Source organism: Gordonibacter sp. RACS_AR49 (assembly GCF_030418435.1).
In the GTDB taxonomy this organism is placed as follows: domain Bacteria; phylum Actinomycetota; class Coriobacteriia; order Coriobacteriales; family Eggerthellaceae; genus Gordonibacter; species Gordonibacter urolithinfaciens.
Window position 1 is genome coordinate 1 of the sequence record NZ_JAIUDM010000011.1, and the last position, 55,620, is coordinate 55,620.

Below are 55,620 nucleotides of genomic sequence, written 5' to 3' on the forward strand. Positions count from 1 at the left end.
GTTGCGGCGGTCCTCGGCGTCGCCGCGCTCGCGCTGGGCGTACCGCCGGCCGCCTTCGCCCCTGGCGCCCCCGGCACGGCCGTCGCCTGCGCGGCGGGCATCGCCGCCTGCGCGGCCGAGGGCGGCCTGCTGGCACTGCTGGCCCCGCGCATCGACCGGACGGCCGTCATCGTGGAGAACGCGCTCTACGCCGACTTGCAGCCGTTCGGCCCCTTCTCGCCGCTCGACCCGCAGGCTGTCGCCGACTACCGGCGCCGCCGCAAGCTGGCCGCCCGGCTCGCGCGCGGGGTGCGCTTCCGCCTGCCTCTCGCCTCCGGCGCCGGCGCCCTCGTGTCGCGCGCGGCGCTCTCGCACCTGCGCCAGTACGGCGGCCTGCCCAGCCTGCTGGCGTTCGGCGCGAGCGCGGCGCCGCTCGGCGTGCTCGCGCTTGCGGGCGCCGGCGGCCCGGTGACGTTCCTGTTCTGGCTGGCGGCGCTCATCATGTTCCCGCAGGGCGCGCGCGAGGCCACGCGCGCGTTCCGCGACGACCTGCGCGTGCGCCTCGTGCGCGACCGGCTGCCCTTCGGGACGCTCTCGCTGCTCGCGCTGGACTCGCTCCCGGGCCTCGCCGTGTCGAGCGCGGTATCGTGCGCGGTCGTGGCGCTCGTGCTGCCGGCGGGCTTCCCGCTGGCAGCGGGGCTGGTGCTGGCCGTGCTCGTGAACGCCGCCGCCGTGCTCTGCTGCGGCCTGGACGCCGTGCGCCTGTTCCCGGGCGGCCCGCAGCCGTTCTACGAGGCGGGCGCCCTCGTGCTCGTGGCGGCGACGGGCGCGCTGTCGCTTGCGGGCTCGCCGTCGCTCACCGTGGCCGGCGCCGCCGCCGTGTGCGCAGCCGTGGCGGTCGTGGTGCGCGGCGGCGCGGAGCGCGCCCGCTGACGCGCGGGCGGGGGAGCGCCGCCTGCGTGCGCCGCCTTGGCGCGCCGCCCAACATGCCGTCCACGCGGGCCGATAGATGATCGAAGCAGTTATTTGACCTGCGAAATCATGGTGCGAGCCGTTACGTGAAATCCACGGTCTGTTCGCTTGTGCGCCGTCCGATAGTATGCGAACATGCGTTCTTCTAGAGAAATTCGGAGCGGGAGGCCGACGGCAGGCGCGGCCTCTGCAGGCGTGCGGAAAGCGGGCGAGGTCATGGCGGATGCGGTGCGGCGGGAGGCCGGGGGCGACTTGCAAAAGCGGGCGCAGGTGCAGGAGCAGGCGCGGCTACGACCGCAGGAGCGGGCGCGCCCGCAGCCGCAGCAGCGGTCGTGCAACCGGGGGCCCGTGCAGGAGCGCAACCGGCGGCGCGTGATCTTCCACTCGGACATGAACGCGTTCTACGCGAGCGCCGAGCAGGCCGAGCGGCCGGAGCTGCGCGGGGTGCCGCTCGTGGTGGGCGGGCACGAGGAGCGCCGCCACGGTATCGTGCTGGCGAAGAGCGCGCAGGCGAAGGCGGCGGGCATCGTGACGGGCGAGGCGCTGTGGTCGGCGCGCGAGAAGTGCCCGGGGCTCGTGGTGGTGCCGCCGCGCTACGACGTGTACCAGAAGTACTCGCGCCTGGCGCGCCGGATATACTACCAGTACACCGACCTCGTGGAGCCGTTTGGCCTCGACGAGGCGTGGCTCGACCTCACGGGCGCGCTCGCGCTGTCCAGCCGCAGCGCGCTCGACGTGGCGCGCGAGATCAGCCAGCGGGTGAAGGACGAGCTGGGCTGCACGGTGTCCATCGGCGTGTCGTGGAACAAGATATTCGCGAAGTTCGGCAGCGACTACGAGAAGCCGGACGCCATCACGGCCGTCACGCCGGAGAACTACCGCGGCCTCGTGTGGCCGGCCCCCGCCGACGAGCTTCTGTACGTGGGCGGCGCCACGTGCGCCAAGCTGCACTCGTCGGGCATCGACACCGTCGGCGACTTGGCCTGCGCCTCGCCCGAGCTGCTGCGTCGGCGGCTGGGGAAGGTGGGCGGCATCCTGCGCACGTTCGCGCGCGGCGAGGACGCGACCCCGGTGAAGCCCTACGACGCGGCAAGGAACGAGGTGGACCGCACCGTGAAGAGCTTCGGCAACGGGCTCACCGCGCCGCACGACATCGCGTGCGAGGCCGACGCGCGGGCGCTTGTGTGGCTGCTGGCGGAATCGGTGGCGCAGCGGCTGCGCGAGGCGCGGTTCCGCGCGCGCACGGTGTCCATCGGCGTGCGCGACGCGGCCGACCTGTCCAGCTACGGGCGGCAGGTCACGCTGCCGCGCGCGACGAACGTGACGGGGCACATCGCGCGGGCGGCCTGGAACCTGCTGGTGGCAAACGAGCCGCTGGACGAGACGCGGCCCCTGCGCGGCCTGCACGTGCGCGCCTCGGGCCTGGTGCCCGTGGACGCGCCCGAGCAGCTGGAGCTGCCCTTCGACGCACGCCGGCGCGTGCTGGAGGACCTGGACGAGGCCGTGGACGAGCTGCGCCGCCGCTTCGGCAGCACGTGCATCCAGCGCGGGACCGAGCTGCTGGACGAGAGCCTGCTGGAGCTGGACGTCAAGCGCGACAACGTGGTGCACCCGGTGGGGTACTTCTAGGTTCCGCCGTTCTCCGAACGGCGGAACAAGCCGACGCTGCGGCCGGCCGTGGCACCCGGCCTTCGCGCGATCCCGGAGGCTCGCGTACCGAAGTACGCTTCGCCCCCGCGATCCCGCGAATTCCGGGCACCACGGCCGCCCTCGCTGGCTTACTACGCCAACCTGTGGGGTTCGGCAACCGGATCTGCGCGGTAAAGTTCGCGCTTCGCGCGAATCGGCGGAGGCCGAATAAGGGGGCGAGCAAGGAAGAAGGAGGCGCGAGGGCGCATGGTGCGGGGCATTGCCGGCAGGCGGAAGCGGTACGTGGAGGTGGAGGCCGAGTTCCTGGCGGACGGCACCGTCGTGCCGCGCGCCGTGGCGTGGCACGACGGGCGGCGCTTCCCCGTGCGCGCCGTGCTGGGGCGGCGTCGGTGTGCCTCGCTCAAGGTGGGCGGCGAGGGCGTGCGCTACGACGTGGTGGTGGGGAACGCCCATACGTTCCTGTTCCACGAGGACCCGCGCTGGTTCGTGGAGGAGATCGTGCCCGAGCCGTCGCCCGAGGATGCCGGGGCGTCCGCACGGTGCGGTGACGGAGCCTTCGGGGCATGATGCGCGCCCGTGTCGGCCGCCCCTTCGTCCAAGGACGGCCGGCGGATGTCGGCGCCGGCGTGGGTGCCGATGGGACGCGCCGATGGGACGGGGGCTCCGATGGGCGACGGCATCGGTTTCCGCTAGAATGGTGCGAATCGACCGGGCGGAAGCATGCGAAAGGAACAGCCATGGACATCGAGGAGATCGAGCCGCAGGGGCGCGCGCCCGAGCTGGTGGGCCGGCTGGCGCAGGTGTGGGAGCGCTCCGTGCGCGCCACGCACGGGTTCCTCTCCGAGGACGATATCGCGGGCCTCGCTGCCGTCGGGCGCCTTGCGGTGGCCTGGCAGGATGGCGTCGCCGTGGGCTTCGCCGGCGCCCAGGACAGCCATCTGGAGATGCTGTTCGTGGACGATGCCGCACGCGGCGACGGCGTGGGCGGCGCGCTGCTCGCCCATGCCGTCATGCGTTGGGGCGTGCGCACGCTCGACGTGAACGAGCAGAACCCGCTGGCCGCGGGCTTCTACGAGCGTGCGGGCTTCGTCGTGGTCGGCCGCTCGCCCGTCGACGGCGCGGGCCGCCCTTTCCCGCTGCTGCATATGCGCCTCGGGCTGGCGGGGGAGGCGGGCGTTCCCGGGACGGCCGGGGGCTCGACCCGGTCGCCCGCGAGCCCGCCTGCCCAGGGTGCCGGTTTGCCGGGATCGCCTGTGCCGTCCCGCAAGGCCGCGGCCCGCGCCGCATCCGCATCCGCCGGCGGTGCCTGGTTCGACAGCGCCGACCCGGCGCTCATGCGCGACCATATCCGCGCCTGCGAGGTCATGGCGCGCTTCAACGCGCAGCAGGGCATGCTGGACGCCGACCGCATGAAGATGCTGCACGGCTTCCTGGGCGCTGTGGGCGAGGGCTCCTCGCTTTCGACGGGCGCGCAGGTGGACTACGGCTACAACCTGTTTTTGGGAAGGAACTGCTTCTTCAACTTCAACTGCACGTTCCTGGACGGAGCGCCCATCACGTTCGGCGACGACGTGGGGGTGGGGCCGGGCTGCTCGTTCGTCACGCCGCTGCACCCGCTGCTCGCCCGCGAGCGCGCCCGTTGCGAGGACGCCGGCGGCACCGGGCACGTGTGGGAGCGGAGCCTGCCCATCACGGTGGAGAGCGGCGTGTGGATCGCGGCGAACGTGACCGTGAACGCGGGCGTGACCATCGGCGAGGGCGCCGTCATCGGTTCCGGCAGCGTGGTGACGAGGGACATCCCGCCCCGCACGCTGGCCTACGGCAATCCCTGCCGCCCCGTGCGCGCGATCACCGAAGCCGACAGCGTCGCCGATGCCCTCGCCGAAGCCGGCCTGGTCTGAAGCATTGCCGGCAGGGCGGTGCGGTGCGGTGGCGGGGACGAATGCAGAACCGCCCCTTTCTGCACGTTTTTCACCAGATTATTGCGTTTGAGGCGGCTGCGCCCTCTCGGCGAGCCGTCGGCCCGCCGTCCTCGTGCTCTTGGCCGGCGTTTCCCCTGTTCGCGAGTTTCGGACTTGCGCAGAAGCCGTCCGCGGGAGGATGTGCGTGCAACATTCCGGTAAATAGTGTGCAAAAAACCGCTGCCGGCGATGCTCCTTAATCGCTGAACATTGTTTATTGACGATTGCTCAATAATGGAAGCCGAGTTCCGGACCATTCCGGGCCGTTTATTCGACGAGGCGTCGTGGCGCAAGGCGGGCTCTCGCGGCTGCATCGTCCGAGCCGTGAAGGCGGCTTGACCGCATGGGCGAGCGAGGGCCGAGTCCCGGGTTCGCCCGCGCCGGGAGCGCGCGGGCTGCCGTGGCCTGCACGGCAGAGGGTGCGCGAATTGTGGAGAAAATGTACGACGCAGGTAACTTCTCTTGCCCGCGAATTCATGTTAGCTTAATCTAACTTACATCGAAAGCGCAACGGAACGGCGCAGGCGAACTCGGAGCGGCTCGGCCGCTGGCAGCCTGCGGGAACGGCTTTCGACCATCGTCCGCCGACCCGGCGGCGGAGGCTCCTCTCGTCTGGCCATCCGCCGCACCTCCTAGCGGAGGGAAGATCCCCCCTCTTCCCTCCGCTTCTCCTGTTTTGCAGCGAAATAGCCGGCGGCGGCTCGGCAGCAGGTCTGCCGTCTGGGCGGCGCATCCCTGTTGCGAAAGCGCGGGCGGCCGGCAGAAGGCGGGAGGAGCCTGCGCCCTCGCATGCGTTCGTCTCGCCTCGACGGCCCGGCGGTTTTCGTTGATAATGGAGACGGATCCAGCACAGGGCATGTGCGCAAAGCGCGTGCGGAAGGGTGCGCCGAGGGCGCGCGGGAAGGGGGATGGGCCGGCGTGGACGCGAGCAGCATTCTCATCGTGGAGGACGACCCCGACATCAACGCCCTGCTCGCCAAGATCATGGCGCGCGCCGGGCACGAGCCGACGCGGGCGTACTCGGGCACCGAGGCGCTGCTGCACCTCGAGCGCGGATCGTTCGACCTCATGCTGCTGGACCTCATGCTGCCCGGCGCCAGCGGGGGAGAGCTCATCGCGCACCTGCGCGGCGAACGGGGGCTCGACCTGCCGGTCATCGTGGTGTCGGCGAAGGCGGGCCTGGCGGACAAGGTGGACGCGCTCGCCCTGGGGGCCGACGACTACATCGTGAAGCCGTTCGAGCCCGACGAGGTGGCGGCGCGCGTGCAGGCCGTGCTGCGCCGGTACCGCGGCGGCGCGCCCTCGCCGCCCGGCGGCGCCGGCCCCGTGTTAGAGCATCGGGGCCTACGGCTGGACGCGTCCGCCCGGCGCGTGACGCTCGCCGGCGCCGAGATAACGCTCACGGCGCACGAGTTCGACCTCCTGCAGACGCTCATGCAGGCTCCCGACAAGGTGTTCTCGCGCGAGCGCCTGTACGAGCTGGTGTGGAAGTGCGGCTACTATGGCGAGGAGAACGCCATCAACGTGCACGTGAGCAACATCCGCAAGAAGCTGGCTGCCGTCGACCCGGACGGGGAGTACATCAAGACCGTCTGGGGCATCGGCTTCAAGCTGGCGTGAGCGGCCGGACGCGTGGGGATGCGCCCGGGGCGTGCGGGAGCGTCCGATTCGGGCTCGGTGCCGGTTTGCCGCACCGGCCGCCCGCCAGGCCCGCCGCACTGGCCGCCTCGCCGGCCGAGCGCCGCGCCCCTGCCCGCCATGCCGCCGCGCGGCCCCTGCGCCTTTACGCTTTCCTTAACCTTTCTTGAGGACTTATTAAGCGCCCGTAGCGTAAGGTTCTCCCCACGGTCGGCGAATGCGAGAAAGAGGAGAAGCGACCCGATGGAAAATGTGATAGATACAAGGGGCCTCACCAAGCGCTACGGCAGCTTTGCCGCGCTCGACGACGTGGGCGTGACCGTGCGGCGCGGAGAGGTGTTCGGTTTGGTGGGCGACAATGGGGCGGGGAAGTCCACCCTTTTCAAGTTGCTGTGCGGCCTGGCTTTTCCCACGATTGGCGAGATCCGGCTCTTCGGCGAGCACTCTCCACGCGAGCTTGAGCGCCAGAGGGCGCGCATCGGTTGCATTATCGAGCAGCCCGGTTTCTACCCGCACTTAAGCGTGGAGAGGAATCTGGAGTGCTGCCGCATCCAGAAGGGCGTGCCCGGCAAGAACGCGACTGACAGGATGCTCGAGGAGGTAGGGCTGGCCTATGCGAGGGACCGCACCTGCAAGGACCTGTCGATGGGAATGAAGCAGCGCTTGGGCCTGGCGATGGCGCTCATCGGCGAGCCCGAGGTGCTCATCTTGGATGAGCCGGCGAGCGGTCTCGACCCCAGCGGCATCGTGGAGATGCGCACCCTGCTGCAACGCCTCAACCGCGAGAAGGGCATCACCGTGGTGCTGTCGAGCCACCACTTGGCGGAGCTGGAGCAGATGGCCACCGTCTACGCCTTCCTGTCGCATGGAAGGCTCTTGGAGCAGGTGGGCGCCGAGGAGTTGCGGGAGCGGTGTGCGGACCGCATCGAGATAGCAGTGTCCGACGCCGCGTGTTACACGGTGCTGTTGGAGCGTGAGCTGGGATGCACGACGTACCAGGTGCTCGGCGACGGCACGGTGAGCATCGCGAACCCGCGCTTGGACATGGAGGCGTACAGCGGCCTCGCCAGCGCGCACGGCCTGTCCATTCTGAAACTGGAGCGGCGGCGCCTGTCGCTGGAACAATATTACCTCGATATGAAGGACAAGGTGGATCCCTGGAGCTGGGATGCGCCGGAGATGGGGGTGGCATGATGCTGAACTACCTGAAGGGCGAGGCGTACCGTATCGCGCACGGCCGCGCGGCGTACCTGTTCGCCGGCACGCTCTGCGCCATCGTGCTGGCGGCCAACGTGCTGTTGTGGGCCATGTCCTCCACGCCCGGCTTTCCCTACGCCACGGTGCGTTTCTCCATGAGCAACCTCGTCTCGATGCTGCCTCTTCTATTCTATATGGCTGGCTTGCTGGTGTGGGTGCTGTTCGCCGACGACCGGAAGGACGGCACGCTCAAGAACGCCATCGCGCATGGCTGCTCGCGGCGCGACCTGTTCCTGGGGAAGTGCCTCGTGGCGACGGTGCTCGGGCTCGCCATCCTGGCCGTGGTCCTGGCCGTGTACGTGGGCAGCGCGGTGCTTCTGCTGGAGGGGTCGACCGAGGCCGTGGCCATTCTGCTCGAAGGCGTGGCGTCGGCGCTGCCATTCACCGCGGCCTGCGTTGTGCTGGGCGTTGCGGTATGCTCTGCGTTGCCGAAGACCGTCACCGCGTTCTTGGTGTGGGTGGCCGTCGTGAGCGTCATCCCGGCGGTGCTGAACGTGATCGGCCTGGGCGTCGAGCCGGTGGCCCGGCTGGCAAGCTGGCTGCCCGCGAACTTCTTTGCGAACGAGGTGGCCATCAACCAGAGCGGCCTGGCGCAGTTTCTGTGGGATACGCCTGAAGGATTGGCGAAGTGCCTGATCGCCGGGATTGCGGGCATCGCAGTGTTCGGTGCCGTGGGCTTGTGGCGTGCGGGCAAGGCGGAGCTGTAGGATCGGGGCATGGGAAGGGGCGCGGGCATGGCAGAGATCGTCCTCGGGGTGCTGCTGGCGGTCGCACTGGCGGCAGCGGCCTTCCTCGCCGCGCGGTACGCGCTGCTCAAGCGGTCGCTTCGGCAGGCGGATCGGGAGCTGGGCGAGATCGTGGGGCATCTGGAGGACAACCGCATCGTGAGGCTGCCGGCTCCCGACGCCGATTTGGAGGCGCTGCTCGGCACGGTGAACCGCGCGCTTGCGGGCATACGCGCGCAGGCGGCGGCCTGCGCGCGGCACGAGGCGGAGCTCAAGGCGCAGGTCGAGCACGTGAGCCACGACCTGCGCACGCCGCTCACGTCCATCCGGGGGTACCTGGCGCTCGTGGACGACGCGGCCCTCGATGCCGAGGCGCGCGAGGCGCTCGGCACGGTCAGGCGCAAGGCGGCGTCGCTCGAGCGGCTGGTGGCGCAGTTCTACGAGCTGTCCCGCCTGCAGGGCGATGATGTCCCGCTGGAGCTGGGGCCGGTGGACGTGGGCCGCATGTTGCGGGAGTCCGTGGCCGAGCAGTACCGCCTGCTGGCCGACCGGGGCCTGGACGTGCGCCTGGACGTGCCGGAGCATGCCGTTTTGGCGCGCGCGAACGGCGAGGCGGTGGAGCGCGTGCTGGCGAACCTGCTGCACAACGCCGGCAAGTACGCGAAGACGGCGCTGGAGGTGTCGATGGCCGGGGAGGGCGCGGGTGCTGCGGGGGCCGGCGGCCGCGTGGCGGTCGAGTTCGCCAACGATGCGGAAGGCCTGTCCGAAAGCGCCCTCTCGCGCCTGTTCCAACCGTTCTTCATGGCGGACGCGTCGCGTGCGCAGGAGGGCTCGGGCCTCGGCCTGGCCATCGCCCGCCATCTGCTGGAGCGCATGGGCGGCAGCATCGAGGCGAGCTCGGAACAGTGCGAGGGAGCGTGCTGGCTGGTGCTCCGCATCGAGCTCCCCGCAGCTTGAACGGTTCTCACAAATCGTTCACCTTGGAAAACTTTTTCGTGCCAATGGCGCCGATTCGCGGTACTATGATCCCTGAAAAGTAAACGCAGGCTAACGAAGCCGGGCGAGGGGGATCGCCGCGGCCGCAAGGAGACGAGACGTTGGGCACCCTGAACGACCTTCCCATCGGCAAGACCGCCACCGTGGTGGCGGTGGGCGGCGAGGGATCGCTGCGGCAGCACTTCCTGGACATGGGCATCATCCCGCAGGCCGACGTGGCCATGGTTAAGCACGCTCCCATGGGCGACCCGGTGGAGGTGCGCATCCACGGCTACGAGCTCACGCTGCGCCGCGACGACGCGCGCAAGATCGAGGTGGCCGACGAGCGCGAGGCCGACGCCGAACGCTTCGGCGGCGCGCGGCCGAGGCGCAGCTTCGCCGAGCGCGTGGAGCACCCGGGCCTCGGCGAGGGCGGCAAGTTCCACGACAGGGACGCCGAGCGCCCGCTGCCCGAGGGCGAGCCCCTCACGTTCGCGCTCGTGGGCAACCAGAACTGCGGCAAGACCACGCTGTTCAACCAGCTCACCGGTGCGAACCAGCACGTGGGGAACTTCCCGGGCGTCACGGTGGACCGCAAGGACGGCCGCGTGCGCGGGCATGCGGAGGCCACCGTCACCGACCTGCCGGGCATCTACTCGCTGTCGCCGTACTCCAGCGAGGAGGTGGTCACGCGGCAGTTCTTGCTGGACGAGCGACCGCGCGGCATCATCAACATCGTTGACGCCACGAACGTGGAGCGCAACCTGTACTTGACCATGCAGCTGCTCGAGCTGGGTGTTCCCATGGTGGTGGCCCTGAACATGATGGACGAGGTGGAGGGCAACGGCGGCACCATCCGCGTGAACGAGATGGAGAAGCTGCTGGGCGTGCCCGTGGTGCCCATCTCCGCCTCCAAGAACGAGGGTATCGGCGAGCTCGTGGACCATGCGCTGCATGTGGCGCGCTACCAGGAGCCGCCCGTCTGCCAGGACTTCTGCGCAGCCGACGCGCACGGCGGCGCCGTGCACCGCTGCCTGCACGGCATCATGGCGCTCGTGGGCGACCATGCCGAGCGTGCGGGCATCCCCGTGCGGTTCGCCGCCAGCAAGCTGGCCGAGGGCGACGCGCTCGTGTTGGAGAAGCTTGCCCTCGACGAGAACGAGAAGCACCTGCTGGGGCACATCGTGCGCCAGCTGGAGGACGAGCGCGGCCTGGACCGCGCGGCGGCCATCGCCGACATGCGGTTCGCCTTCATCGAGCGCGTGTGCGACGAGTGCGTGGTGCGCCCGCGGGTAAGCCGCGAGCATGCGCGCAGCATGGCGCTCGACAAGCTGCTCACCGGCACGTTCACGGCCATCCCCGCGTTCGTGGCCATCATGGCGCTCGTGTTCTGGCTCACGTTCAACGTGGTGGGCGCGTGGATGTCGGAGATGCTGGAGGCCGGCATCGGCTGGCTCACCGACGTCGTGGCGAATGCGCTCGCGGCGGCGCAGGTGAACGAGGTGCTGCAGTCGCTCGTCATCGACGGCGTGTTCAACGGCGTGGGCAGCGTGGTGGGATTTTTGCCCACTATCGTCACGCTGTTCTTCTTCCTGTCGCTTCTGGAGGACTCGGGCTACATGGCGCGCGTTGCGTTCGTCATGGACAAGCTGCTGCGCAAGATCGGTCTGTCCGGGCGCTCCATCGTGCCCATGCTCGTGGGCTTCGGCTGCACGGTGCCCGCGGTCATGGCGGCGCGCACGCTGCCGTCGGAGCGCGACCGCAAGATGACCATCATGCTCACGCCGTTCATGAGCTGCTCGGCGAAGCTGCCCATCTACGCGTTCTTCACGGCGGCGTTCTTCCCGGCCTCCGGGGCCGCGGTCATGGTGGGGCTGTACTTCGGCGGCATGGCGGTGGGCGTGCTGGCGGCGCTGCTCATGCGCAAGAGCCTGTTCTCCGGCGAGGCGGTGCCGTTCGTCATGGAGCTGCCGAACTACCGCATGCCCAGCGCCCGCAACGTGGGCCAGCTTCTGTGGGAGAAGGCGAAGGACTTCCTGGAGCGCGCGTTCACCATCATCTTCATAGCCACCATCGTCATCTGGTTCCTGCAGACGTTCGACTTCGGGCTGAACGTGGTGGCGGACTCGGCCGACAGCATGCTGGCCGTGGTGGCCGGGTGGATCGCGCCGGTGTTCGCGCCGCTCGGGTTCGACGACTGGCGCATCTCCACGGCGCTCGTCACGGGCGTCATGGCGAAGGAGAGCGTGGTGTCCACGCTGTCCGTGCTATTCGGGTCGACGGCCAGCCTCGTGGCGGCCCTCACGCCGCTCGCGGCGCTGGGCCTTCTGGTGTTCTGCCTGCTGTACACGCCGTGCGTGGCGGCCATCGCCTCGGTGAGGCGCGAGCTGGGCGGGCGCTGGGCGCTGGCCATGGTGTTCGGCCAGTTCGCCGTGGCCTGGCTGGCCGCGCTCGCGGTGCGCGGGGCGGGTCTCGCGATGGAGCTGCCGGCGGGGGAGGCGTGGAGCGTCGCCGTGGGAGCCGCGGTCGCCGTGGCCGTGGCGCTGGTGCTGCGCCGCATGGCGCGCCGCCGCCGCGCGGGGGCCGGCGGCTGCGGCGGCGGGTGTGCTGGCGGGTGCGCCGGCTGCAGCGCGACAACCTGCGCGGGATGCGCGCAGGAGGGCGAGAGCCGGCCTAAGCCGCCGGACGCGGAGACCCTCGCGGAGTCCCGCCGATAGCCCTCCCGAAGGGCGGCGGGGACGGAGGGCGGCGTGCGGCTCGTCGGGCGTTGTTTCCGCAAGGCGGCGGAATCCCTCGGAGGATATGCCTGCGCGCCGGCGGCTTGCCGTGGAGATTCTTGGAAGATGCCCATAAATGTTGCAAATTGAGTAGCAAATATGGGAAAGTAAACCAAGGAAAACAAGTAAGGCGAGCCGCCACGTGTGCGAACGGCCGCGTGCCGCCCGCCGAACGACGCGAAGGAGCGATACCATGTCCATGATCAACCGCGAGATCGACGACTTCTCCGTCCAAGCGTTCCAGGACGACGGCTTCACCACCGTCACGAAGGACGATGTGCTGGGCCACTGGAGCGTGTTCTTCTTCTACCCGGCCGACTTCACGTTCGTGTGCCCCACGGAGCTTGAGGACCTGGCCGCCCTGTACGACCAGTTCAAAGCCGCCGATTGCGAGATCTACTCCGTGTCGTGCGACACGCATTTCGCGCACAAGGCCTGGCATGACGCGTCCGAGAACATCAAGAGCCTGCCGTACCCGATGCTGGCCGACCCCACGCACAAGCTGGCCGACATCTTCGACGTGTACATCGAGGAGGAGGGCTTGGCCGAGCGCGGCAGCTTCATCGTGAACCCCGAGGGCCGCATCGTGTGCTACGAGGTGAACGCCGGGAACATCGGCCGCAACGCCGCCGAGCTTTTGCGCCGCGTGCAGGCGAGCCAGTTCGTGGCCGAGCACGGCGATTCGGTGTGCCCCGCGCGCTGGGTGCCGGGCTCCGAGGTGCTGCACCCGGGCATCGACCTGGTGGGCAAGCTGTAGCGGACGCAGCAGGCCGGGCGGTGCGCACGACGGGCCTCCGGGACGGTTCCGGGGGCCCGTGGTATGATGGGCAGAGCCGATACCCCCTCGAAAAGGAGCACCCCCATGGATGTGACCTTGAGGCCCTTCGAAGACGACGACCTTCCCCGCCTGCGACGATGGCTCGCTGCCGACCACGTGCGCCCCTGGTTCGAGCAGCCCGAGGACTGGATGGCCGAGGTGGAGGGCCGTCACGGCGAGTACGCCTGGATCAGCCACTTCGTCATCGAGGCCGACGGCGATCCCGCCGGCTTTTGTCAGCTCTACCCGTTCTCCGCAAGCGGCGAGGATTGGAACGGCGCGCTTCCCGTGGAGGGCACGTACAGCCTGGACTACCTGCTGGGCGAGCCGACGCTGCTGCGCCGCGGCATCGCCCGCGCGGCGCTCTCGCAGCTGATCGGGCTCATCGCCGCCGAACCCGATGCCGAGCGCATCATCGTGCAGCCCGATCGGGAGAACGTTGCCTCCCGTGGCCTTCTGCGCGCGCTCGGCTTCGCTTACGACGAGGCCGACGACCTGTTCGCGATGGACGTCTGACGCATGGGCGCGGCGTCGGGCCCCGCGTTTTCGGGGAGGGGGCTTCCATGGAGTTGAACAAGCTGGGCGAGCGGACGTTCTGGCTGCCGCACCAGCCGGAGAACGACCGGCCGATGCTCGTGCTCCTCAAGGGCGACCGCCTTGCGCTCGCGGTGGACGCGGGCGCGTCGGCTGCGCATGTCGAGGAGTTCTACGCGCAGCTCGACGACGCGGGCCTGCCCCGGCCCGACCTCACGGCGATCACGCACTGGCATTGGGACCACACGTTCGGCATGCACCGCGCGCACGGCCTCACCGTTGCGTGCCGGCGCACCGGTGAGCTGCTCGCTCAGGCGCGCGCTTCGCTGGCCGATCCCGCCGCCGTCCTGGCGCTCAAGCGGAGCGAGGAGCATATCGCCCGCGAGTACGCCGAGGCCGGAATCGTGGTCGCCCTGCCCGACGTGGTGTTCGACGGCGAGCTCCTTTTCGATCTCGGGGGCCTGACCGCACGCGTGCTCACAGCAGCCTCGCCGCATTCCGACGACACGGTGCTCGTGCACGTTCCCGAGGAGGGCCTGCTGTTCCTGGGTGACGCGACGTGCGGCGATCCTTTCGACGGGTGGCGCGTCGACGAGGAGAGGCTGCGGGCCCTGATGCGGACGATCGAGGGAATCGACTGCGAGACGTGCCTTCTGGGCCATGCCGACCCGCTGGGCAAGGGCGAGCTGCTGGGCTACCTGGCAACGCTCGCGGGTTGAGGACGCGCTGCCATCGGGCAGGTAACGGCGACCGGCTTTCCCCTGCTCGCTCGGCCGCAGGAGTAACCTTTATGCGGAAGCGGCCGGCCGGCGCCTTGCGCCCCCACGGGCGCGGTGCTGGGCATGCGACGAGAAAGGACGATGCCATGGCCCCGATGGATGCGGCGGTGCCCGGAACCCTCGTGTGGGGGCATGCGGCGCTCGCAGTGTGCGCGGCGTTGTACCTGGCGTGGTGGTGGACGTTCTTCAACCCCGCGCTGCCGAAGGCGACGGGGGCTCTGTACGCGATGGGCGTGGGGTTCATCTTGGGCGCGGTGGCGTTCGGCATCGCGGCCGTCGTGTTGCTGGCGATGGGCTTGGGAGCGCTCGCGGGCGCACCCCAGGTTGGCGGCGCGGCGCCAGGGTGGGTGTTCGCCGTGGGCGGCGTGGCGGCGTATGCGGCGCTCGCCTTCGTCACCGTGCGCTTCTTCGGGCGGTCCGTGACCACGGAGCTGCTGCTGTTCGTGCTGTGGGCGGCGCTGGAGCTTGCCGTGCTGAACGCGCTCATGGGCGCAGGGATGCTCTTCGGCGGCGCGTTCTGGCTGCTCGCGGGCGTGGTCGCGCTTGTGACGGCGGCGAATCTCGTGTGCTACGTGCTGTACTTCCGGCTGCCGCCCGTGCCCTCGTTTATCGACGGAGCCGCGCCGTTGGCGGTTGTCGGCGTGCTCTCGGCGGTGCTGGCGGTAGTCATCGCACGGCTGTAAGCGCGTCGACCGGCTTGTGGCCGCGTGGGGTACAATGAGGGCGGCCGTGCTGCGCCGACTTGCGGAGTAACATGAGGAACTACCTGCTCAAACGCATGCTGTTCATACCTTTAGGGATCGTCGCCCTTGCGGCGACGGCGTTCGCGCAGGCGAATCCCGAGGCAGCCGAATGGTACGCGCACACGGTGTACCCCGCCGCGTCCTCGGCCGTGGGATTCCTGCCGTCGCTCGTCGGCTTCTCGGTGGCCGAGTGGGTGGCGGCGCTGTTCCTGCTGTTCTGCCTGGGGTACGTCGGGTACTGGGTTCGCAAGGTCGCCGTGAGCAAGGGCGAGCGCGGTATGATGGCATACCGCGGGATCATGGGCGCGGCAGCCGTCGCTTGCGTCGCGCTTTTCGCCTTCACGTTCCTCTGCGGGCTGAACTACCACCGCTACACCTTCACGCAGCACGCCGGCTACGATCTGGCGGAGGAGGGGGCCGATCCGGCCGAGCGCCAGGAGGAGCTCGTGAGCCTGGCCTCGTCGCTCGCCGAGGGCCTCGGGCGCGAGCGCGCAGAGCTCGGCAACGATGTCGACCTGTTCGCCGCCGAGCCGGGGGAGTTCGAGCGCTACGCGCAAGAATCGGTGGTCGCCATGCGCAAGCTCGCGGAGCGCTACCCTGCGCTCGAGCGGCCGCTGTACTCGCCGCCCAAGCCGGTGCTCGCGTCCAAGCTGATGTCGTATGCGAACATCGGCGGCATGTTCTTCCCGTTCACCATGGAGTCGAACATCAACGTGGACAACCCGTTCTTCACGGTGCCGTGGACGATGGCCCACGAGCTGGCGCACCAGTGCGGCTTCATGCGCGAGGACGAGGCGAACTTCATCGCCTACCTGGCCTGCAAGGAATCCGACGACGCGCTCATGCGCTACAGCGGCCTTCTGCTGGCCTACGACAACGCCACGGCCGCGCTGCGGAAGGCCGATCCGGAGGCTGCCACGCAGATCGCCGCCGGCCTTGTGCCTTCGGTGCAACGCGACCTGGCCGAGCGCGCGGAGCACTGGGCCCAGTACGAAGGTCCGGTGCAGGAGGCCTCCAACGCCGCCAACGATGCGTACCTTAAGGCCAACAACCAATCCGACGGCATGCGGAGCTACGGCCGCATGGTCGACCTGCTGCTCGCCGAGCAGAGGGCGGGGGAGGGCGACCAGTCGAGCTAGCGCCCCGCTTCATCCCGCTGCGTCATCCTGCGTCATCCGGCACTGCGTCATGCGGCAGCTCGGCCGGCAGAACTGGCGAGATTGATGCTGCGAGGGGGATCGGCTCGACGCCGTTTCACTCCGGGAACCCCAGCTCCACGGTGAGCACGTCGCCGTCCAGGCGGGCGGTGGCCTCGATGCGCAGGGCGCGCGCCAGCTGGGCGACGATGGCGAGGCCGAGGCCGCTGCCCCCGCCGCCGCGCGCGGCGTCTCCCTGGTAGAAGCGCTCGAACAGGCGCTCGGCGTCCACGCCGTCCGGGTCGGCCACGCGGTTCGCGAACGCGACCGTGCGTCCCTCCTGCACGATGCGCGGGGGCTCGCACCCGTAGCGCAGCGCGTTCACGGCGAGGTTGCGGAAGATGCGGGCGAGGGCGTCGGCGTTCGAGTCGGCCACGAGCGGCTCGTCGGCAAGCCGGATGCCAGGCTCCCACCCGCGCTCCTTGAACTGGCCGTACAGCGAGGCCAGCGACTCGGCGAGCACCTGGCCCACGTCCACGGGCTCGCGCTCGATGCGGTGGTCGGGGTCCTGTACCTGGGCGTAGGCGTACAGCTGGTCCAGCAGGCCGCCCACGTCGTCCAGGCGGCGCGACACCACGTCCAGGTACCGGGCGCGCAGGGCCTCGTCCTCCTCGGCCGCCAGCAGCTGCGCGTAGCCCTGAGCCCCTGCGAGCGGCGTGCGGATGTCGTGCGAGAGGTAGGTGAGGCCGCGGCGCAGCTCGCGCTTGGCCTCCTCGGCGGCGACGCGCTCGCCTTGGTGGCGGTCGATCTGCCGGTTCACCGCCTGCGCCAGCTGCACGAAACCGCGCGTGCGCACGGACAGCGCGACGCGGGCGTTGCTCGCCGACTCCCGGTTCACGAGGAACCGCGCAATGGCCCGCAGCTGCGCCTCCGAGCGGGCAAGCTGGACGGCGAGCGCGACGACGGCGACGGCGAGCAGAACGACCGCGGCTTCCATGGCCTAGACGTCCTTCCTCTTGAGGACCAGGGCGCAGAGCGCCCCGGCGACGGCGATGAACGCCGCGCCCACGAGCGCGATGTGCCCCGCGCCGAGGGGACCGCCGAGCCCGAGGGAGAGCGAGCCCATGCAGGACGACAGCGTGTAGTCGGCGAGGAACGAGATGCTCGGAATCAGCATGCCCAGCCCCTGGATCCCCAGCGTCACCAGGCCCGAGGCCAGCAGGATGCCGATGCCGATGCCCGCCGCCATCTTGCGGGTGGCCCACACCGCAAGCGCCGTCAGCATGCCGAAGCCCGCGGCCACGACCGCGACGAGCACGCCCCACAGCGCGAAGTCGGGCAGGGGGGAGGACGCGAGCTCGAGGCCCGTCACGGCGGCCGTGGCGAGCGTCGCTGCGACGATCATCACGGTGAACAGCGCCGCGAGCACGAGTATCTCCACGATGCGCGCGCCGAGGAACGCGAGGCGGCTCGGCTGCACGGTGAACACGTTCTTGCTGAAGCCGCTCTCGAACTCCGCGGCAAGGAAGATGGCGAGGAACACGACGAACAGGCAGGAGAGCCCGCCTCCGCCGAGGAACACGTTGCCGACGAGCGCCTCCGGCGTCATGCCCTGGGCAAGCTGCGCCACCAGGGCATTCGTCTCGGCGAGGTCGTCCGCGCTCGGGCCGCTCCCGTTCGAGAAGCCGATGTGCACGCCCGTCGGCGCGCCGCTTGCGCTGGCTGCCTGCATCGACTGCACGAACGCGGGATCGGTGATGTAGGCCATGGTGGCTGCGCTGATAACGGCCAGCACCGCGATGACGGCCAGGAATATCCACAGCGACTTGCCGTGCACGAGCCGGTAAAGGTCCATCCTCAGAATATTAGCCACGGTACTCAGCCCCCATCATCTCAACGAAGAACTCCTCCAGGTCGCGCCGGTGCGCGTACAAGCCGCGGACGGCGATGCCCTGCTCGTTCAGGGCCGCGCCCACCGCTCCCGCGTCCGCGCCGCCGAAGACGCGGATGGCGCCGTCGGGCATGGACTGGAAGCGCAGGCCCGCGAAGCGCTCCTGCAGCACGGCCAGCGCGAGCGTCGGGTTCGCGGCCTCCAGCTGCAGGAAATCGCTGCATTCCTGGTCGACCTCGGCGGCGGACATCTCGCGCACCATGCGGCCCTCGCGGATGACGCCGTAGCGCGTGGCCATCTTCCCCAGCTGCTCCAACACGTGCGAGCTCACCACCACGGTGATGCCGCGCTCGTCGTTGAGGCGCATGATGAGCCGGCGGATCTCGCGGGCGCCCTCGGGGTCCAGGCCGTTGAGCGGCTCGTCGAGCAGCAGCAGGTCGGGGCTGCCCAAGAGCGCGAGCGCGAGCCCCAGGCGCTGCTTCATACCCATGGAGAAGTTCTTCGTCGCCTTGGAGCCCACGCTGCCCAGGCCGGTGAGGTCCAGCAGGTCGCGCACCTTGTCCTTGGGGTCGGCCAGGCCCAGCGCGAGCGCCTTCATCATGAGGTTGTCGGTTGCGCTCATGGAGCCGTACAGCCCCGGCGACTCGATGAGCGCGCCGATGCGCCGGCTCGCGCTCGCCTCGCGCGGCTGCATGCCGAACACGCGCACCTCGCCGCCCGTGGGTGCGGCGAGCCCCGCGAGCATCCTCATCACCGTCGATTTGCCTGCCCCGTTGCGGCCGACGAACCCGTAGATATCGCCTTGGCCCACATGCATGTCGAACTGGTCGACGGCCATCTTGCTGCCGAAGGCCTTCGAGAGCCCGTTGGTTTCGATCACGTTCACGTTCCCGCTCCTTTCCGATCGTCGGATCGTTCTCTGACTGCCAACCACGATACGGAAAAGGCGTTCAGCAATTCGCTTCGAAACCGTTAAGAAAGTGCTAAGTTTGACGTGCGAGGGGCGAGACAGGGGGACGGGGATAACGTCACGTTCCGCGATGCGCTGCAACTGAGCGAAACGAAGGGGAACGTGACGTTATCCCCGTCCCCCTGTCTCGCCTCATTCGGCCAGCTTGAAGCCGATGCCCCACACCGTCTCGATGTAGCCGTCGGTGCCGGAGGGCTTGAGCTTGCCGCGGATGTTGCTCACATGCACGTTCACGGCCTTCTCCTCCACGAACGCCTCCTCGTTCCAGGCCGCTTGGAACAGCTCCCGCTTGGTGAACACCTTCTTGGGCCGGCGCACGAGGGCCTCCACGATGCCGAACTCCAGGCGCGTGAGCCTCACGGGATCGCCGGCGGCTGTGAGCGTGCGGGCTTCGGCGTCGAGCACCCAGTCCTTGAACCGCAGCGTGCCCGAGCTGCGCCCCGCCCCGCGGGAGGCGTGGCGCAGCTGCACGGACACGCGCGCGAGCAGCTCGTCGAGGTCGAAGGGCTTGGCCAGGTAGTCGTCGGCCCCCAGCTTCAGAAGCTCCACCTTGTCGCCCGTGTCGGCGCGCGCCGACACCACGATGACGGGCACGTCGCTGCGCGCGCGTATCTCGCGCACGAGCTCCTCGCCTGAGGAGCCCGGTAGCATGAGGTCGGTGATGACGAGGTCGTACGGCGCCTCGCCCGCGGCGGCCCCCGCTTTCAGCAGGAGCCGCGCCTCGCTTCCCGAGAACGCCTGCGCGCAGGCGTAGCCCGCCCGCGCGAGCGCGGCGGCCACCACGTTGTTGATGTCGTCGTCGTCCTCGACGACGAGGATGCGGGCTGCGTGTTCCATACGCGTATTGTAGCTCAACCGGGTCTGGCGGGGCGCCACTCTTTCCTCGCCCTTCTCCCGTTCCCGCCCCGGCCCCGTACCGGCCCGCCCGCGCATTCGCACAAGCCCCGCATCCGCGTTCGCACACGCCCGCATACCTGCGCTCGCTCCTGCCCACGCCCCGACCCCCCCCGCACCCGCCCCGCCTTCGCCCATATCGTCCAAGGCGGGCAGCTCACCCGCCTGCGCATCGCTTGCCGCATTGGCCCGCAAGGGAGCGCGCCCCCTGCGCGCAGGCGGGCTTATCCGCACCCGCTCCCGCCTCGCCCCGACCCCCGCCCCGACTCCCGTCCACGCTGACGGCCAAAAGCGGGGGCGGGAAGCGCCAGGGTTTCGGGGGTGTTGGTTCTTACGGGCCGGCCCGCCGGCACGGTAATCACCGGTTTTCGACGGGGAATGCCTTCCCCTCGGGCTGCGCCTTCCGAAATGCCGTTCTGCGACGAGGGGAAACGTCGGAACACCTCGCTTGCGCCCCGCTTGCCGCCAGCCTCTGCTTCCCAATCTGTAAAAATGCGGTGATTACTGTGCCGATGCGCGGCCTGCTGGTAGAATAGCGGCACCACGGAGCCAGTGCAGGCGCTCTTCGCCTCGGCGAGCAGCCCATAGCAGGAACGGCGTGCCCCCCCCGTTCCCCTACCACGCTTGCAAGATCCTCTTAGCAAAGGGCTTGCAAGGAGGTTCCATGCCCGTCTCCTCCCATCCTGACCGTGAGCGCGCGCCTATCATCTTCGGACACAAGACCGCCTTGGCCATCCTGCGCTCGGCGGCCCCCCGGACGCTTCCGCCGGTTGCGGGGAGAGCACGGGTGCTTCCCAGCCGCGCTCCGGCGAGGGGCGAGGTCGAGGCCGTCATCGAGCATCTCGAGGCCTCATACCCGGATCTGCGCCTCGAAAGGCCTGCGCACGTGCTCGTTGGAAGCGCTGCGCTGGGGCGGCCTTCGAAGGCTGTCAAGTCGCATTCGCTGACCGTCCCTCTTTCGGGCACATCGTTTTACCGGTTGGGCGACGGCGTCTTCGCCTGCGTGCCGGCCCTCGCCTTTGTCCAGGAAGCCGCCCGGGGGAAGAGCCTGGTCGCCATGCTCGAGCTTGGGTACGAGCTGTGCGGAACGTACCGGACCCGGCGCACAGGGGCCGCAGCTGCCTATGGGGTAGAGCCCCTGGCATCCGTCAGGTCGTTGGGCGGCTATGCGGCGCGGAACGCCTCGGTCGACGGTGCGCGCAAGGTCGGCCGCGCCCTTCGCTACCTTGCCGACGGCTCGGCCTCGGCGCGGGAGACGAAACAGGCCCTCGTCTTGGGGCTGCCCCATCGCCACGGGGGCTATGGCCTGGGCATCTCCCGTATGAACTACGAGGTCGGGGCGAGCAGGTCGGCCGAGGTCCTCACCGGTAAGAAGTCGTTCCGCATGGATTTGTGCTGGCCGGAGCGGAAGCTCGACGTGGAGTACCAGAGCAGGGAGTGGCACGAGGGGGAGGCAAGCCGCGTCTCCGACTCGAGGAGGGCGAACGCCCTCATATCCATGGGCTGGACGGTGGTGGGGGTGACGAACGACGAGCTCGACAGTTTCGCGGCGACCGAGGCGATAGCGCAAACGCTCCGCCGGCACCTGGGCAAGCGCGCGCAGATACGTACGTCCAACTACCATGGGCGCAAGCTGGAGCTGCGCAGGCAGCTGGGCCTCCCGATAGGATACGAGTAACTGAAGGCGGCGTGACGACGACTCCCGCCTGGCGCGCCGCCCGCCGCCCCCTGCACCTGGTTGCTCTGGTGCCGCCCCCTCCATGGCCCGATGCGGGGGGGGGCTGGGCGATGCATCGCTCTTCGAGCGCCATGATGCCCCGAAGCACAGTAATCACCGGTTTTCGACATATGCGCGGACCGGGACAGCCCGATAGGGCCCGAAAGCTGCCTCTTTCGGGTGTTTCCCCTGGTTGTTCGTAACGCCGAAGGCGAGACCCGCTCTGCTGATGCGGCCCGCTGTAGAAAACCGGTGATTACTGTGCCGCACGATGCGCTTCGCACTGCGCCGCGCAGCGCGAAGCGGTGGCGGATGCGACGGACGCGCGCGCCTGCGCGCGCCGCGCCGTTACGCCGAGAACAGCTTGCGCACCTCGGCCACGAGCTGCTTGCGGGTGAACACGAGCAGGGCCAGTAGCAGCACGCTGGCCGTGAGCGCGCTCACGTTGGCCGGCACGTCCCATGTGGCCAGGCCCAAGGCCACGAGTGCGAGCGGGATCAGCCCCAGCACCACGTCGAACAGCAGGTACTTCGCGTAGCCCGACACGAACGTGCCGCGGAACACGGCCACGAGCACGGCGTCGAACACGAGCGCCACCAGGCAGATGCCGGGTATGACGAACGTCGTGACCACGGGGTTTCGCGTGATGAGGTACCACAGCGCCGCGATGGCCAGCAGGATGAGGAAGTAGCGCACCACCACGCGCAGGAAGTCGGGCGTATGCACGAGGATGTTGCGCACGAACAGGTAGTTCACCACGAGGCCCAGGCACACGGTGAGCACGATGTCGCCCGGCAAGCCCAGCAGCCGCCCCAGGAACAGCATGGCCAGCAGGCACGCGCCGCTCACGAACGCCAGCACGCTCAACGCCACGGCGCCCGACTTGCGCACCTCGTTTCTGGGGAACGCCGACGGCTCGGCCTTGCCCGAGAGCTCTGCCTGGCAGAGCGGGCACCGGTCCAGGTCGCCCGTGAACGACACGCCGCACTTGCCGCACCGCTTCATCGCCCGGCCTCCTTAAGCTTCGCCTTCTGGTCGCTGTCCGAGCCATCCTTTCGCGCGGCCCTCGTTTTCCGCGCCGCCTTCTCCCCGTGTTCCGGCTCTGCCAGCGCGGCCCCCGTCTCGCGCCCTGCTTCCGCCCCGTCGGCCCGCGCCCCGCGCTCGGGTGTCCCGCCGCGGGCGGGCGCCTGGCCGCGGGCGCGCTTCACCGAGGCCTCCAGCCTCGCCTCCAGGCGGTCCTCGGCAACCTCCTCGCTCGTCTTGTTGATGTTGATGACCCCCTCGATGCCGCAGCCCGAGAAGTACCGGACGAAGTTCTTCACCACGTCGGGGTTCGAATACGCCGTGGATATGCCGATGCTCAGGTCGTCGCCGAACGAGCACAAAAGGAAGTTCAGCCCGGTGGTGGACGTCAGGAGGTTGAGGTCGCGCACATACGGGGCCACCCGCGCGTCCACGGAGATGCGCCCCAGGTTCGAGAGCGTCGTGGTGGTCTCGCGCGCCGTGAAGCGGCTGGCCAGCTCAAGCAGGGCGTCCTTCACGAACAGGGGGGCCAGGCGCAGAAGCGGGTTCTTCTCCAGCGCTATCATGCGGTTCATGCGGGGCTTGAGGCTCTCGGGGTCGGTGGCCACGCGCAGCTGCTCCTGCACCTTCGCGGCCACCTGCTCCACGGGCTCGTCCTCGTCGCCGGGCACGTAGGATACGAACGCCAGCCCGAAGAAGTTCTTGGTGGTGGTGGACTTGAAATGCTGCCGCAGGTCCACGGGCACGTCCAGGCGGATGGCGCGGTGGCGCTCGCGCCGGGGCATCTCGGCGCGGATGGCGCACATGATGGCCGCGATGACGAGCGACGTTAGGCTCACGTCGTGCCCGCGCGCAAGGTCGAGCACCGGGCGGACGGGTAGATGGTACTCCAGGTACGTGGGGTCCGCCGCATCGCGCCAGCCGGTGAGCCGGTAGACCTTGGGCGCGCGCGTGGGGGCCGCCTTGTCGCGCTCGAAGTACTTGTCGAAGCTGTCCTCGGCCTTCTGGTGGTCCGAGCCGTCGTACTCCTGCGGCAGTCCCTCCACGCCGTAGCGCTCCTCCACGTAGGCGTAGAGCAGGGCCTTGAAGAAGCTCAGCGACCCGCGCCCGTCGGACACCATGTGCGACACTTCCAGGTTGATGCGAGCGCGGTAGTAGCTCACGCGGATGAGCACGCTCTTCGCGTCCACGTGCAGGCCGTAGCAGATGGGCAGGTTCTCCTCGTGCACGGCGGGCGGCTGGGGAGCCTGCTCCAGGTAGTGCCAGAACATGCCGCTGCGCAGGCACACGTTGAAGCCGGGGAACATCTCCGCCGTGCGGTCGAGCGCGCGCTGCAGCGCCGCCGGGTCCACGTCGTCGGCCATCGTCGCCGCGTAGCGGAACACCGTCTGGGCGGAGCTGCCCGCCTGCGACGAGTAGAACTTCCCTACATTGTCTAGTCGGTACCAAGCAGTCCGAGCCACGTCGGTTCGCCTTCCTGCACGAGCGGGTCGCCATCGAGGAATTGCTTGATGATGCGGTACGTGTCCTTCACGATGTTGAACACGGTGGGGTACAGCAGGTAGCCGTGCACGGCGTCCAGCACGCGGTAGCACTGCACGTCGCCGCCGTCGTCGGCCAGGCGCTGGGCGTACACCTCGCCCTCGTCGCGCAGGGGGCAGTACTCGGCCGTGACCACGAGCGTGCGCGGCTGGCGGGAGAGGTCGCCCTCCAGCAGCGGCGCGAAGTAGGGACGGTGCAGGTCGGCGGGCGACGAGGCGTACAGTTCCATGTAGCCGCGTATGTCGCGCGACGAGAGCAGGTAGTCCTCGCCGTTGTCCCTCACGGAGTCGAAGAACGAGGTGGCGGGATCATGGTCGTTGTACGTCACGGGGTAGAGCAGCATCTGCGTGCGGGGGAGGAACTCCCCGCGGTCGCGGGCCATGAGCGACACCACGGCAGCCAGGTTCCCTCCGGCGCTGTCGCCGAAGAGCACGATATGGTCGGGGTCCACGTCGGCCAAAAGCTCGCCCGCGTGCAGCTGGCGGGCCACCTCGTAGCAGTCCTCGGGAGCCCGGGGAAAGCGATGCTCGGGCGCGCGGCGGTAGTCCACCGACACCACGCGCCGCTCCAGGCGCAGCGCCATCGTGCTGCAGGCGTCGGTGTAGAAGTCCACGTCGCCGTTCACCCAGCCGCCGCCGTGGAAGAACAGCACGGTGCCGCGGAAGTCCTCCGTGACCTTGAAGCCCTCGGCCAACGAGAAGTCGATGTCGAGCGGGGTGAACACGCGCAGGGGCAGCGCGCAGCCGTCGGGCATGGGGGCCGTGATGTCGTCGATGCGGCAGCGCGGGTTGGGGATGGCGAGCCTGGCGCTCAGGTCCTCGGCCACGCGCTGCGCCTTGTAGAACTCCTTGATGTCCGGCCGAAGCCGCGTTGCCGCCTTGAAGGCGGCGAGCACCGCCTTGTTGATGGGCATGTATGCCGTCCTTTCCCGGGGCGGCGGCGCCGCTGCCGGGTCGTCCTGCGCGGCAGCGGCGCCGCGATTCCCTCGCGTGCCATCGTAGCACAAGCGCGCCGCAGCGTGGGGCGTGCTGCGCGGGCCCCACGGCCCCGGCATGCGGCGAGCCCCGCGCCGGTGGCTGCGAACTGCCTCGTCGGCGGCGTGGCAGGCGCCTTGAGGTTGCATGTCCGCAACGGTTCGGCCGCCCCCCGGCGGCCGCGCCTAGACTGGTCGGCGACGGCCCCGTGCGCCGTGCGGGCATCGGCGGCGGAGCCTGCCGGTCGCGCGGGCCGCGGGCGTGTTGCGCGCCCATGGTCTCCACGCGGGACGGCCGCGGGCGTGCCCGAGCGCTTGCGGCCCAAGCGGCGGACGGGCTGGCGGTGGAAATGCGGACAGGACGAGGAAAGGCGGTGCGATGAGGGCAACGTTGGAGGCGGGCGGCAAGGAGGCGCGGGCGCAGCTCCCGCTGCTGCTCGCGTGCTCGTTCGCCGCCTCGTTCGCGCAGAGCATGATGAACATCGCCCTGCCGCAGGCAGCGGACGAGTTCGGCGTGACGCTCTCCACGGCGAACTGGCTCGTGACCGGCTACATGGTGGTGGCAGCCACGTCCATCGCGCTCGCGGCGTTCCTGCTGCGGCGCCTGGGGCTGCGCACGGTGTTCTTCATAGGCTGCGGCGCGCTCGCCCTGGGCAGCGGCCTTGCCCTGCTCGCTCCCGACTTCTGGGTGCTTTTGGCGGGGCGGCTCGTGCAGGCCGTGTGCACCGGCCTGTTCTACCCTGCCGTGACCAGCTTCATCATGGCGAACTCGGCCCCGGAGCGCCGCGGCACGCATCTGGCCATGAACAGCGGTACCGTGGCGGCGGGTCTTGCCGTGAGCCCCGTGGCGTCCGGCCTGGTGCTCACGGGCCTCGGCCGGCACGCGCTGTTCGCCTTGCCCCTCGCCTTGGCGGTGCTGCTGCTTGCCGTGGGGTTCTTCCGCCTGCGCGAGGTGGGGCCGCGCGGCGCGGGCGCGGTCGACCCCTTGAGCGTGGTGCTGGGCCTGGTGGGCCTGGGGGCGCTCGTTTACGGGCTGGGTGAGGTGTTCCGCGACCCGCTGCCGTCGCTCGCAGTGCTGGCGGCCGGCGTGGTGGTGCTGGGCCTGTTCGCCTGGCGCCAGCTGGCCCTGAAGGACCCGCTTCTCAACTTGAGGCCGCTCGGGAACCCCGGGTTCGCCGTGGGCGAGCTGCTGGTCATGCTCGGCATGATGGCATCGTTTTCGCTCAGCATCCTGCTGCCGTTGTACTACGAGGGGGCGCTGGGGCTCTCCGCGTTCCTCGCCGGCACGCTGCTGGCCGGGCCGGTGCTGGCGAACGCGCTGTCCGACGTCGTGGGAGGACGGCTGCTTGATAGGAGGGGCATCTGGCCCCTTGTGCCCTTCGGCTTCGCCTTGACGGTGTTTGGGCTGGCAGGCGTCGCGCTCGCGGCGGGACGGCCGCTGCTCGCGCTGGTCGTGCTGGCCTCCGCCGTGGCCTACGTGGGGCTCGGCCTGGTGGTGGCGCCCTCGAAGACCACGGCGCTCGTCCAGCTTCCGTCGAGCCTGTACGCGCATGCCTCGTCCATCAACTCGGCGTTCATCCAGATAGCCTCGGCCATCGGCTCGTCGCTGTTCGTGGGCGTGCTGTCCGCCGACGTGCTCGCCGGCACGTCGCGCGGCTTGGCTAAGGCGGCTGCCTACGATGAGGGGTTCGCGCACACCATGGAGATCGCCATCGGCATCGCCGTGGCGAGCCTGCTCGTGTCGCTGGTCTACGCGTACCGTCTGCGTCGCCGGAAGGGCTGATGTCGCGGCCGGCGGGCGCCGGGCCGGTCATGGCGATCAGCGGCGCGCCCGCGGGGGGGGGCGGAGCGCCGCTGCGAGTGCGCGAGGGTGCGGAACGCCGGCGCCGGTGCGGGCTGGGTGCCGGCTGCAGCCGGCGGCGCCTATCCCTCGATGGCGTCGATGGCGTTCACCACGGCGCCGCGGAAGGCGTCCTTCTCGAGCGAGGCGACGCCCTTGATGGTGGTGCCGCCCGGCGAGCACACGGCGTCCTTCATGGCGCCGGGGTGCGTGCCCGTCTCCAGATGCAGCTTCGCGGTGCCCATCATCATCTGGGCGGCCAGGCGGTACGCGGCAGCGCGCGGCAGCCCGTGCTTCACGCCGGCGTCGCCCAGCGCCTCCAGGAACATGGCCGCGAAGGCGGGGCCGCAGCCGGCGATGGCGCTGGCGGTGGACAGCAGCTTGCCGTCCACCCATTCGATGAGAGCCACCTGGCCGAACAGCTCCTCGAAAGCCGCAAGCTCGGCATCGTCGAGGGAATGGCGCTGCTCACAGGCCACCACGCCCGCACCCACGGCGATGGGCGTGTTGGGGATGGTGCTCAGGTGGTGCGTGCCGGGCGCGAGGACCTCCTCGTAGAACTCGAAGCCGCAGCCGGCGGCCACCGAGATCACGGCCTTGCCGGGCGCGGCCAGCATGACGCGCACGGGCTCGAGCACCTGCGCCACGAGGTGCGGCTTCACGGCTACCACCACGAAGTCGCTCGCCTGAACCACGTCCTGCGCCGTCTCGCAGGCGTGCGCGCCCAGCGCGGCCGTGCTCGCCTGCAGCTTGTCGAAGTGCGCGGCGGTCGCGTAGATGCGCCCGCCCGGCAGCGCGCCCGCCTCCACGAGCCCCTTCGCCATGGCCTGCGCCATGTTCCCGAATCCGATGAAGCCCAACGAGGGGGCGTTGACCTGGTCTGCCATAGGGTCCTCTTTCCGTCGCGTCCGAAAGCGTTTCCCCGATTGTACGGCACGCGGACCCGTAGGTGGTCCGCGATGGCGAACCGGCGGCCTGCTCGTCAGCAAAACTGCACGCTTGGGCGGGCAGCCTGTTCGGATTCGGGCGGACGGGGCGTTCGGCACTGCTCGCGCCGGCTCGGTCGGGGGGCGCCCGGCACGCCTGCCGCGTTCCTCGCGCGAGCCCCTGCAGGCGCTCTGCATGCGGGGGCACGGCTGCACGCGGGCGGCCGCCGGCGTTTCGGGCGCTGCGGGGAGGGCGCGGGTGCGCCCTGGCGTGCCACACTTGCCGGCGGCGGTATTCCCCGAGAGAAAGTATCGCGATGATCGACCATATGAGCGTGTAGGTGAAGGACGTCGAGGGAGCTAAAGCCTTCTACGCGGCGGCTCTGGAGCCGCTCGGCTACGTGCGGGGCATCGAGTATCCCGGCGGTCTGCAGCTGCACGTGGAGGGCGAGCCGGGCGATATGTGGGTGGCCCCGCTGCCCGAGGGCGCCCCGCCCCCGCGCATGTCGCCTTCCTCGCAAAGGACGCCGCCCAGGTGAGGGCCTTCTACGAGACGGCTCTCGCCGCCGGCGGCACCGACAACGGAGCCCCCGGCCCTCGCGACTACCATCCCGGCTACTACGCAGCGTTCGTCTACGACCCCGAGGGCAACAACATCGAGGCCGTGATCCATGACTACGCCGAGTAGCGGCGCGGGCCTAGGTCGCTAACGGAGCTTAGAGGCCCGGGGCTCGAAAATCCCGGGCCTCTCATGGTGGAAGCTCTGCGCTCTGGCAGCAGTATTCGTTGCTAGACAATGATAGCAACGAATACTGCTGCTAATGATCGATGGCAACGGAGCGAACCGTCATCTCCGCACTTGCGCCCGAGCAGTACGGCGCAAGCGCCTTCGTGCCGGCGGCCAAGGGCATCGCGCGCTTCAAGATGCTCGATGGCAAGGAGTTTGCCGAGTGCTACTTTGTCGGTACCTTTGCGAGCTCCGCGTTGGCCATCCTCGTATCGTCGGCTATCCGGGAGGTGCTCGTATGGAGCCAGCGTGTTCTCGCCGCCAAGGCCGCGAGCCGGCAGCCAGATTCGTGGTCCGACGTGGATGAAGTCGAGAGACGCGAAACGTTGTATTGCGAAATGCGGCGACGTGGCTCAAGCTGGCGCCATCTGGAACGGTCGCCTTGCCCCGATGAAGAGCGCCGGACTTCCGTGTTATGATGCGGCAAACGACGCGGCGAAGGCGAAGGAGCATGCATGTACGGACTTAAGACCGAGGCCAGCTTCGATTCGGCCCATTTCCTCACCGACTACTACGGCAAGTGCGAGGATCTGCACGGCCACCGTTGGCGCGTGGTGGTGCATCTGGCGGTGGACGACCTGCAAACCGAGGGCACGATGAAGGACATGGTGCTCGACTTCGGCGTGTTCAAGCGCGCGGTGCGCGAGCTGGCCGACGCGCTGGACCACACCTTCCTCGTGGAGGAGTGCTCGCTCGCCCCGGCGACGCTGGCGGCGCTCGAGGCCGAGGGGTTCAGCCTGTTCATCGTGCCCTTCCGCACCACGGCGGAAAACCTGGCGCGCTACTTCTGCGACTGCCTGGTGGAGCAGGGGCTTCCCGTGTCCCAGGTGGAGATGTACGAGACGCCGAACAACTGCGCCGTCTACCGCCCGCTGCAGCGCTGACGGGAAGGGGTCGTCGTGGGCAAGAAAGCCGCGCTCTTTTTACAGTCGGCGAAGCAGGTCGGAGGGCTCATGGCGATGGCCGTGCGCTACAACGGCAAGGAGCCCGACAAGCGCAAGGGGGCCTCGCAGGAGGAGTACGCCCTGCCGTTCGAGGGTGCTTGGACGGTGGTCAACGGCGGCGTGGACAAGGAGACGTCGCATTCATGGGGCGTGCTCACCCAGCGCTACGCCTACGACTTCGTGGTGCTCGACGACGAGGGGCGCAACTGCCCGCCCGACGCCGATCCGGCCGATCCTGCTTCGTACTACTGCTACGGCTTGCCGGTGCTTGCGCCCGCCGGCGGCGTCGTGGCGGAAGTGGGGACGTCGTGCCCGAATGCGCAGATCATGCTTGATGAGACGGTGCACTTCGGCGGCGGTGACATTCGCGGCAACTACGTTCTCATCGACCACGGGAACGACGAGTTCTCGTGCCTATGCCATCTGAGGCCGGGCGGCGTGCTGGTGGAGGCGGGCCGGCACGTGCAACGCGGGCAGCGTGTCGGTTTCTGCGGAAGCTCGGGCTGCAGCTCGCATCCGCACCTGCACTTCCATATCCAGAAGGGGCAGAGCTTCTACACCTCGCCGGGCGTGCCCGTGCGGTTCGCGGGCGTCGCAGCCGCGCCTGCGCCGAACTATGCTGCGGCCGATCCGCGGCCGGTTCCGCCGGCGGCCTACGACGACTTCCCTCCGTTCCTCACGCGCGGCCTGAGGGTGGAGCCCTCGGGAGGGGAATAGGCCCGGCAGCCCCCTTGACTCACTCCCAGAAGCCGCGGGCGGCGTCGAGGATGTCGGCGGCGGGCAGGAGGGTTGCCTCCGCGATATCGGCCCCCGTCTCGTCGAGGAAGCGCCTCACCAGGTGGTATCCGCAGGCGTAGCCGGCGCAGTAGGGGACGCCGCGCGTGGGGTAGCCCATGAGCGCGGCCGTCTCGTCGCCGTAGAGGTAGGCGGACAGCTCGGCGAGGCCCTGTGCTTCCAGGCCTGCGCGCACGAGCGGCTTCACCTGCGCGAGCGCCTCCGGCGCGGTGCGCGTGACCCACGGCCCCGCCAGCTCCTCGCCGAACAGCTCCACGGCGAAGTTCTCGGCTAGGCCCTCGCTCACCAGCATCTCCCCGAGCGTGATGTCGTCTCTCCACTTCACGAACTGGAAGCGCACGTTGTGGTTCGCCTCGTGCGCGAGCGCGGCGGGCAGGCGGCGCATCGTCGACTCGTTCGGGTCGAGCCAGGCGAGGATGGATCCGGGGATGCCGCCGTCGCCGCAGTAGCCCTCGCTCGCGCGCACGACGGGATGGCCGGGGTTCGCCAGCAGCACGGTGAAGCGGTAGTCCTGCCGCGGAAGCTCGATGCCGCGTGCGGAGAAGCGCGAGAGCGAGCGCTCGACGGAGCGCCGGCACGCGTCCCAGAAGGCGTCGTCGCCGAGGAGGCGCACGGCTTCGGCGCGGCTTTCGTCCACCTGCGCGGGCGGCAGGATGCCGAGCATCTCGCTGGCCATGACCACGTCGTAGCCGCCGGTTTCCGCCGCCTTGAGTGGCACGCGGTAGCAGTCCCATTTCTCCTTGAAGGGGGCCATGAGCTCGTAGCGGTACAGGTCGCCGCGCTTGCCGGCGGGCGCGGCCATCATGGCGCGGTAGGCTGCGTCGGAGCGAACGGGTTGCACGTTCATGAAGTGTCCTTTCTGTCGGGTGCGCGCCCCATGCTACGGCCTCACGCCGCGTGAGGGTCAAGGGGGAGTCTGGTTCCGCCACCGGATGCCGGATCGTTGGGGAGGGGGCGGGCGATCCAGGTTTTTTCACCGGCGCCCGCACGGATCGCGGATAGGATTCGTTATACAGGGCAGAGGAGGTGAAGCGGGGCTTGAAGAATCGGTTGCGGGACGGCGAGGCGTTCGATCGCTTGGTCGAGGAGCACTACGACGACGTGCTGGCGTACTGCCGGCGGCACGCGCCGTCCTACGACGACGCGCCGGACGTGGCGCAGGAGGCGTTCCTGCGCTTCGTGCGCAGCGGGTGCTCGCCGGCGGACGGCAAGCCGCTCGCGTACCTGTTCACCATCGCGCGCAACCTCTGCATCGACGCGGCGCGCGCGAAGCGGCCGCCCGCCGCCCTGCTCGACGTGGACGTGCCCGACCGCTCGCCCGACGCCGACCCGGCGGCCGCGTGCGCGGGCAGCGAGGTGGGCGCGCTGGTGGAGGCGCTCGATCCCGACCTGCGGGAGGTGGTGGAGCTGCGCTTCGACCAGGGATTCAAGGTGGGCGAGATCGCCAGCGTGCTGGGCGTGTCGCGGTTCGCGGTGAACCGCCGGCTCAACAGGGCGCTGGCCGAGCTGAAGCGGGGGCTGGAAGGAAGGGAGAGATCATGAGCGGCGAAATGGGAGAACGCGAGGTCGAGCTGCTGCTGCGGGCGCACTACCGCGCCGAGCGCGGCGGACCGGACGCGGATGCCAAGGCCGCGACCCTCGCGGCCGTGCGCGCCGAGGCGGCCCTGCCGGCGCGCGGGGCGGCGCAGCCGATGTCGTTCGCCGGATTCGTGGCCGCCCAGGCGCGCTTCATCCGCCCGCAGGTGTGGGCGGCCCAGCTCGCGCTTGTGGCCGCCATGGTGGCGCTCTGCCTGATCGGCGACAGCGCCCCGCGCGACCTCTCGCTCGCCTCGGGCGTGCTGGCGGCGGCGACGGTGCTCGTGGGCCTGCCGGACCTGCTGTCCAGCGCCGCCAACCGCGTGGCCGAGCTCGAGTACGCCTGCCGCTTCGACAGCCGGGCGGTCGCGCTCGCGCGGCTCATCGTGCTGGGATGCTCGGACGTGGCGGTGCTCACGGCCATCGTGCTCTCGGCCCCGCTTCTGCTGGGGGCCGATCCCTTCGCCTCGCTCGTGCATGCCTGCGCCCCCTACTTCCTCTCGTGCGCGGGGGCGCTCGTGCTCGTGCGCCGCTGCCCGCCGTCGCAGGCGCTGCCGCTCGGCTTCGCGTGGACGCTCTTGGTGATGGCGGCGGCCTATGCGGCGTTCTCCCTGGTGCCGGACGCGTACGCCCAGGCCTCGGCGTGGGCGTGGGCGCTCGTGGCGGCGGCCTCGGCCGCGTGGGCCGCCCGCGAGGCGCGCGCGTGGCTCGGCTGCATCGCGGGCGGGCTCGACAAGCTCGCGTCCTCCTCGACCCTTCGATAGCGAAAGCAAGGAGCAACCTTCATGGAACTGACGATTGACCGACTGAGCAAGCAGTTCGGGTCGAAGATCGCCGTCGACCGCGTGTCGGCGACCCTCGGGCCCGGCGTGTACGGCCTTCTGGGCGCGAACGGCGCGGGCAAGACCACCCTCATGCGCATGGTGTGCGACGTGCTGCGCCCCACGTCCGGCGAGATCCGTTTCGACGGCCGCGACGTGCGCGCGCTCGGCGACGGGTACCGTGCCTGCCTGGGCTACCTGCCGCAGGATTTCGGCTACTACCCCGACTTCACGGCGCTCGACTTCATGCTGTACCTGGCCGCGCTCAAGGGCATCGACCGCCGCGCGGCGCGCCGTCGCTCGCTCGAGCTACTGGAGACGGTGGGGCTCGCCGATGTGGCCCGCGCCAAGGTGCGCACGTTCTCCGGCGGCATGAAGCAGCGCCTCGGCATCGCGCAGGCCGTGCTGAACGACCCGGCCGTCCTCGTGCTCGACGAGCCCACGGCCGGGCTCGATCCGAAGGAGCGCGTGCGGTTCCGCAACCTCATCGCCAGCTTCGCGCAGGACAAGATCGTCGTCCTGTCCACGCACATCGTGTCGGACGTGGAGTACATCGCCGACGAGATCCTGGTCATGCGCGCGGGCTCCTTCATCATGCGCGGCGCGCCGACCGAGGTGGTGGCCACCGTTGCGGGGAAGGTGTGGGAGTGCCACGTGGACGTGCGGCAGGCCGAAGCGCTGGCCGCGACGAGCTGCGTGAGCAACGTCCACTACGCCGCCGACGGCCATGCGGTGGCGCGCGTCGTGGCAGACGAGCCCCCGGTGCCGGGTGCGCGCCCGCTCGAGCCGACGCTGGAGGACGTGTACCTTTATGTGTTCCGAGACGTTGCGGCTCCGCTGTCCTGACGGGCAGCGGAGCATGCTGACGCTGCGAGGCGCGCTCGCACCAGATCTGGCCCCTTTCATGCTTGCCCTTGCGTGCAAAGCACGCGCGGCCGCATGACGGGGCAGTCTCAGGCACGAGCGCGCCTCTCGCTGACTTCTATTCGACAGGTGGGAGAAGGAATATGCCATGTTTGACCTGGTGAAGTTCGAGTTCAAGAAGCTGCTCGCGCGGCGCACGTCGCAGATGGTGAGCGCGGGCATCATGGCGCTGCTCTGCGTGATCATGGCGCTCAACGTGGTGCAGACGAAGACGTCGTCGAGCACGGGAGAGATTCTGGGCGGCACCGCCGCCATCGCCCAGCAGAAGGCGCGCGCCGAGGCGCACGAGGGCGTGCTCACCGTCGAGCGCGTGCAGGAGGAGGTGGCCGCGTATCGGGCGCTCGCGTTCTCGAAGGTCGATCCGGCCCAGGTGGAGGGCCTGAGCGCCGAGGCCGCGTACGCCGTCATGAAGGAGGCTTACGACGAGGACGAGTTCCGCGCCATCTACGACACGTACTACTCGTACCTGCTCTCGCCGTGGATCGCGGGCTCGATGGAGCAGTACCAAGTGGCGGCGCAGTTGGGCGACGAGGACGCTGCCGGCTTCTACGGGGCCGTCGCGGATTCGCTGCGGCGCGCGCTCGACGACGGCATGGGCGGCACCTGGGCGTACTCGGACGCCGAGCGCGCCTATTGGACGGAGAAGCAGGCCGCTGTGGGCGAGCCGCTCTCGTACGGCTACGCCGGCGGATGGGGCGACGTGCTGGCGTGCCTCGGCTTCCTCGCATTCGCGATGGTGGCGGTGTGCGTGGTGCTGACGCCCGTGTTCGCCGGCGAGTACCAGGACCGCACCGACGCCGTGCTGCTGGCTGCGCGCTACGGGCGCTCCAAGCTGGTGGCGGCGAAGATCGTCGCGTCGCTCGCGTTCGCCACCGCGTACTATGCGCTGGCGACGGCCGTCATCGTGGGCGTGGCGCTCGCGTTCTTCGGCGCGGAGGGCGGCGATCTGCCCGTGCAGGTGCTGGCCCTCGGCATCCCCTACGACCTCACGATGGCCGAGGCTGCGTGGACGGCGATCGGGCTCGGCTACCTCATGACGCTCGGCCTCGCGGCCCTCACGCTGCTGCTGTCGTCGAAGCTGCGCTCCCAGCTGGCCATCTTCGCCGTGTGCGCCGCGCTTGTCTTCCTTCCCGGCATGATCCCCTCGGGCGGCAGCAGCGCGATCCTGCACGCGCTCTACCTGTTCCCGATCAACGCGCTGAACGACCAGGTGCTCTACAACTCGCTCGTGTCGTATCCCCTAGGGCCGCTTGTGATCGACCTGGTGGGACTGCTCGCGATCCTGTACGCGGTCGTGCTGGCCGTTTGCGCGCCCCTCGCCGCCCGCGCCTTCCGGCGGCACCAGGTGATGTAGGGGCGCTGCCGTCGGTATAATGGAGGTTGACGTAAGCGGGCGCGGCGAAAGGCGGGTGCGGCGATGCTGGAGCGGGGATTCATGGTCGTGCCGACAGGCGTTGCGCTCGTGGCGGTTCTGGTCGTGTGCTTTGTGCGCCGAACAGGGGCGAGACGAACGTGTCTTTACCTGGCGCTCACCGCCTATGTGGGCGCGGTGGCGGCGGTGACGCTGTTCCCGCTGCCGGTCGAGGGCGGGATGGGCTATGCGCCTACTTGGGGGATCTCGTACAACCTCGTTCCTTTCGCCGGCATCGTGCGCACGGTGGCCGATGCGGCCCAAACCGGCTGGTGGTGGTCCATCGCGACCGTCATCGTGGGCGGAAACGTGCTCATGTTCGTGCCGCTGGGACTCATGCTTCCGCTGCTGTCCGACCGCCTGCGCCGACTGCCCGCCGCAACGCTTGTGCTCGCAGCCTGCTCGGCGGCCATCGAGCTCGCGCAGCTCGTTGCGGGGCTCGCCGTGGCAGGTTACCTGTACCGTGTCGTGGACGTGGACGACGTCATCCTCAACGTCGCCGGCGGCTTGATCGGCTTCGGCCTGTGGAAGGCGTGGGAGCGCCTTGCCGCACCTAAGCGGGACGAGCTCGTTTAAGGTTTGGCGAATGACCAGTCTGCGGCTCCGGCTCTGCGGGCTTTGCTGCGGAATTCGGGCGCTCGTGTCAAAAAACGAGCGGTTTGGCAAACCTCCTCCAAGGTCGCTACGCTTCCAGAAAACGTGAGCTAGGGAAACGCGGTCTGACTTCTCGCGTCGCGTCGTTCAAGCTGCTTTTCGATTGCCAAACCGGCCGTTTTCTGGCAGAAGGCCCCAGTTTTGGCGTCACCGCGCCTCGCGTCCTGCTGCCGTTTCCTTCTCCAGCAGCTTCTCCAGCGTCCTCCAGGCCAGCTCGGCGCACTTGACGCGGGCGGGCATGCGGGCGATGGACTCGAGCTCGGCGGCCTCGTCGAGGTCGGCGCGCTCCTCGTCGGTGAGCGGGCGGCCCTTGATCATGTCGAGGTAGAGGCCGCTCAGGCGACGCGCTTCGTCGACCGTCTCGCCGGTGACGAGGTCGGCCATCATGTCGGCGGCCGCCTGGCTCACGGCGCAGCCGTGGCCGGTGAAGGCGGCTTCCTCGATCACGTCGCCGTTGAGGCGCAGCGCCAGCGTCAGCTCGTCGCCGCAGCTGGGGTTCACGCCGTCGTGCGTGCACGTGGGCTCGTCCATCTGGTACTTGTAGTCGGGATGCGCGTTGTGCTCCATGAGCGCCGCGGTGTAGATGCTAGTCATTGAACGTCCTCCAGACGGTGTCCAAGCCGGCGACGAGCGCGTCGATGTCGCCCTCGTCGTTGTAGAACGCGAGCGACGCCCGGCAGCACGACTCCACGCCCAGCCAGGCGAGCAGCGGCTGGGCGCAGTGGTGCCCCGCGCGGATGGCCACGTCGTGCTCGTCGAGGATGCTGGCCACGTCGTGCGGGTGGATGCCGCGCACGTTGAAGCTGATGGCACCGTGGTGCTGCGCCGGGTCGGGGTGGCCGATGATCTCGAGGTACGGCAGCGCCGCCATGCGCTCCATGGCGGCGCGCACGAGCGCCTGCTCGCGCGCCTGCAGCGCGTCCCAGCCGATGCCCTCGAGGTAGCCGAGCGCAGCGGCGGTGCCCACGATGCCGGCGGCGTCCTGCGTGCCGGCCTCGAACTTCTCGGGCACCGGGGCCCATACGGCCCCGTCCTGCGTGACCGACGAGATCATCTCGCCGCCCGTGAGGAAAGGCGGCATGGCCTCCAGCAGGTCGAGCTTGCCCCACAGCACGCCCACGCCGAAGGGGCCGAGCGCCTTGTGCGCCGAGAACGCGAAGAAATCGCAGCCGAGCTCCTGCACGTTCACGGGCATATGCGGCACCGATTGCGCGCCGTCCACCACCATGAAGCCCCCGTGCGCGTGCACGCGCCGGGCCATGGCCGGAACAGGGTTCTCGATGCCGAGGACGTTCGACACCTGCGCGGCGGCGACGATCTTCGTGCGCGGGCCGATCTTCGCGTCGAGCTCCGCCTCCGAGATCACGCCGTCCTCGTCGGGGAAGAGGTACACGAGGCGCGCGCCCGCGGCGCGGCACGCCTGTTGCCAGGGGATGAGGTTCGAGTGGTGCTCCATGATGGTGATGCACACCTCGTCGCCCGGCTCGAGCACGGTGGGCGCGAAGGCGAGCGCCACGAGGTTGAGCGCCTCGCTCGCGTTGCGGCAGAACACGATCTCGCGCGCGTCGGCGGCCCCGATGAACCGCGCGACGTGGGCGCGGGCCTCCTCGATGGCCTCGGTGGCCTCCACCGACAGGCGGTAGAGGCCGCGCAGCGCGTTCGCGTTCATGGTCTCGTAGAAGTCGCGCTGCGCGTCGAGGGCGACGGCGGGGCGCTGGGCCGTGGCCGCGCTGTCGAGGAAGGCGAGGTCGGGATTGGCCGCCAGCAGGGGGAAGTCCTGCTTGTAGGGGTTCGCGGCGATATCGGCGGGGTCGGTTGCGCGGGCGTTCATGCGACGGCCTCCTCGAGCGCGATGCCGCGGGTTGCGGCGAGGCGGGCGACGGCGGCGCGGGTGCGCTCGTCGGGCGCGTCGATGGCCGCTCCTTGATACGTGGCGGTGATGAACAGGCGCTCGGCGTCGTCGGGCGAGATGCCGCGGCTGGCCAGGTAGAGCAGCTGCTCGGGGCGTATGTGGCCGATGGTGGCTCCATGGTTGCCGGCCACGTCGTCCTCGTCGCAGAGGATGACCGGCACGGTGCGGTTCACCACGCGCTCGTCGGCCAAAAGCACCGTCTCCTGCTCGGAGCCGACGGAGCCCTTGCAACCGTGCACGAGCTCGATGGTGCCGCGCAGCGTCTTGCTCGAGCGGCCAGCCAGCACGCCGTTCGCGTCGAGGTTGCAGACGGTGCGGCGCCCGCGCTGGTGGGCGACGTAGTTGAAGTCGCGCTGCTGGTCGCCGTGCCCCAGGTAGCGCGTGTCGATGTCGAGGCGCGCGTCGTCGCCGCGCAGGTCGGCGTCGAGCCCCGTGTAGGAGCGGCCCGCGCCCAGTACGATGTGGCGCACCTGCACGCGGGCGCGCTCGTCGGCCACGATGCCCGCGTCGTCGAGGGCGATCCACGAGTCGTCGAGCGTCTGCGTGCAGCTGACGTCCACGTGCGCGTCGGCGCCGGCGAACACGCGCAACCGCGTGCCCACGACACCGGCGCCCGGGGCGGGCGAGTCGAGCGCGATGGCCAGCGACAGCGACGAGCCCGGAGCTGCCACGACGTCGATGGCGGCCGCGTTGGCCGCGCCGTCCACGCCTTCGACGCGCACCGTGGCGCAGGTGCGCTCGCCGGGGCGCGTGGCGAACACGATAGGCTCGCCCGCCACGAACTCGAGGTACTCCCGCGCCTCGTCCCCCATGCCCGTGGTGAACACGTCGGAAGGAGCGAGGTAAAGGTTCTCAAGCGCCTGCTGCTGGTAGAGGGAGAGAGCCCCGTCCTCCATGGCCGTCGTCCCGCCCTCCATGGCTGCGGGGGGAGCTGCCTGGTCGTCAACCTGGTGCGCAGCCGATGTCGGGACGCTCGCGGATTCAACGGGGGAGAGCCCCTGATCGGCCGCGCTTGCGACAGGTTGATCCCCAAGCCCCTGCGCGGCCAAGGGAAGGGGATCGGCCGCGCGCGTATCGGAGGCGTACCGAAGGTCCAATGCGGTCAAAGCGGCGTCGAACGCACCAGCTTCCCCTCGCAGCCCTTCTTCGCATGACACCTCAACCTGCTGGGCGGCCGCGAGTCCGCTGGGCAGCTCGATGTCCGCATCGTTCATGTGCAGGCGGTGCCACGTGGGGGCGGGCATCGCGTTCGCGTGTTCTATCGTGAGGGTTCCCATTATCCGATGGCCCCTTCCATTTCAAGCTTGATCAGGTTGTTCATTTCCACGGCGTACTCGAGCGGCAGCTCCTTCGACACGGGGTCGGCGAAGCCGTTCACGATCATCGTGCGCGCCTCCTCTTCCGACACGCCGCGGCTCATCAGGTAGAACACCTTGTCGTCGCCGATGCGCCCGATGGTGGCCTCGTGGCCGATGTCCACGTGCTTGCAGCGGATGTCCATGGCCGGGATGGTGTCCGAGCGGCTGAGGTCGTCCAGCATGAGCGACTGGCACGACACGCTGGCTGCGGCGCCTCGAGCGTTCTCGGTGGCCACGATGGACGAGCGGAACGTCGAGACGCCGCCGCCCTTCGAGATGGACTTCGTCTCCACGGTGGCCGACGTGTCGGGCGCGGCCAGCACCACCTTGCAGCCGGTGTCGAGGTTCTGGCCCGCGCCGGCGAACGTGATGCCGGTGAAGCTGCTGGTCGCCTTGCGCCCGGCGAGGATGGACATGGGGTAGAGGTAGCCCACGTGGCTGCCGAACGACCCGCTGATCCACTCGACGGCACCGCTTTCCTCCGCCACGGCGCGCTTCGTGTTGAGGTTGTACATGTTCTTCGACCAGTTCTCGATCGTGGAATAGCGCAGGGAGGCGCGCTTGCCCACGAACAGCTCCACCGCGCCGGCGTGCAGGTTCGCCACATTGTACTTCGGGGCCGAGCAGCCCTCGATGAAGTGCAGGCTGGCGTCGTCCTCCACGATGATCAGCGTGTGCTCGAACTGCCCCGCGCCCTTCGCGTTCAGGCGGAAGTAGCTTTGCAGGGGGAAGTCCAGCTGCACGCCCTTCGGCACGTAGACGAACGAGCCGCCGCTCCACACCGCGCCGTGCAGCGCGGCGAACTTGTGGTCGGTGGGCGGGATGAGCGTCATGAACTTCTCGCGGATGAGCGCCTCCCACTTCGGCTCGCGCAGCGCCTCCTCGATACCCGAGTAGACGATCCCTAAGTCGGCGGCCGTTTTCTGCATGTTGTGGTACACCAGCTCGGAGTCGTACTGCGCGCCGACGCCGGCCAGGTAGGCGCGCTCGGCCTGCGGTATGCCCAGGCGGTCGAACGTGTTCTTCACGTCGTCGGGGAGGCTGTCCCAATCGCTCGCCTGTTCGGCGTTCGGCTTCACGTACGTCACGATGTGGTCCATGTCGAGGCCCTCGAGGCCGGGGCCCCAGTCGGGCGCCTCCATGCGCTGGTAGGTGTCGAGCGCCTTCAGGCGGAAGTCGAGCATCCAGGTGGGCTCGTCCTTCTTGGCCGAGATCTCGCGGACGATGTCGGGCGTGAGGCCCGCGTCGAGGTAGCGGGAAGCGTCGGTCGCGTCATGCACGTCGTACAGCGTGCGGTCGACGTCTTCGACGTAGGTGCGGAATTCTTTTGGCATGCGGGCCTCCTAGCGCTCGGCAGCCGCAGGGGCAGCCTGCTCGAATTGCTCGAAGCCCTGCTCGTCGATGGCGTCGATGAGCGACGCGTCGCCCTCGGCCACCATGCGGCCGCGCACCATGACATGGACGCGGTCGACGTCGAGGTGCTCGAGGATGCGCGTGTTGTGGGTGATCACCACGAGCGCGCCGCCGGTCGAGCGGCGGTACGCGTCGATGCCGCGGGATACCACGCCGAGCGCGTCCACGTCGAGGCCCGAGTCCGTCTCGTCGAGGATGGCCAGCTTGGGACGCAGCAACAGCAATTGCAGCATCTCGAGCTTCTTCTTCTCGCCGCCCGAGAAGCCCACGCCCAGCTCGCGGTCGAGATACGACGGGTCCATGTCCAGCTCGTCGGCCAGCGCGCGCACGTGCTTCTTGAACTGCTTGCCCTTGAGCTCGCCGGCGCCCTCGCGGCCCGCCATCGTGGCGCGCAGGAAGCTGGACAGCGGCACGCCGGGGATCTCGACGGGCGCCTGGAAGCTGAGGAACAGCCCCGCGCGCGAGCGCTTGTCGGGGGAGAGGTCGGTGATGTCCTGGCCGTCGAACTCGACCGTGCCGCCGTCCACCGTGTAGGCGGCATCTCCCATGACGACGTGGCCGAGCGTTGACTTGCCCGCGCCGTTCGGGCCCATGATGACATGGGTCTCGCCTGCGCCCACGTCGAGGTCGATGCCGTGCAGGATGGGGGTTTCGTCGGCCGAGGCGGAAAGCCCGCGGACGGAGAGGAGCGTATCGCGCGTCGTGGTCGTCATGTGCCGTGCCTTTCTTTAATCATATAAGTTTGCTAGGATTAAGATAAGGGCAAGCGGGAAATTGTCAAGACTTAATCCTACTTGTTTGCTAGAATTTACAAAAGCGATTGGATGGCCAGGGGCGCAGGATGCGTTTGGGGTAGGCTGGACATGGTTGCGGGATGGGAAAGGACGAAAGATGCTCGTGTCGACGAAGGGACGCTATGCGCTGCGGCTCATGGTGTGCGTGGCGCAGGCGGGCGTGGAGGGCAAGGTGGCCCTGCGCGAGGTGTCGGAGCGCGAGGACATCTCGCTCAAGTACCTCGAGCAGCTGGCGAGGCCGCTCGTGCAGACGGGCCTGCTGCGCAGCGTCCGAGGAAAAGGCGGCGGCTACGCGCTGGCCCGGGAGGCGGCGTCCGTGCGTGCAGGCGACGTGCTGCGAGCGGTGGAAGGGACGACGGCGCCCGTGGCGTGCCTCGACTTGGAGGAGGGCATGGCCTGCCCGCGCGCGGGGGAGTGCACCACCGTGCGCTTCTGGGCCGGACTCGACGACGTTATCGAGCGCTATGTCGACGGGGTCACGCTCGCCGACCTGGCCGGCGCGTGACCCCGCGCGGAGGCAACGCCGCCCGGGCCGTAGTCCGGAAGATGCCGATGTCCGCGGACGTTCTTCGGCGCGGCGCAGGTTCGGGGGCGCCTGCAAGGCTGTCGGCACGCTATGCGGTCGGCGCGCCCCGGCTGCTAGAACGGCAACGACCCGGGTACGCACCGCCTCCACCCGCGCGCCGTCGGCTGCGCGGTGCGGGGCGGCTGCTATACTGCATGGCATGAAGAACCTCGCATGGCAGACATCCCAGGGCTCCCGCATCGTGCGCGTCGGCGTGGTGAGAAGCGCCTGCTATGCGGTGGAGACGGGCGACGGCCGGCGCTTCCTGGTGGACACGGCCGTGCCCGGCGAGCGCGCGGCGATCGAGGCGCAGCTCGAAAGGCTCGGCTTCGACGCGTTCGACGCCATCCTCCTCACGCATGCCCACGGCGACCACGCCGGCAACGCGGCTGCCTGGAGCCGGCGGTTCGGCTGCCCCGTCTTCGCCCCGGAGGGCGAGGCGGACCAGGTGCGGGCCGGCCGCTGCGTCCTGCCCGCCGGTGCCACGCCGCTCGGCGCGGCCGTGATGGCGGTGCAGCGCCGCCTGCATGTCTGCGAGGCGTTCGAGCCGGTTCCCGACGTGCGCCCCCTGCCGCTCGACGAGGGCGCCTTCGAACCTTGCCTTAAGGTGGTAGCAACGCCCGGCCACACGGAGTGCTCTGCGAGCTTCGTGGTCGATGGAGAGGTGGCCCTCGTGGGCGACGCGCTCATCCACCGCGGGAGGTCCGTCTTCCCGCCGTTCGCCGACCGGCCGGAGCGCGTGGGGGACGCATGGCGCACCCTGCTCGGCACTGGCGCGGAAACGTTCCTGTGTGCCCATGGCGGCCCCGTTGGCCGCGCGCTGCTCGAGCGGAGCCTCGAGGCGCTCGAGCGTTCGGGCCGCAGCGGGCGCGCCTGACCCTCGATGCGCGCGCCCGCCGTCGCGGGCCATTTGCCTGTACCGCGTCGCTCCGCCGCAGTGCCCCGCGCTCGGCGTATCGGGTGCGGCGGGCGCTCTTCGCGGTTGACGCGCGGCGGGGCGCCCGGTATGATGGCGACCCGGGCCGCACGGCCCGCAAACCCGATCGACAAGGTCTCTTCCATGACTGTTCCTCCCAACCGGTAAACCACGCGATACATCCGTCCCATCCGCTGCCGCGCAACGTGCGGCCGCCTTGCGATGGGCGACATCCGTCCGTCCGCCCAGCCGACAAACGGCACGCGGTCGGTTTCTTGCGAGCTATGATCGCCCGTCCGGTGCACCGCCTCCTGCGGCGCTTCCGGCGGACGGTGCCTGCTCCCCTGGGCCGGCGCGCAAGCACACGGCCGCATCGCGGACGGGCCCACCGGCTGAACCGGACGATCAGAGAGGCTTACCCTATGAAAAAGCTGAATAACGGCGTGGTGCCGCCTGTGCCTGCCTTCCGAATCGAGCATATTCGAATTGCGAAGGAAGGCAGCAACCATCATGAACACGATTGTATGGCGCGTGGAGGCGACCGGCGCGCCGGTCGCGCTGCGCCCTTGTGGAACCTGCGGTGCTGACGCGAAGTTCACGTCCACGGGCATGTTCCGTGTGAATGCCCAGAAGAAGCGGTTAGACGTGTGGCTCGTCTACCGATGCGCCACGTGCGGGAACGTGTGGAACAGCGCCGTGATAAGCCGCATGCGCCCGGGAGGCATCGACCGGGAGGAGCTCGGGCGGTTCACGGGCAACGATCCTGCGACGGCGCTGCGGTGCGCGCTCGACGTCGGCCTGCTCAGGCGCAACGGCGCGCGCCGGGGCAAGGTCGCCTTCGCCGTCGAGGGCGACCTGCCCGACGGCCGCGAGGACTGCCGGGTCGAGATCGACGGCGGAGGCCTTGCGGGCCTGCGCCTGGCCGAGGTGCTGCGGGCCAAGCTGGGCGTTTCGCGCAGCGGTCTCGCGCGCCTCGTGGAGGCGGGCGACGTGAGCGCCGACGACGGAGCCGACGTCCTCGCCGCGAAGCTCCGCCCGCACCAAGCAATCATCCTGCGCCCACGGCGGAGCTGACGGGCCGCCGCAGGGCTACGGCGGGAGGGGAAGGGGAAGCGCTTGCCCCCCCCCCTCCCATTTTTTCTCCCTCCCACGACAGCCGCCTGCCTCTATCGGAAGCCTCGGCGGCGGGGGCGCCGTGCGCCGAGGCGCCTCGCGTCATCGCGTACCTTTATCCTCTGCCCTCCATGCCGCGCCCCGTCCCGCATTGCATCCTGCGTAGCGGCGTTCCGCCTCTGCGAAGGTTATGCGCCGGCAACGATTCCCCCTTCGAAAATCCGCTCGCGGCCGAAATCGAACCGGCCGAAGGGCGGCGCGCCCGGGGTTCCTTGACCTTGTAATCGTTGCAACCCCCATGATGGGCCCACGGCGGCCGGTGCCGGAGCACCCTGCGATCCCCGAGCACCGGCCGTCCTCTGCAGAACCCGTCCAGACCGATCGACGACGAGACCCCCCAACGAAGATAGAGGAACAAGACATGAGCTGACCGCGAAGGAGGCACGCCATGAACGCGAAGAAGAAAGCAACCGATACGACGAAGCCCGCAACGAGTACCGTCTCCAACCGTCCCCGCGCCGCTTTGAGCGCCCTGTTGGTCCAGACCGCGCACGCCGAGGCGCGCCGTCCGGCCCCGTCCGGCTCCCGCAGGCTCGACCCGCTGGCCCGCATCTTCGACGCGAACGCCAGCCGCGCCGCCAAGATCGCGGCCGTGTCCCGGCTCGCCGACCCGGTGCCGCTCGTTACCCTTGCCGCCAGCGATGCGCCCGCCTACCTGCGGAGAAACGCGCTGCTGCGCCTCGACGAGCTCATGGACGGCCGCCCGCTCGCCCGCACCGACCTCGAGCGCCTCGTGCCGTGCCTGCGCGACAAGGAGCTCATCGCCTTCGCCGTCGTGCTCATGGACATCGCCGACTTCGACTGGTGCGCCCGCTGCGACGAGGGCACGGTGGACGCGCTCTGCCTCGCCCTGCACGAGTGCCAGGGCCTGCACGAGACCGTGCTGCTCGAGGACACGTTCGCGCATCTTGTCCACACCCGCCCGGACCTGGGCCGGAACCTGCGCGCCTGCAGTCCCGGCCCCCTGCACCTGAAGGCCATGTACCAGCCCGTCGTCGCCCACAACGTGGTGTACGTCGACCTCGCTCGCGAGGACAACGTCGCCTAGGCCGCGCGCCGCGACGATTCCGCGCTTTCCGCCCCCCCAAGACGAGTAGAAGGGACCCTATCATGGAGCATAACACCCGCGCCGCCTTCATCAGGCAGATGCTCAAAGACGAGAGCACGATCGAGCCGTCCCCCGAGTTCAGCTACAAGGCCCTCGTGAAGAGCCGCCAGGACTACGACGAGCTGTACCGCCGCTCGATCGACGAGCCCGAGGCGTTCTGGGGCCAGATGGCCCGTGAGACGCTGGACTGGTACCGTCCATGGGACGCGGTGGAGGAGTACGACTTCGAGTCGGCCCGCCCCTTCGTCCGCTACTTCCGCGGCGCCGAGCTCAACGCGTCCGCCAACTGCCTCGACCGGCACCTGGAGGGCTCGCGCCGCAACAAGGCGGCCCTTATCTGGCAGGGCGAGCCTTCCGAAGAGGTCGAGGTGTACACCTACCAGCGCCTGCACCGCGAGGTGTGCAAGGCCGCCAACGTCCTCAAGGACCTGGGCGTGAAGAAGGGCGACCGCGTGGTGCTCTACCTTCCCATGATCCCCCAGCTGGCCATCGCCATGCTGGCGTGCGCCCGCATCGGCGCCGTGCACTGCGTCGTGTTCAGCGGCCTGTCCGCCGATGCGCTGCGCGACCGCATCCTCGACTCGGGCGCCCGCGTGGTGGTCACGGCCAACTACGGCTACCGTTCGGGCAAGATCCTGCACCTCAAGGATCTCTGCGACAAGGCGGTCGACCAGTGCCCCCAGGTGAGGAGCTGCGTCGTCGTGCGCCGCATCGAGAAGCGCACCGAGATGGCCGCCGAACGCGACCTGTGGTGGGACGACCTCATGGCCGGCGCCGCGCCCTCCTGCGAGCCCGCGCGCATGGAGGCGAACGAGCCGCTGTTCGTGCTCTACACCAGCGGCAGCACGGCCAAGCCGAAGGGCATCGTGCACGGTACCGGCGGCTACCTGCTGTACGCCTCGCTCACCATGAAGTACGTGTTCGACCTGAAGGAGACGGACATCTACTGGTGCACGGCCGATGCGGGGTGGATCACGGGGCACTCGTACCTTGTGTACGGGCCGCTTGCCAACGGCGCCACGTCGCTCATGTTCGAGGGCGTGCCCAGCTACCCGAAGCCCGACCGCTTCTGGGAGGTCGTGGAGAAGTTCGGCGTGAACATCCTCTACACGGCCCCCACGGCCATCCGCTCCATGATGAAGGAGGGCGAGCGGTGGGTGAACGGCCATGACATCAGCAGCCTGCGCCTTCTGGGGTCGGTGGGCGAGCCCATCACGTCGAAGGCGTGGCTGTGGTACTACTCCGCCGTCGGGCGGGGCCGCTGCCCCATCGCCGACACGTGGTGGCAGACGGAGACGGGCGGCGTCATGATCACGTCGCTGCCGGGCGCGGTGGACATGAAGCCGGGGTCGGCGGCCCTGCCGTTCTTCGGCGTGGCTCCGCGCGTCGTGCGCCCCGACGGGAGCGAGGCCGCGCCGAACGAGCCCGGAAGCCTCGTGCTCACGCGACCCTGGCCGGGCATGATGCTGGGCGTGTTCCAGAACGAGGCCGCGTTCAAGGACGTGTACTTCCCCCAGCCGGGCCGCTACCTCACCGGCGACGGCGCCTACCGCGACGAGGACGGCTACCTCTGGATCACCGGCCGCATCGACGACGTCATCAACGTGTCGGGCCACCGCATCGGCACGGCCGAGGTGGAGAGCGCGCTCGTGTCGTACCTGCAGGTGGCCGAGGCGGCGGTCGTGGGCTGCCCGCACCCCGTGAAGGGCGAGGGCATCTACGCCTACGTCACGGTGAAGGAGGGCACGGTCATCAACGATGATTTGCGCTCCCAGCTGGTGCGCCACGTGCGCGAGAGCATCGGGCCCATCGCCACGCCCGACCACATCCACTTCACGGCCGCGCTGCCGAAGACCCGCAGCGGCAAGATTATGCGCCGCATCCTGCGCAAGATAGCCGCGCAGGAGACCGAGGACCTGTGCGACATCTCCACGCTTTCCGAGCCCTCGGTGGTGTACGACCTGATAGAGGAGACGAAGCGCCTGAGCGCCTAACGGTTTCCACGAAGGAGAGGGGCCCGCGCGCGGGCCCCTCCTCATGCCAGCCGGGCGTGCTCCTCTTCCCGGCCGGCCTGTCGCGTGCGTACGCGGACGGCTGCGGCATCCCCGGAACCCGGCGCCCCCTACGCCCCACCGCCCCTTTCGGCGGCGTCCTCCACGTCCACGAGCACCGAGATGTGCAGAAGGTAGTCGTCGGCCGAGTCCGACATCAGGTACGAGTTCATGTCCAGCTCGTACAGCGGCCCCCGCATCAGGAAGCCCTCGCGCTCCACGTAGGCCAGCAGCTTCTCGTACGAGCGCTCCACCGTGCTCGTGCCGCCCTGGTGCAGCACGACCGCGTAGTTGCCCTTCGGCTTGCATTCTACGCGGTCCCCGAGGCACGCGGCGTCGCGGGGCGGCGATATCCAGGTGACGAGCTTGGTGTAGTAGAACTCGGAGGGGTCGTCCAGATCGGGGATGTCGATGACGCGCCCCAAGGGGAACGTGGCCACGCCCGCCCTGTTGCGGCAGAAGTCCGAATGCTCGCTCACGGCCTGTGCGTAGGCCTGCTGCGAGCGCTCGCGGCGCACCTCGGTCGTGAGGAACCACGTCTCGTCCCAGTACGACAGCCGCGGCTGCTCTTTGGGGAACGTCACGGCCCGCTGGGTGAGGTAGCGCATCTTCTCCATCATGCCGATGCGGGCGTCCAGGATGTCGCGCTGCTGCCCCATGCGGTCGATGCTCGTCTGGATGCTGTCCAGGAACAGTTGGGTCGTGCGGTTGTCCAGGTACTCCTTGATCTCCTTGGTGGACATGCCCGCGTCCATGAAGAAGCGCACGACGTCGAACAGGTACAGCTGCTTGAGCGAGTAGTAGCGGTAGCCGTTGCCCCGCACCTCCTTGGGCTTGAGCAGGCCTATCTTGTCGTAGTGCACCAGAAGCTCCCGGCTGACGTTGCACATCTGGGCGAACTCGCCGGTGGAGAGGAGCAGGGGATGCTGCATGGCGACCTCCTTATGCCGCCGGTCGTCGGAGATCGCTTCGCAGCGGCTCCGGCCGGGCGGCTCGTCCGGGCGGCTCGGGGGCGCGCCCGGGCTTGCCATTTCGGGGATTCTACCATGCGGCGGCGGCGTCGCGCCTGATGGTCAGGGGAGCGTAGCCGATCCTCCCGCCAGTGCCCGGCAAGGCATGCGCCGTTGCTGCATGGTTACCCGCGGTCCTTGTCTAAGTGCTCGATGCAGCGTAGCCCCCAGGCCTCGAACTGCGCCAGGACCGGGCGGAACTCCTCGCCAAGCGGGCTCAGCGCGTACTCCACCTTGGGCGGCACCTGCGGGTACTCCGTGCGCGTGATCACGCCGTACTCCTCCAGCGAGCGCAGCTGCTTCGCCAGCGTGGCGTGCGTCATCTCGGGAAGGCGCCGCTGCAGCTCGTTGAAGCGCACCGGCCCGTCCTCCAGATGGTGCAGGATGACGATGGACCACTTGCCCCGCAGCACGCGTTGCGCGGTGACGTAGGGACATATGCCGAACAGGTCCTGGGTCATGGCTCCTCCTTGCGCTTCCTCTCCGTCGTCCCCGCGACGAGGTGCTTCCTTTCGGGATACCGGGTATCCGAAAAGATCGTACTTGTGGGCTAGTATACACGATACTAAAGTAACCTATGTCATAAAAACGAACTGTAAAGTTCATCCGGGGAAAGGAAAAGATCATGGAGAAGAACGACTTCGAGGCCATCAAGCTCGGCAAAGGTGCCGTGCGCGTGTACGACTTGGGCGCGGCGCGGCTCCATGCCTACCAGACGAACGATCCGCTGGCCGACGAGGTGTTCGTCGTGGAGAGGGGCGGCCGCGGTTTCGTCATCGAGCTGCCTTGCTTCCGCGACAATATCGCCGAGCTGGAAGCGTACGTGCGCGGGCAGGACATTGCCGTCGAGGGTATCGTTGCCGCCTACCATATGGCCGGCGGCAGCTTCATGCCCGGCACGCCCGTCTACTCCACGGGGGAGGCCGAAGCCTACGGTCACGAGGGCGGTGGCAAGGCGCTGGTCGACGGGTTCGCTGCAGCGTTCGGCGAGGCCTTCGACGCCTCGGTCGCTCAGGTGACGAACCTGGTGGAGGGGGCCGAGCTTGAGCTGGCGGGCGTGCGCATGCGCCTCGTGCGCAACGCCGATGCCTTCGACCTGGAGCTGCCCGAGCTGGGCGCGGCGTACCTGCACATGCTGGGACACGACTGCCACTCCATCGTAGCCGGCCCTGCGCATGCCGACGCGCAGATCGCGCAGCTGCAAGGTCTTGTCGAGGCGGGCATCGACCTCATCCTGACCAGCCATTACACGCCGGAAGACCTGAAAGACGCCCGCACGAAGATCGCGTACCTGGAAGAGCTCAAGCGCCTTGCGGCCGCCAGCACCACCGCCGAGGGTTTCAAGGCCGCGGTAGATGCGCGCTTTCCCTCCTACGGTGGTGCGAACTACCTCGACATGACGGCCGGGTTCTTCTTCGCGTGACGACGAGCCTCGCGGCGCGTCTGGCGGCCCCGGCCGTTGCGGGGCGGTGCGGAAAAGCGCATACTCGGGATGGACGAAAGGAGCTTCCATGGTGCAGGTGAGCGAAGCGGGCGCGGCGGGCGGCGCGCGCGGGCGGGACGAGGACGTGGCGTACCTGGTGCGGTACCTCCGGGAAGAGCGGGGCCTCGTGCAGGCACCTGCCGAGGGCCGGCCCTTCGACGAGGCGTTCGCCGAGTTTCGGGCGCTCGTCAACACGCGCGAGCCGCGCCCGGCGGACGAGCGGTTCCTGGCGGTGCAGGACCGGCTGCTGCGCGGCCTCATTGCGCAGGCGGGCATCGCGCGCGCCGCCGAGCTGCCGCCGACGCCGGCCGACGCGCGGCTTTCCGTGTGGCGCGGCGACATAACCACGCTCGAGGCGGACGCTATCGTGAACGCGGCGAACAGCGCGCTCCTGGGCTGCTGGCTGCCGGGACACCACTGCATCGACAACGCCATCCACACGTTCGCCGGCGTGCAGCTGCGCATGGCGTGCGCCGCGCTCATGGAGCGGCAAGGGCATGCGGAGCCCACCGGCCGCGTGCAGGTCACGGACGCGTACAACCTGCCCGCCCGCTGGGTGCTGCACACGGTGGGCCCTATCGCAAACGGCGCGCCCACCGAACGGCACCGGCGCGAGCTGGCCTCGTGCTACGAGAGCTGCCTCGAGGCCGCCGCGGCGTGCGGGTGCCGCACGGTCGCCTTCTGCTGCGTGTCCACCGGCACGTTCGGCTTTCCGCAAAGGGAGGCTGCCGAGATAGCCGTGGGCGCGGTGCGCTCTTGGCTCGACCGGCATGCCGGGGAGGGCGCGGATGCCGTCGGCGGCACTCGCGGCGCCGACGGCGGGGCGGTTCGGGGCGTTGCAAGCGGCTCGGGAGCGGCAGGTTCGGCGAACGCTTCCGGCCCAGGCAGCTCCCCGGAGGCGCCCGGCGCGCCCAGCGGCCTCAAGGTGGTGTTCAACGTGTTCGGCGACGAGGACGAGGCGATCTACCATGACCTGCTCGGCTAGCGGCGGGGACGTGGCGCGCGCCGCCGAGCTGCTTCGGAACGCGAGCTCTGTCCTCATCGGCGCCGGCGCCGGGCTGTCCGCGGCGGCGGGGCTCTCCTACGGCGGCGAGCGCTTCGAGCGGAACTTCGCTCCCTTCATCGAGAAGTACGGCATAACCGACATGTACGCGGCGGGCTTCTACCCGTTCCCGTCCGAGGAGGCGCGCTGGGGCTACTGGGCGCGCCACGTGTGGGTCAACCGCCACGAGCCGGGGGCGCTGCCGCTGTACCGCGCGCTGCGCGCGTTCGCCCGGGAGCGCGACAGCTTCATCATCACCACGAACGTGGACGCCCAGTTCGAGAAGGCGGGCTTCCCGCCCGAGCGCCTGTTCGCCACGCAAGGCGACTACGGCCTCTTGCAGTGCGCCCGCGGCTGCCACGATGCGCTCTACCCGAACCGCGAGCTCGTGGCCCAGATGCTCGCGCGCACCGAGGACTGCCTCGTGCCGTCCGACCTCGTGCCGGCCTGCCCCGTGTGCGGCGGCCCGATGGCCGTGCACCTGCGCGTGGACGGCCATTTCGTGGAAGACACGGCCTGGCGCGCCGCGCAGGAGCGCTACCACCGCTTCGTGCAAGGCATGGGCCGCGAGCCTGTCGTGCTGCTGGAGCTGGGCGTGGGTTGGAACACGCCGGGCATCGTCCGCCTCCCGTTCGAGGTGCTGGCCCGCGCGACGGGAGCCCCGCTCGTGCGCTTGAACTACGATGACGCGCACCTGCCCGAGGGCGTGCCGGGCGTGGGCCTGCAGGGCGACATCGCCGAGCTGTGGCCGCGGATCGCGAGCGCGGCGGAAAGGGGGAAGCAATGACGGTCGACGCAGATTTCTGCCTTCGGTTCCTACGCGAGGTGCGCGACGTGGCCTTCGCCACCGTCGATGAGGACGGCCTGCCCGCCGTGCGCGTCATTGACGTCATGATGGTGGAGGGCGGCCGGCTTTATTTCGTGGCCGCGCGCGGCAAGGCGTTCTACGAACAGGTCATGCGCACGCGCTATGTGGCGATCGCAGGACAGTCGCCCGACTACCGCACGTGCCGGCTTCGCGGTCCGGTGGAGCATCCCGACGATCCGGCCGAGCAGCGCCGGCTCGTCGACCGCGTGTTCGAGCTCAACCCCTCCATGGAGGAGCTCTACCCCGGCGATTCGCGCTACGTGCTGGAGGCGTTCTACCTGGAGCGGGGCCAGGGAGAGTTCTTCGACCTGGGCCGCCGCCCCCTTTTCCGCGCACCGTTCGCACTGGGCGGCGGCCCCGTCGCGCGCGAGGGTTTCGCGGTCTCGGACGCCTGCACCGGCTGCGGCGCCTGCTTCGCGGCTTGTCCACAGGGCTGCATCGCGCCGCGGCCCGACGGCCGCGCCCTCATCGAGCAGCAGGCGTGCCTCCACTGCGGCCGCTGCCGCGAGGTGTGCCCGTCGGACGCCATCGCGTCGCGGTAGCGGGGCGTCCTCCTGCGCTCCCGGTTCGCTCTTCTTTTCAGGTAGAATGATGGGGACAGAAAGAGGCTGCCCCATGAAGAACTCCCCGAAACCCCATTACGCCAACCCGGCCGTGCCCGGCGAGCTGGCGGCGGTGGACGCGCTTGCCGCATGGATCGAGCGCGAGATGGACGGCGACCCGCTCGTCGCGCATGTGCTCGTCGCAGGCGACGCAGCCGTGCGCGCCGACTTCTCGCTGCTCGAGCTGTCTGAATCGCGCGTCGAGGGCTGCCGGTACACGGCCTGCGACTTCTCCCGTGCCTCGTTCGCCGATGTGGCGTTCTCCGGCTGCGATTTCTCCAACAGCGATTTCTCCGAGGCGAACTTCACGCGCTGCACGTTCTCCTCGTGCAAGTTCACGGGAGCGAACTTCACCGAGGCCGTGCTCGCCCGCACCGAGCTGCGCGACTCCACGCTGTCCTATGCGTCGCTCGCGAAGGCCAGGCTGACCGACGTGCTCGCGCGTGCTGACGATTTCTCGCACGCCGACCTGTCCGAGGCGCGACTTGCGCGCACCGCCTTCGACGACGTGCGCTTCACGGGAACGAGCTTCTTCCGCACCTCGCTCGCCGGCATCGACTTCACAACCTGCCAGCTGGCCGATATCGTGCTCTCCGACGCCATGGGCGAGCTCAAGGGCTGCCGCATGGACCTCTACCAGGCCGCCGGCATCGCCCAGCGCCTCGGCGTGGTCATCGCCGACTGACGGCGCCGTGCGCGGGCCGGCGCCCCTTGCGGGGCGTTCTCGGCCTTCGGTCCGCAGCATCCGCCGCAGGGCGTCCGCGGCGCCTGAACCGCCGCGTACGTTCGGGCGCCTACCCCTGCTTGCCGCGAGCCTCGATCTCGTCATGGGCCTCGATGATGGCTTTCTTAACCGCCTTCTTCACCACGAAGTATGCGACGGCTGCGAACAGTGCGATGAAGAACGCGTACATGAGAAGGAACAACATCTCCGGCATTCCCATACCCAGAATCTTCATGTCATCCGCCTTTCCCTCGGTGCGACGATCATATCATCTTTCCACCTTGCTTCGTGCCCTCGTCCGCGACCGCCTGGTCCCGCGACCGTTCTGCCCGGTGACCGCCCTCAAAGGACAGCCTCGCTCGCGATCGTGCGCACCGGCTCCAGTTGCCCGGGGATTGGCAAAGGCTTGCCCGCGCAGCTTTCGATAACGCCGCCGCGTTGCCGGTGCGTTATCCGGCGGTGTGAAAGCCGTTGGTTGCCCGCAAGCGCATGCGCGCGGGACAATGGGGGAATCGATCCGGTTTGCGGCCGCGGCAGCCTGCCCCGCGCCACAGGAAGCGAGGCCCCTCATGATCCCGAACCAGTGGTACGCCGTCCTGTCATCCTCCGAGGTGAGGCGCGGTCGCCCCGTGGGCGCCGTGCGCTTCGGGCGGCGCCTGGTGTTCTGGCGCGACGAGGAGGGCAACGTGGCTTGCCTCGACGGCACGTGCTGCCACCGCGGCGCCGACCTCGCGGCGGGGCGCGTGGAGGGCGGGCATGTGCACTGCCCTTTCCACGGCCTGCGCTACGCCGCCGACGGGCGCGTGGTGGCCATCCCGGCGAATGGGCTTGCGGCCGAGGTGCCCGAGAACTTTCGCGTGCGCCCCTGGCTCGCGGTGGACGCGTTCGGCTTCATCTGGGTGTTCTGCGGCAAGCCCGCCGACGCGCCCGACGACCTTCCGATGTTCGAGGAGTTCCGCGGCGGCTTCCCCTACGCCGAGCGCTCGGAGGTGTGGGACGTGCACTATTCGCGCGCCATCGAGAACCAGCTCGACGTGATCCACCTGCCGTTCGTGCATCGGAACACCATCGGGCGCGGTCACAAGACGCTCGTGAACGGCCCCGTGACGAGGTGGGATGACGAGACGCTCACGTTCTACGTGAAAAACGAGCCCGACTGCGGCCAGACGCCCCAGACAGCCGACGAGGTAGAAAACTGGCGGGAGCTGAACAGCCTGCAGTACCGCGTGCCGAACCTCTGGCAGAACCGCATCTCGGACGACCTGCGCGTCATGGCCGCCTTCGCGCCCGTCGATGACGAGCACACGAAGATATACCTACGCCTCTACCAGCGCATGGTCAGGGCGCCGGTGCTGCGCGGCCTCGTGTGCGCCGCCGGCAACGTGGCGAACGGCGTGATCCTGCATCAGGACCGCCGCGTGGTGCTCACGCAGCGCCCGAAGAAGACCGAGCTCCAGATGGGCGAGAACCTCCTGCGCGGCGACAAGCCCGTCCTCGAGTTCCGCTCCCGCAGGGAAGAGCTGAAGAAAGCTGCCGAGCATAGGTAGCGTTTTGCGTGGAGAAACGGAAAGGGACCCGTCCGCTCGGCTTGGCGGACGGGTCCCTGTTACGCGGAACGACTGCGCTGCTTCCTACAGCGTCTCGAAGTTCCAGCTGCCCATGTAGGCGATCTGCTCCTCGGTGAGCGTGTCGATGGCGATGCCGAGCGTCTCCAGCTTCACGCGGGCCACGCCGTCGTCGATGGCGGACGGCACGTCGTACACCTTGTTCTCCAGCTCGCCCGCATGCTGGTAGAGGTACTCGGCGGCCAGCGCCTGGTTCGCGAAGCTCATGTCCATGACGCTTGCCGGGTGCCCTTCGGCGCACGACAGGTTCACGAGGCGGCCCTGCGCCAGCACGATGACCGTGCGGCCGTCGGCCAGCGTGTACTCCTCCACGAGCGGCTTCAGCTCCTCCTTCTTCACCGCGTGCTCTTCCAGCCACACGAGGTTGATCTCGGAGTCGAAGTGCCCGGAGTTGCAGATGATCGCGCCGTCCTTCATATTCTCGAAGGCCGGGCCGTCCACCACCTTGCAGTTGCCCGTCACCGTCACCCACACGTCGGCGAGGCGCGCCGCCTCGGCCGCGGGCATCACCTCGTAGCCCTCCATGTGCGCCTCGAGCGCCTTCAGGGGATCCACCTCGCACACGATCACGCGCATGCCCATGCCCTTCGCGCGCAGGGCCAGGCCGCTGCCGCAGTAGCCGTAGCCCGAGATGACGATGGTGCGTCCGCACATGAGGCGGTTCGTGGCGCGGATGATGCCGTCGAGCGTGGACTGGCCGGTGCCGTAGTGGTTGTCGAAGCAGTGCTTCGTGTTGGCGTCGTTGATGTTGAACACGGGGTAGGCGAGCGTCCCCTCGGCCGCCATGGACATGAGGCGCACGACGCCCGTCGTGGTCTCCTCGGTGCCGCCCACGACGCCGGCCAGCTTGTCGGTGAATCGGGTGTGCAGCGCGGTGTCGAGGTCGGCGCCGTCGTCCATGATGATCTGCGGGTTCGTGGCGATGACGGCCTCGATGTGGCGGTTGTAGGTGTCGGCGTCCTCGCCGGCGATGGCGAACACGCTTATGCCGAAGTCGCGCACGAGCGCGGCGGCCGTGTCGTCCTGGGTGGACAACGGGTTGCTCGCGCACAGCGCCACCTGAGCGCCGGAGGCCGTGAGCGCGCGCATGAGGTTCGCCGTCTCGGTGGTCACGTGCATGCAGGCGCCTATGCGCACGCCCGCAAGCGGCTTCTCGCGCTCGAAGCGCTCGCGGATGGACGCGAGCACGGGCATGTCGCGGTCGGCCCATAGGATGCGGGCGAGGCCCTCATCGGCCAGCGCGATGTCTTTGATGTCGTGGTTCTCGGGCATGAAAAGCCTCCCTGGGTATGGAAAACGGCACAGTTCGCCTTCTATTGTACGCCAGCACGCCCGCGTTCACGAGC

At 69.3% G+C, this 55,620-nt stretch carries 54 protein-coding genes and 1 pseudogene; 37 read left to right on the forward strand and 18 right to left on the reverse strand.

From position 1 onward, the window contains the following. The 14 genes and pseudogenes from LB310_RS13715 to LB310_RS13780 form a co-directional block, all read left to right on the forward strand. Positions 1 to 912 (forward strand): annotated as a pseudogene (locus LB310_RS13715) (hypothetical protein); the annotation flags it as partial. A gap of 255 nt (positions 913 to 1,167) precedes the next feature. Next, positions 1,168 to 2,580: a DNA polymerase IV gene (locus LB310_RS13720; RefSeq protein ID WP_301155236.1), complete on the forward strand. Its 1,413-nt coding sequence runs from the start codon at positions 1,168 to 1,170 to the stop codon at positions 2,578 to 2,580. 267 nt (positions 2,581 to 2,847) lie between these two features. Then, complete coding sequence (locus LB310_RS13725; RefSeq protein WP_015540267.1) at positions 2,848 to 3,168, forward strand: hypothetical protein; 321 nt, start codon at positions 2,848 to 2,850, stop codon at positions 3,166 to 3,168. Positions 3,169 to 3,338: 170 nt separating this feature from the next. Beyond that, entirely contained in the window at positions 3,339 to 4,502 is a 1,164-nt protein-coding gene (locus LB310_RS13730) for a GNAT family N-acetyltransferase (protein WP_278805269.1), read from the forward strand. Between the two features lie 978 nt (positions 4,503 to 5,480). Next, positions 5,481 to 6,182, forward strand: coding sequence for a response regulator transcription factor (locus LB310_RS13735; RefSeq protein ID WP_162457489.1), 702 nt, complete (start codon positions 5,481 to 5,483; stop codon positions 6,180 to 6,182). A gap of 261 nt (positions 6,183 to 6,443) precedes the next feature. Next, on the forward strand, positions 6,444 to 7,394 hold the full coding sequence (locus tag LB310_RS13740; RefSeq protein ID WP_278805273.1) for an ABC transporter ATP-binding protein: 951 nt from the start codon (positions 6,444 to 6,446) through the stop codon (positions 7,392 to 7,394). Next, positions 7,358 to 8,164, forward strand: coding sequence for an ABC transporter permease subunit (locus LB310_RS13745; protein WP_338016466.1), 807 nt, complete (start codon positions 7,358 to 7,360; stop codon positions 8,162 to 8,164). The genes LB310_RS13740 and LB310_RS13745 overlap by 37 nt, the downstream gene beginning before the upstream one ends. Positions 8,165 to 8,191: 27 nt before the next feature. Beyond that, positions 8,192 to 9,139, forward strand: a complete 948-nt coding sequence (locus LB310_RS13750; RefSeq protein ID WP_238386275.1) for a sensor histidine kinase KdpD — start codon at positions 8,192 to 8,194, stop codon at positions 9,137 to 9,139. A gap of 140 nt (positions 9,140 to 9,279) precedes the next feature. Continuing rightward, positions 9,280 to 11,874 (forward strand): ferrous iron transport protein B, encoded by a 2,595-nt coding sequence (gene feoB, locus LB310_RS13755; RefSeq protein ID WP_278805278.1) that lies wholly within the window; start codon positions 9,280 to 9,282, stop codon positions 11,872 to 11,874. Between the two features lie 253 nt (positions 11,875 to 12,127). After that, the gene (ahpC, locus tag LB310_RS13760; protein ID WP_015540262.1) at positions 12,128 to 12,691 is read left to right on the forward strand and encodes an alkyl hydroperoxide reductase subunit C; all 564 of its coding nucleotides are present in this window, start codon (positions 12,128 to 12,130) and stop codon (positions 12,689 to 12,691) included. A 105-nt stretch (positions 12,692 to 12,796) separates the two neighbouring features. Next, positions 12,797 to 13,267: a GNAT family N-acetyltransferase gene (locus LB310_RS13765; protein WP_015540261.1), complete on the forward strand. Its 471-nt coding sequence runs from the start codon at positions 12,797 to 12,799 to the stop codon at positions 13,265 to 13,267. A gap of 47 nt (positions 13,268 to 13,314) precedes the next feature. Beyond that, positions 13,315 to 14,004 carry an MBL fold metallo-hydrolase gene (locus LB310_RS13770; RefSeq protein WP_278805280.1) on the forward strand — a complete coding sequence of 230 codons (690 nt, stop codon included), beginning with the start codon at positions 13,315 to 13,317 and terminating at the stop codon, positions 14,002 to 14,004. Positions 14,005 to 14,150: 146 nt separating this feature from the next. Then, positions 14,151 to 14,747 (forward strand): hypothetical protein, encoded by a 597-nt coding sequence (locus LB310_RS13775; RefSeq protein ID WP_278805282.1) that lies wholly within the window; start codon positions 14,151 to 14,153, stop codon positions 14,745 to 14,747. Positions 14,748 to 14,818: 71 nt separating this feature from the next. Next, the gene (locus tag LB310_RS13780) at positions 14,819 to 15,946 is read left to right on the forward strand and encodes a DUF3810 domain-containing protein (protein WP_278805284.1); all 1,128 of its coding nucleotides are present in this window, start codon (positions 14,819 to 14,821) and stop codon (positions 15,944 to 15,946) included. A gap of 115 nt (positions 15,947 to 16,061) precedes the next feature. On the opposite strand, the gene LB310_RS13785 is transcribed toward LB310_RS13780, so the two are convergent. The 4 genes from LB310_RS13785 to LB310_RS13800 all read right to left on the reverse strand — a co-directional run bounded on the left by LB310_RS13785 (position 16,062) and on the right by LB310_RS13800 (position 19,641). Then, positions 16,062 to 16,940, reverse strand: coding sequence for a HAMP domain-containing sensor histidine kinase (locus LB310_RS13785; protein ID WP_157007688.1), 879 nt, complete (start codon positions 16,938 to 16,940; stop codon positions 16,062 to 16,064). A 3-nt stretch (positions 16,941 to 16,943) separates the two neighbouring features. Next, the gene (locus tag LB310_RS13790) at positions 16,944 to 17,816 is read right to left on the reverse strand and encodes an ABC transporter permease (protein ID WP_278805286.1); all 873 of its coding nucleotides are present in this window, start codon (positions 17,814 to 17,816) and stop codon (positions 16,944 to 16,946) included. Then, the gene (locus LB310_RS13795; protein WP_162457486.1) at positions 17,809 to 18,720 is read right to left on the reverse strand and encodes an ATP-binding cassette domain-containing protein; all 912 of its coding nucleotides are present in this window, start codon (positions 18,718 to 18,720) and stop codon (positions 17,809 to 17,811) included. Before LB310_RS13795 ends, LB310_RS13790 begins: the two co-directional genes overlap by 8 nt. Positions 18,721 to 18,936: 216 nt before the next feature. Then, positions 18,937 to 19,641, reverse strand: a complete 705-nt coding sequence (locus LB310_RS13800; protein ID WP_157007691.1) for a response regulator transcription factor — start codon at positions 19,639 to 19,641, stop codon at positions 18,937 to 18,939. Positions 19,642 to 20,362: 721 nt separating this feature from the next. Between LB310_RS13800 and LB310_RS13805 the strand changes: the two genes are divergently transcribed. Continuing rightward, positions 20,363 to 21,376 carry a DUF559 domain-containing protein gene (locus LB310_RS13805; protein WP_278805290.1) on the forward strand — a complete coding sequence of 338 codons (1,014 nt, stop codon included), beginning with the start codon at positions 20,363 to 20,365 and terminating at the stop codon, positions 21,374 to 21,376. Positions 21,377 to 21,763: 387 nt separating this feature from the next. On the opposite strand, the gene LB310_RS13810 is transcribed toward LB310_RS13805, so the two are convergent. Genes LB310_RS13810 through LB310_RS13820 form a run of 3 tightly spaced genes read right to left on the reverse strand, consistent with a single transcriptional unit; the run spans position 21,764 to position 24,893 of the window. Further along, entirely contained in the window at positions 21,764 to 22,420 is a 657-nt protein-coding gene (locus tag LB310_RS13810) for a DUF6320 domain-containing protein (protein WP_096228234.1), read from the reverse strand. Continuing rightward, positions 22,417 to 23,901 carry an alcohol acetyltransferase gene (locus tag LB310_RS13815; protein WP_278805292.1) on the reverse strand — a complete coding sequence of 495 codons (1,485 nt, stop codon included), beginning with the start codon at positions 23,899 to 23,901 and terminating at the stop codon, positions 22,417 to 22,419. The genes LB310_RS13810 and LB310_RS13815 overlap by 4 nt, the downstream gene beginning before the upstream one ends. Further along, positions 23,874 to 24,893 carry an alpha/beta hydrolase gene (locus LB310_RS13820; RefSeq protein ID WP_278805293.1) on the reverse strand — a complete coding sequence of 340 codons (1,020 nt, stop codon included), beginning with the start codon at positions 24,891 to 24,893 and terminating at the stop codon, positions 23,874 to 23,876. The genes LB310_RS13815 and LB310_RS13820 overlap by 28 nt, the downstream gene beginning before the upstream one ends. A 439-nt stretch (positions 24,894 to 25,332) precedes the next feature. Between LB310_RS13820 and LB310_RS13825 the strand changes: the two genes are divergently transcribed. Beyond that, a complete protein-coding gene (locus LB310_RS13825; protein ID WP_278805294.1) occupies positions 25,333 to 26,736 on the forward strand; it encodes an MFS transporter in 1,404 nt (467 codons plus the stop codon). Positions 26,737 to 26,876: 140 nt separating this feature from the next. Here LB310_RS13825 and proC read toward each other — a convergent pair whose 3' ends face one another. Next, positions 26,877 to 27,680 carry a pyrroline-5-carboxylate reductase gene (gene proC / locus LB310_RS13830; RefSeq protein WP_278805295.1) on the reverse strand — a complete coding sequence of 268 codons (804 nt, stop codon included), beginning with the start codon at positions 27,678 to 27,680 and terminating at the stop codon, positions 26,877 to 26,879. 380 nt (positions 27,681 to 28,060) lie between these two features. Here proC and LB310_RS13835 point away from each other — a divergent pair, with 380 nt between their 5' ends. The 5 genes from LB310_RS13835 (at position 28,061) to LB310_RS13855 (ending at position 30,167) form a co-directional block, all read left to right on the forward strand. After that, the gene (locus LB310_RS13835; RefSeq protein ID WP_278805296.1) at positions 28,061 to 28,258 is read left to right on the forward strand and encodes a hypothetical protein; all 198 of its coding nucleotides are present in this window, start codon (positions 28,061 to 28,063) and stop codon (positions 28,256 to 28,258) included. Beyond that, positions 28,183 to 28,407 (forward strand): VOC family protein, encoded by a 225-nt coding sequence (locus LB310_RS13840; protein ID WP_341461049.1) that lies wholly within the window; start codon positions 28,183 to 28,185, stop codon positions 28,405 to 28,407. Before LB310_RS13835 ends, LB310_RS13840 begins: the two co-directional genes overlap by 76 nt. 140 nt (positions 28,408 to 28,547) lie before the next feature. Continuing rightward, the gene (locus tag LB310_RS13845) at positions 28,548 to 28,925 is read left to right on the forward strand and encodes a hypothetical protein (RefSeq protein ID WP_278805299.1); all 378 of its coding nucleotides are present in this window, start codon (positions 28,548 to 28,550) and stop codon (positions 28,923 to 28,925) included. A gap of 36 nt (positions 28,926 to 28,961) precedes the next feature. Beyond that, on the forward strand, positions 28,962 to 29,390 hold the full coding sequence (locus tag LB310_RS13850; protein WP_278805301.1) for a 6-carboxytetrahydropterin synthase: 429 nt from the start codon (positions 28,962 to 28,964) through the stop codon (positions 29,388 to 29,390). Between the two features lie 15 nt (positions 29,391 to 29,405). After that, positions 29,406 to 30,167, forward strand: a complete 762-nt coding sequence (locus LB310_RS13855) for a M23 family metallopeptidase (RefSeq protein WP_123674163.1) — start codon at positions 29,406 to 29,408, stop codon at positions 30,165 to 30,167. Between the two features lie 19 nt (positions 30,168 to 30,186). On the opposite strand, the gene LB310_RS13860 is transcribed toward LB310_RS13855, so the two are convergent. Beyond that, positions 30,187 to 31,092, reverse strand: coding sequence for a DUF2268 domain-containing protein (locus LB310_RS13860; protein WP_278805303.1), 906 nt, complete (start codon positions 31,090 to 31,092; stop codon positions 30,187 to 30,189). A gap of 191 nt (positions 31,093 to 31,283) precedes the next feature. Between LB310_RS13860 and LB310_RS13865 the strand changes: the two genes are divergently transcribed. The 5 genes from LB310_RS13865 to LB310_RS13885 all read left to right on the forward strand — a co-directional run bounded on the left by LB310_RS13865 (position 31,284) and on the right by LB310_RS13885 (position 35,552). Beyond that, the gene (locus LB310_RS13865) at positions 31,284 to 31,787 is read left to right on the forward strand and encodes an RNA polymerase sigma factor (protein ID WP_278805304.1); all 504 of its coding nucleotides are present in this window, start codon (positions 31,284 to 31,286) and stop codon (positions 31,785 to 31,787) included. Further along, positions 31,784 to 32,584, forward strand: coding sequence for a hypothetical protein (locus tag LB310_RS13870; protein ID WP_278805305.1), 801 nt, complete (start codon positions 31,784 to 31,786; stop codon positions 32,582 to 32,584). Before LB310_RS13865 ends, LB310_RS13870 begins: the two co-directional genes overlap by 4 nt. Before the next feature lie 21 nt (positions 32,585 to 32,605). Then, positions 32,606 to 33,487, forward strand: a complete 882-nt coding sequence (locus tag LB310_RS13875) for an ABC transporter ATP-binding protein (RefSeq protein ID WP_301155237.1) — start codon at positions 32,606 to 32,608, stop codon at positions 33,485 to 33,487. 166 nt (positions 33,488 to 33,653) lie between these two features. Further along, positions 33,654 to 34,919 (forward strand): ABC transporter permease subunit, encoded by a 1,266-nt coding sequence (locus LB310_RS13880; RefSeq protein ID WP_301155238.1) that lies wholly within the window; start codon positions 33,654 to 33,656, stop codon positions 34,917 to 34,919. Positions 34,920 to 34,982: 63 nt separating this feature from the next. After that, complete coding sequence (locus LB310_RS13885) at positions 34,983 to 35,552, forward strand: VanZ family protein (RefSeq protein WP_301155239.1); 570 nt, start codon at positions 34,983 to 34,985, stop codon at positions 35,550 to 35,552. A 225-nt stretch (positions 35,553 to 35,777) separates the two neighbouring features. Here LB310_RS13885 and sufU read toward each other — a convergent pair whose 3' ends face one another. The 5 genes from sufU to sufC are packed head-to-tail and all read right to left on the reverse strand — an operon-like array spanning position 35,778 to position 41,026. Beyond that, a complete protein-coding gene (gene sufU / locus LB310_RS13890) occupies positions 35,778 to 36,224 on the reverse strand; it encodes a Fe-S cluster assembly sulfur transfer protein SufU (protein ID WP_301155240.1) in 447 nt (148 codons plus the stop codon). Beyond that, the gene (locus tag LB310_RS13895) at positions 36,217 to 37,461 is read right to left on the reverse strand and encodes an aminotransferase class V-fold PLP-dependent enzyme (RefSeq protein ID WP_301155241.1); all 1,245 of its coding nucleotides are present in this window, start codon (positions 37,459 to 37,461) and stop codon (positions 36,217 to 36,219) included. The genes sufU and LB310_RS13895 overlap by 8 nt, the downstream gene beginning before the upstream one ends. After that, positions 37,458 to 38,819, reverse strand: coding sequence for a SufD family Fe-S cluster assembly protein (locus LB310_RS13900; RefSeq protein WP_301155242.1), 1,362 nt, complete (start codon positions 38,817 to 38,819; stop codon positions 37,458 to 37,460). The genes LB310_RS13895 and LB310_RS13900 overlap by 4 nt, the downstream gene beginning before the upstream one ends. Further along, on the reverse strand, positions 38,819 to 40,234 hold the full coding sequence (sufB, locus tag LB310_RS13905; protein ID WP_301155243.1) for a Fe-S cluster assembly protein SufB: 1,416 nt from the start codon (positions 40,232 to 40,234) through the stop codon (positions 38,819 to 38,821). The genes LB310_RS13900 and sufB overlap by 1 nt, the downstream gene beginning before the upstream one ends. Positions 40,235 to 40,243: 9 nt before the next feature. Next, positions 40,244 to 41,026, reverse strand: a complete 783-nt coding sequence (gene sufC / locus LB310_RS13910; protein WP_301155244.1) for a Fe-S cluster assembly ATPase SufC — start codon at positions 41,024 to 41,026, stop codon at positions 40,244 to 40,246. Positions 41,027 to 41,204: 178 nt separating this feature from the next. Between sufC and LB310_RS13915 the strand changes: the two genes are divergently transcribed. The 5 genes from LB310_RS13915 (at position 41,205) to acs (ending at position 46,863) form a co-directional block, all read left to right on the forward strand. Continuing rightward, a complete protein-coding gene (locus LB310_RS13915; RefSeq protein WP_301155245.1) occupies positions 41,205 to 41,612 on the forward strand; it encodes an Rrf2 family transcriptional regulator in 408 nt (135 codons plus the stop codon). A 220-nt stretch (positions 41,613 to 41,832) separates the two neighbouring features. After that, positions 41,833 to 42,549: an MBL fold metallo-hydrolase gene (locus LB310_RS13920; RefSeq protein ID WP_301155246.1), complete on the forward strand. Its 717-nt coding sequence runs from the start codon at positions 41,833 to 41,835 to the stop codon at positions 42,547 to 42,549. 549 nt (positions 42,550 to 43,098) lie between these two features. Next, a complete protein-coding gene (locus tag LB310_RS13925; protein WP_096228252.1) occupies positions 43,099 to 43,662 on the forward strand; it encodes a DUF1062 domain-containing protein in 564 nt (187 codons plus the stop codon). Positions 43,663 to 44,149: 487 nt separating this feature from the next. Continuing rightward, a complete protein-coding gene (locus LB310_RS13930; protein WP_096228253.1) occupies positions 44,150 to 44,809 on the forward strand; it encodes a hypothetical protein in 660 nt (219 codons plus the stop codon). A 62-nt stretch (positions 44,810 to 44,871) separates the two neighbouring features. Next, entirely contained in the window at positions 44,872 to 46,863 is a 1,992-nt protein-coding gene (gene acs, locus LB310_RS13935) for an acetate--CoA ligase (protein ID WP_278805461.1), read from the forward strand. 128 nt (positions 46,864 to 46,991) lie between these two features. On the opposite strand, the gene LB310_RS13940 is transcribed toward acs, so the two are convergent. Continuing rightward, a complete protein-coding gene (locus LB310_RS13940) occupies positions 46,992 to 47,852 on the reverse strand; it encodes a MerR family transcriptional regulator (RefSeq protein ID WP_096228255.1) in 861 nt (286 codons plus the stop codon). Between the two features lie 203 nt (positions 47,853 to 48,055). Further along, the gene (locus LB310_RS13945; protein WP_278805460.1) at positions 48,056 to 48,391 is read right to left on the reverse strand and encodes a helix-turn-helix domain-containing protein; all 336 of its coding nucleotides are present in this window, start codon (positions 48,389 to 48,391) and stop codon (positions 48,056 to 48,058) included. Positions 48,392 to 48,555: 164 nt separating this feature from the next. Between LB310_RS13945 and LB310_RS13950 the strand changes: the two genes are divergently transcribed. The 5 genes from LB310_RS13950 (at position 48,556) to LB310_RS13970 (ending at position 52,610) form a co-directional block, all read left to right on the forward strand. After that, complete coding sequence (locus LB310_RS13950; protein WP_278805459.1) at positions 48,556 to 49,353, forward strand: hypothetical protein; 798 nt, start codon at positions 48,556 to 48,558, stop codon at positions 49,351 to 49,353. Positions 49,354 to 49,441: 88 nt separating this feature from the next. Continuing rightward, positions 49,442 to 50,398: a protein-ADP-ribose hydrolase gene (locus LB310_RS13955; protein WP_278805458.1), complete on the forward strand. Its 957-nt coding sequence runs from the start codon at positions 49,442 to 49,444 to the stop codon at positions 50,396 to 50,398. Beyond that, on the forward strand, positions 50,382 to 51,242 hold the full coding sequence (locus LB310_RS13960; protein ID WP_278805457.1) for a Sir2 silent information regulator family NAD-dependent deacetylase: 861 nt from the start codon (positions 50,382 to 50,384) through the stop codon (positions 51,240 to 51,242). Before LB310_RS13955 ends, LB310_RS13960 begins: the two co-directional genes overlap by 17 nt. Then, a complete protein-coding gene (locus tag LB310_RS13965; protein ID WP_278805456.1) occupies positions 51,239 to 51,865 on the forward strand; it encodes a 4Fe-4S dicluster domain-containing protein in 627 nt (208 codons plus the stop codon). The genes LB310_RS13960 and LB310_RS13965 overlap by 4 nt, the downstream gene beginning before the upstream one ends. 73 nt (positions 51,866 to 51,938) lie before the next feature. Then, entirely contained in the window at positions 51,939 to 52,610 is a 672-nt protein-coding gene (locus tag LB310_RS13970; RefSeq protein ID WP_278805455.1) for a pentapeptide repeat-containing protein, read from the forward strand. A 109-nt stretch (positions 52,611 to 52,719) separates the two neighbouring features. On the opposite strand, the gene LB310_RS13975 is transcribed toward LB310_RS13970, so the two are convergent. Next, positions 52,720 to 52,884 (reverse strand): hypothetical protein, encoded by a 165-nt coding sequence (locus LB310_RS13975; protein ID WP_278805454.1) that lies wholly within the window; start codon positions 52,882 to 52,884, stop codon positions 52,720 to 52,722. Positions 52,885 to 53,218: 334 nt separating this feature from the next. On the opposite strand from LB310_RS13975, the gene LB310_RS13980 reads away from it, so the two are divergent. After that, positions 53,219 to 54,196, forward strand: a complete 978-nt coding sequence (locus LB310_RS13980) for an aromatic ring-hydroxylating dioxygenase subunit alpha (RefSeq protein ID WP_278805453.1) — start codon at positions 53,219 to 53,221, stop codon at positions 54,194 to 54,196. 84 nt (positions 54,197 to 54,280) lie between these two features. Here the strand turns inward: LB310_RS13980 and ahcY are convergent, their stop codons facing one another. Beyond that, the gene (ahcY, locus tag LB310_RS13985) at positions 54,281 to 55,546 is read right to left on the reverse strand and encodes an adenosylhomocysteinase (RefSeq protein WP_301155247.1); all 1,266 of its coding nucleotides are present in this window, start codon (positions 55,544 to 55,546) and stop codon (positions 54,281 to 54,283) included. Positions 55,547 to 55,620 lie beyond the last annotated feature (74 nt).

Coding starts and splice junctions, on each gene's coding strand:
- LB310_RS13720 (WP_301155236.1), top strand. CDS start 1,168: ATGGCGGATGCGGTGCGGCGGGAGGCCGGGGGCGACTTGCAAAAGCGG.
- LB310_RS13725 (WP_015540267.1), top strand. CDS start 2,848: ATGGTGCGGGGCATTGCCGGCAGGCGGAAGCGGTACGTGGAGGTGGAG.
- LB310_RS13730 (WP_278805269.1), top strand. CDS start 3,339: ATGGACATCGAGGAGATCGAGCCGCAGGGGCGCGCGCCCGAGCTGGTG.
- LB310_RS13740 (WP_278805273.1), top strand. CDS start 6,444: ATGGAAAATGTGATAGATACAAGGGGCCTCACCAAGCGCTACGGCAGC.
- LB310_RS13750 (WP_238386275.1), top strand. CDS start 8,192: ATGGCAGAGATCGTCCTCGGGGTGCTGCTGGCGGTCGCACTGGCGGCA.
- ahpC (WP_015540262.1), top strand. CDS start 12,128: ATGTCCATGATCAACCGCGAGATCGACGACTTCTCCGTCCAAGCGTTC.
- LB310_RS13765 (WP_015540261.1), top strand. CDS start 12,797: ATGGATGTGACCTTGAGGCCCTTCGAAGACGACGACCTTCCCCGCCTG.
- LB310_RS13770 (WP_278805280.1), top strand. CDS start 13,315: ATGGAGTTGAACAAGCTGGGCGAGCGGACGTTCTGGCTGCCGCACCAG.
- LB310_RS13775 (WP_278805282.1), top strand. CDS start 14,151: ATGGCCCCGATGGATGCGGCGGTGCCCGGAACCCTCGTGTGGGGGCAT.
- LB310_RS13780 (WP_278805284.1), top strand. CDS start 14,819: ATGAGGAACTACCTGCTCAAACGCATGCTGTTCATACCTTTAGGGATC.
- LB310_RS13785 (WP_157007688.1), bottom strand. CDS start 16,940: ATGGAAGCCGCGGTCGTTCTGCTCGCCGTCGCCGTCGTCGCGCTCGCC.
- LB310_RS13800 (WP_157007691.1), bottom strand. CDS start 19,641: ATGGAACACGCAGCCCGCATCCTCGTCGTCGAGGACGACGACGACATC.
- LB310_RS13805 (WP_278805290.1), top strand. CDS start 20,363: ATGCCCGTCTCCTCCCATCCTGACCGTGAGCGCGCGCCTATCATCTTC.
- LB310_RS13810 (WP_096228234.1), bottom strand. CDS start 22,420: ATGAAGCGGTGCGGCAAGTGCGGCGTGTCGTTCACGGGCGACCTGGAC.
- LB310_RS13820 (WP_278805293.1), bottom strand. CDS start 24,893: ATGCCCATCAACAAGGCGGTGCTCGCCGCCTTCAAGGCGGCAACGCGG.
- LB310_RS13825 (WP_278805294.1), top strand. CDS start 25,333: ATGAGGGCAACGTTGGAGGCGGGCGGCAAGGAGGCGCGGGCGCAGCTC.
- proC (WP_278805295.1), bottom strand. CDS start 27,680: ATGGCAGACCAGGTCAACGCCCCCTCGTTGGGCTTCATCGGATTCGGG.
- LB310_RS13845 (WP_278805299.1), top strand. CDS start 28,548: ATGGCAACGGAGCGAACCGTCATCTCCGCACTTGCGCCCGAGCAGTAC.
- LB310_RS13850 (WP_278805301.1), top strand. CDS start 28,962: ATGTACGGACTTAAGACCGAGGCCAGCTTCGATTCGGCCCATTTCCTC.
- LB310_RS13860 (WP_278805303.1), bottom strand. CDS start 31,092: ATGAACGTGCAACCCGTTCGCTCCGACGCAGCCTACCGCGCCATGATG.
- LB310_RS13870 (WP_278805305.1), top strand. CDS start 31,784: ATGAGCGGCGAAATGGGAGAACGCGAGGTCGAGCTGCTGCTGCGGGCG.
- LB310_RS13875 (WP_301155237.1), top strand. CDS start 32,606: ATGGAACTGACGATTGACCGACTGAGCAAGCAGTTCGGGTCGAAGATC.
- LB310_RS13880 (WP_301155238.1), top strand. CDS start 33,654: ATGTTTGACCTGGTGAAGTTCGAGTTCAAGAAGCTGCTCGCGCGGCGC.
- LB310_RS13885 (WP_301155239.1), top strand. CDS start 34,983: ATGCTGGAGCGGGGATTCATGGTCGTGCCGACAGGCGTTGCGCTCGTG.
- sufU (WP_301155240.1), bottom strand. CDS start 36,224: ATGACTAGCATCTACACCGCGGCGCTCATGGAGCACAACGCGCATCCC.
- LB310_RS13895 (WP_301155241.1), bottom strand. CDS start 37,461: ATGAACGCCCGCGCAACCGACCCCGCCGATATCGCCGCGAACCCCTAC.
- LB310_RS13900 (WP_301155242.1), bottom strand. CDS start 38,819: ATGGGAACCCTCACGATAGAACACGCGAACGCGATGCCCGCCCCCACG.
- sufB (WP_301155243.1), bottom strand. CDS start 40,234: ATGCCAAAAGAATTCCGCACCTACGTCGAAGACGTCGACCGCACGCTG.
- sufC (WP_301155244.1), bottom strand. CDS start 41,026: ATGACGACCACGACGCGCGATACGCTCCTCTCCGTCCGCGGGCTTTCC.
- LB310_RS13915 (WP_301155245.1), top strand. CDS start 41,205: ATGCTCGTGTCGACGAAGGGACGCTATGCGCTGCGGCTCATGGTGTGC.
- LB310_RS13920 (WP_301155246.1), top strand. CDS start 41,833: ATGAAGAACCTCGCATGGCAGACATCCCAGGGCTCCCGCATCGTGCGC.
- LB310_RS13925 (WP_096228252.1), top strand. CDS start 43,099: ATGAACACGATTGTATGGCGCGTGGAGGCGACCGGCGCGCCGGTCGCG.
- LB310_RS13930 (WP_096228253.1), top strand. CDS start 44,150: ATGAACGCGAAGAAGAAAGCAACCGATACGACGAAGCCCGCAACGAGT.
- acs (WP_278805461.1), top strand. CDS start 44,872: ATGGAGCATAACACCCGCGCCGCCTTCATCAGGCAGATGCTCAAAGAC.
- LB310_RS13940 (WP_096228255.1), bottom strand. CDS start 47,852: ATGCAGCATCCCCTGCTCCTCTCCACCGGCGAGTTCGCCCAGATGTGC.
- LB310_RS13945 (WP_278805460.1), bottom strand. CDS start 48,391: ATGACCCAGGACCTGTTCGGCATATGTCCCTACGTCACCGCGCAACGC.
- LB310_RS13950 (WP_278805459.1), top strand. CDS start 48,556: ATGGAGAAGAACGACTTCGAGGCCATCAAGCTCGGCAAAGGTGCCGTG.
- LB310_RS13955 (WP_278805458.1), top strand. CDS start 49,442: ATGGTGCAGGTGAGCGAAGCGGGCGCGGCGGGCGGCGCGCGCGGGCGG.
- LB310_RS13960 (WP_278805457.1), top strand. CDS start 50,382: ATGACCTGCTCGGCTAGCGGCGGGGACGTGGCGCGCGCCGCCGAGCTG.
- LB310_RS13965 (WP_278805456.1), top strand. CDS start 51,239: ATGACGGTCGACGCAGATTTCTGCCTTCGGTTCCTACGCGAGGTGCGC.
- LB310_RS13970 (WP_278805455.1), top strand. CDS start 51,939: ATGAAGAACTCCCCGAAACCCCATTACGCCAACCCGGCCGTGCCCGGC.
- LB310_RS13975 (WP_278805454.1), bottom strand. CDS start 52,884: ATGAAGATTCTGGGTATGGGAATGCCGGAGATGTTGTTCCTTCTCATG.
- LB310_RS13980 (WP_278805453.1), top strand. CDS start 53,219: ATGATCCCGAACCAGTGGTACGCCGTCCTGTCATCCTCCGAGGTGAGG.
- ahcY (WP_301155247.1), bottom strand. CDS start 55,546: ATGCCCGAGAACCACGACATCAAAGACATCGCGCTGGCCGATGAGGGC.